Genomic DNA, 55,555 nt, shown 5'->3' on the forward strand with positions numbered 1-55,555 from the left:
TATCCCGGAGGGGGCGAATTACTACAAGCCGTGGAACGCCGCCTATCAGGATTGGGCCGTCGGCATGGGCATCTATGACGCGCCGCAACCCTATCTGTTTTCGCTCTATGTCGAGCCGCTGCGCCGGTTTCAATTGGCCGCCGAAGGGCATGGCAAACGCCAGCCCCCCGACCACCTGCGCGAGCGCATCAAGCAGACCATGTCGCCCCTGCCAATCTGGTATGAAAGCGACCCCGAGGGCACGCAGGGCTATGATGTCCACGCACTCACCCAACGGCCCATGGCGATGTACCATTCATGGGGCAGTCAGAACGCTTGGCTGCGGCAATTGCACGGGCACAATCCGCTCTACCTGCCCACGGCGATCATGCGTGCAAAGGGGCTGCAAGACGGCGACTGGGCGCACGTGACCTCCCCGCACGGCGGGATCACCGTGCCGGTGATGGAGATGGCGGCCCTGAACCCCAAAACGGTCTGGACATGGAACGCCATCGGCAAACGCAAAGGCGCATGGGCGCTGGACCGCGACGCGCCGGAGACGACCAAGGGCTTCTTGCTGAACCACCTGATCCACGAGTTGCTGCCACCGAAAGGCGATGGGCTGCGATGGTCGAACTCCGACCCGATCACCGGGCAGGCCGCGTGGTTCGACCTTAAAGTGCATATCGAAAAGACTGCAGCCCCCGCCGAAGCGCAGCCAGAAATCCCGGCGCAACGCTCCCCCGTCCCGCCCGCGCCGCAGGACATCGCATGGAAGGTGGGCAAATGACCTCCTCCCTCCGCGCCGCACCGCTCAAGACCCCTCAGGACCGCCAGCCATGACCACGCTCCCACAACAGACCGACCGCAAACTCGGCCTTGTGATCGACCTTGATACCTGTGTCGGCTGCCATGCCTGCGTGATCTCCTGCAAGGGCTGGAACACCGAAAACTACGGCGCGCCGCTGTCGGACCAAGACGCCTATGGCGCAGACCCGTCGGGCACCTTTCTCAACCGCGTGCACAGCTATGAGGTGCAGCCCGAGGCCGGTGCCGCGCAACTCGTCCACTTCCCGAAATCCTGCCTGCACTGCGATGACGCGCCCTGCGTCACCGTTTGCCCCACGGGGGCGAGCTACAAGCGGGTTGAGGATGGCATCGTGCTGGTCAATGAAAGCGATTGCATCGGCTGCGGCCTCTGCGCCTGGGCCTGCCCCTACGGCGCGCGCGAGATGGATCAGGCCGCGGGTGTGATGAAGAAATGCACCCTCTGCGTCGACCGTATCTATAACGAGAACCTGCCTGAAGAAGACCGCCAGCCCGCCTGCGTGCGCACCTGCCCCGCTGGCGCGCGGCATTTCGGCGATCTGGGCGACCCCGAAAGTGCTGTGAGCCAATTGGTGGCCGAGCGCGGCGGTGTGGACCTCATGCCCGAGCAGGGCACCAAGCCGGTCAATAAATACCTGCCGCCCCGCCCGCGCGATCAGTTGCAAGGCCCAGAGGACAGCGGCGAGATCGACGTGCTGGCCCCCTTCCTCGCCCCGATCGACAGCGGCCCAAAAGGGTTCCTCGGCTGGCTTGATCGCACTCTGGAGAAGCTCTGATGCATCCGGCACCCTCTGTTATTCTGTTCAGCAGCCTGTCGGGCATGGGGTTTGGCCTGCTGGCATGGCTCGGCATCGGCCTGCCCACTGTGACCGGCTGGGTAGCCTTTGTCTTTTTCGCGCTGGCCTATCTGCTGGCGGTGGGCGGGCTGATCGCTTCGACCTTCCACCTTGGCCATCCCGAACGCGCGCTCAAGGCCTTTACCCAATGGCGCAGCAGTTGGCTTAGCCGTGAGGCTTGGGCCTCGGTAGCGGCCCTGCTCACCATGGCGGCCTATGGCGCGGGGCTGGTGTTTTACGACACGCGGCTTTGGCCGCTGGGGTTGCTTGGCGCGGCGCTGTCGCTGCTGACGGTGCTGACCACGGCGATGATCTATACCCAGATGAAAACCGTGCCGCGCTGGCACAGCGTGATGACGCCGCTGAATTTCCTGTCGCTCAGCATCGCGGGCGGTGCCCTGCTGGCGGGGCAGGTGACGGCGGCGATGGTCCTGCTGGCGCTGGCCGGGGCGGTGCAGATCGCCACATGGTGGCACGGGGATCGCGCACTTGCGGCGTCGGGCAGCGATATCGCCACAGCGACGCGGCTGGGGGACAAGGGCAGGGTCCGCGCCTTTGAGCCGCCGCATACAGGCAGCAACTACCTGCTGCGAGAGTTCGTTTATCAGATCGGGCGCAAACACGCGCTGAAGCTGCGGGTAATTGCAATTACGCTTATGGTGCTGCTGCCACTGCTGCTGCTTTTGTCGCCCGTATTCCACCACCTTGCCGCCGCGCTTGCGGTGCTGAGCCATGCGGCGGGGGTGCTGACCTCGCGCTGGCTGTTCTTTGCGCAGGCGGAGCATGTGGTCGGGATTTACTACGGCAAACGCTGAACGCAAAAGAGGGGGTGTCTCCACCCCCTCCTGCATTCAATTTCACAGCCTAAAAAGCAGCCTTAGTTCATCAAACCCGCATGACGCAGACCCGCATCGACCAGTTCCTTGGTCGGGTCCGTCAGCTCTGTCAGCGGCAGACGCACCTCGTCAGAACACAGGTCCAACCGCGACATGGCGTATTTCACGCCCACCAGCCCCGGCTCGGTAAAGATCGCTTTGTGCAGCGGCATCAGACGGTCTTGAAGCTCCAACGCTTTGGCGTAATCACCCTCTAGGCAGGCCGCCTGCATCTGCGCGGAAAGACGCGGTGCGACATTGGCGGTGACCGAGATACAGCCAACGCCGCCTTGGGCGTTGAACCCATGCGCGGTGGCGTCTTCGCCGGACAGCTGGCAGAAATCCGGGCCGCAGGTGATGCGCTGATCGCTAACGCGCGCCAGATCGCCGGTGGCGTCTTTGACACCCACGATGCGCGGCAGTTGAGCCAACTCGCCCATCGTCTCGGGCAGCATATCCACGACCGAACGACCGGGGATGTTGTAGATGATGATCGGCAGCTCACAGCAGTCATGCACAGCGGTGAAATGCGCCACCAAGCCGCGTTGCGTGGGCTTGTTGTAATAGGGCGTCACCACCAGCAGCGCGTCGGCGCCGACCTTTTCGGCGTGGCGAGCAAGACGTATGCTTTCGACCGTGTTGTTCGACCCGGCACCGGCAATCACCGGGATGCGGCCCGCGACGGCTTTGACCACCTCTTCGACGACGGTCTCATGCTCGGCATGGCTCAACGTCGGGGATTCGCCGGTGGTGCCGACGGGGACAAGCCCGCTTGACCCTTCGCCGATGTGCCATTCGATAAGTTTCTTGAGCGTATCCAGATCCAGCGCGCCGTTGCGAAACGGCGTGACGAGGGCAGGCAGAGAGCCTTTGAACATGTGCACGCTCCTTAAGTGCTGGCCGGCGGAAACCGGACTGGATGAAGACTTTTGCGGGGACTAATGTTTGATAAACGTCGCCCGAGCCATATGTTGCAAGGCTCTAGCCTCGGAGATGTAGGAAATGCAAGCGATGACGCGCCTGATGGCGATTCTCATGAGTGTTTTTGTCCTGACCGTGCCTGCGGAAGCGCAGCGCCCGCGCCCTTTGGGCTGGGCGATGGACGCGATGCGCAGCGGCAATTGGGACGCGGCTGCGGCCTTGGCCGCCCGCGATGGGCAGGCCGCCGTCGATGTGATCGAATGGCACCGCCTACGGGCCGGGCGGGGTAGCTATGCCGAAGCGCGTGACTTTCTGAACCGCAGGCCCGATTGGCCCGGCGAGGCATATCTGCGTCGGCAGACCGAAGAGGCGGTGATCAAGCAGTCTCAAGACGAGATACTGGATTTCTTTTCGGCCATGGCCCCGCAGACCCCGCGCGGGGTCTTGGCCCATGCCAAGGCATTGATCGACAGCGCCCAGCGCGGCGAGGCCGAGGCGAACCTCGTTCTGGCGTGGCGCACCATGCCGATGAACGCCACCAGTCAGGAGTTGTTCGTCGACACATACGGCAGCCTTCTGGCCCCGCATCACGCGGCGCGGCTCGAAGAGATGCTCTGGCAGCGCGAGCATTCAGAAGCACGGCAGATGTTCGATCTGGTTTCCAGCGCCGACAAGGCACTGGCCGAGACGCGCATCGCCCTGCAAAAGCTGGAAAGCGATGTGAACACCAAGATCGACGCCCTGCCCGCATCAAAGGTCGATGCGCCGGGGCTGGCGCATGACCGCTTTGAGTGGCGGATGCGCAAGGGGCTGCGCGATGACGCCAAGGCATTGATGCTGGCAAAGTCGACCTCGGCTGTGGAGCTGGGCCAGCCCCCCGCTTGGGCCAACCGCCGCCGCGCCTTGGCGCGGGACGAGATGCGCAATGGCGACGCCAAAACCGCCTACCGGCTGGCCTCGCAGCATTTCCTGACCGACGGCTCGAACTACGCGGACCTTGAGTGGCTCTCGGGCTATATCTCGCTGCGCTTTCTAAACGACCCAACCACTGCGTTGGGCCACTTTCAAAACCACGATAACGCCGTGGAATCCCCGATCAGCCAAGGCCGCGCCGGCTATTGGCAAGGCCGCGCGCTGGAGGCGATGGGCGATGCCGAAGGGGCTGCCAAAGCCTATGCCATGGGGGCGAAGTATCAGACATCCTTCTATGGGCTGCTGGCCGCTGAGCGGGGCGGCATTCCCTTCGACGAAAAGCTAACGGGCGCGGCCCCTGCCCAAGACTGGCGGACATCCCCGCTCGCCCGCGCGCCCTTGTTCGAAGCCGGGCTGCTGTTGCAAGCCTCGGGTGAGCTGTCCACCGCAGAGCGGTTCTGGACCCATCTGGCAGAGCAACTGGTGCCCGAAGACATCGCCCTGCTGGGGCAGGCGGCGATCGACGCAGGCCAGCCGCATCTCGCGGTGATGATTGGCAAACGCGCGGCGCAGCGCGGGTTGGAAGTGCCCGCCCCCTATTACGCGCTGCACAGTCTGGTCGATAAAGACCTGCCAATGGCCACTGAAATGACCCTCGCCATCGCGCGCCGCGAAAGCGAGTTTGACCCGAACGTCCAAAGCGGTGTCGGCGCGCGGGGCTTGATGCAGATCATGCCCGCAACGGCGAAAGACGTGGCGCGCGATCTGGGCATCTCTAGCCAGCACACGACCGACCGCCTGACCGCCGATCCCGATTACAACGCACGGCTTGGGGCGACTTACCTGTCGCAAATGGCCGGGCAGTTTGACGGCAACGTATCCATGATGTCAGCCGCCTATAACGCGGGCCCCAGCCGCCCGCGCCGCTGGATGTCGACCTATGGCGACCCGCGCAAAGGTGAAATCGACATCGTCGATTGGATAGAGATGATCCCCTTCCGCGAGACGCAGAACTACGTGATGCGGGTGACCGAAAGCCTGCCCGTCTACCGCGCCCGTCTGGGGAAAGACCCGCTGCCGATCCCCTTTAGCGAAGAGTTAACCGGGTCGACGCTGAAGGCGTTCGCGCCATAGGGTGAACAGCCCCGCCGCCACGATCATGCCCGCGCCCAGCACCACGCTGGGACGCAGCACTTCGTTAAAGACCGACAGGCCGATGATCACGGTAAAGATCAACTGCGTATAGGCGAAGGGTTGAACGGCGCTCGCCTCGGCGACCTCATAACAGCGGATCAGCAGCCAGTGGCCCGTCACCCCGGTGATGCAAAGCGTGCCCATCAACAGCCAGTTGCCCGGTGTCATCGGCTCCCAAAACCAGACGCCCACGGCGGTCATCACCGCCGCCCCGGTCACGCCGGTCCAGAAGAAACTCGTCCCCGTATTGTCGCGCCGCGCGACATAGCGGGTCAGCAGCCCGTAGACCGCGAACATCGCCGCCCCCGCCAGCGGGATCGCGGCGGCAGGGTCCACCACCCGGAGCCCCGGTTGCAAAATGACCAGCACCCCGATGAACCCCACACCAATCGCGGCCCACCGCCGCCAGCCGACCTTTTCACCCAATATCGGCCCCGAGAGCGCCGCCACCAGCAGTGGATAACAGGTGAAGACAGCATGGCTTTCCACCAGCCCAAGGATCGTAAAGCCAAGCACCATCGTACAAATCTGCGCCGACAGCAGCACGCCACGCAGGATCTGCACCGCAGGCTGCGTGGTCGCGGCGGCCTTGCGGATACCGCCCGCCTTGCGCAGAGCCAGCGCGATAACGAAAGCGGCAAAGAACCAATAGCGGATCATCACCACCATCAGCACATTGTAGTTCTCGGCCAGATGGCGCGACAGCCCATCTTGAACCGCAAAGACCATCGTCGTGGCGATCATCAGCATGATGCCAAGCGGAATGTTATTGGATTGAGGCATGCTAGACTGGCTCATGCTGGCATCCGCGCGCGGGTCATGTGGCGTTTGCGGCCATAGCCGGGGATGCGGGTGACCTCGAATCCGCCTGCGCTAAGTGCGCGGCGGACGAAGCCTGCGGCGGTATAGGTCGCGGCGGTGCCACCGGGCGCGGTGTGGTGGGCGACTTCGGCCATCAGGGGGTCGCCCCACAGTTCGGGGTTCTTGGCAGGCGAGAACCCGTCGAGGAACCAAGCATCGGCCTGCCCCTGCCACCCGGGAAGGGCCTGCCGCGCATCACCGATGATGATCTCGGCCCGCAGGCCGGGCAGTTCCAACACACCGCCGTTGCCATCCCACGCCGCTGTCAGCGCATCGCGCCGCCCGTCAAGCGCGGGGAAGGCCATATGGGCCTGCGCCATATCCTCAGGCCGCATCGGGTAGGCTTCGAAACTGGTGAAATGCAGCGGTCCTTCGTGGCCCGCGCGCATCCATTCGTCCCACGCCAGCAGCAGGTTCAGCCCGGTGCCAAAGCCCAGTTCGGCGATGTGAAAACCGGGGCGAAAACGCTCTGGCAGGTCATTGCCCGCCAGAAAGACATAGGCCGTTTCCGCCGCGCCGTCCTCTAGGCTGAAGTAGGGATCATCGAACTGGGTCGAGACGGGCACTTGGCCCTCGCGCCACGTGATCTGGGCATTCTGGTCTGGCACGGTACGTCCTGCTAGAGGGGGAGTGAAGTCGCGCAGACACTGCGCAAGCTGGCGGGGAATGGCAATGGTGGATGTAACCGTAAGAGGGGCCGGGATTTTCGGCCTGTCGGTGGCTTGGGCCTGCGCGCTGCGCGGGGCATCGGTGCGGGTGGTGGACCCGGCAGGACCGGCGGCAGGCGCCTCGGGCGGGATCGTGGGCGCGCTGGCGCCGCATGTGCCGGAGAATTGGAACGCCAAGAAAGCCTTTCAGCTTGAAAGCCTGCTCAGCGCGGAGGGTTTCTGGGCCGAGGTTGAGGCCGTGGGCGGTCACGCCCCGGGTTATATCCGCAGCGGTCGGTTGCAGCCGGTGGCGGATGACGCGGCGCTCGCGCTGGCGCGACAACGGCAAGACACAGCAGCCGAGCTCTGGCAGGGCCGTGCCCGGTGGGAATTGATCCGCGCCGAGGATCGCGATTGGGCCCCGCACAGCCCTACCGGGTGGCTGATCCACGACACGCTCAGCGCCCTCGTCCACCCGCGCCAAGCCTGCGCGGCGCTGGTGGCGGCCTTGGCGGTAAGAGGCGTTGAGATTGTGGCCGAGGCCCCGGAGGCGGGCCAGACCCTCTGGGCCACCGGTGTCGCGGGGTTGGAGACGCTGAATGCGGGCCACCCGCGTCTGGTTGGCGCGGGGATCAAGGGTCAAGCCGCGCTCTTGCAGCTTGACCAAGGCGGCGCGGCGCAGCTCTTTGCCGATGGGGTGCACGTGATCCCGCATCTGGATGGCACGGTGGCAGTCGGCGGCACGACAGAACGCGAATACGACAGCCCCGACAGCACCGATGCACAGCTTGACGCGGTGATCGCCAAGGCCCGCGCGGCGGTGCCCGCCTTGCAAGGCGCGCCGGTGATCGAACGCTGGGCCGGGCTGCGCCCCCGCAGCCGCAGCCGCGCGCCAATGTTGGGCGCATGGCCCGGCAGGCCGGGGCAGTATATCGCCAATGGCGGGTTCAAAATCGGCTTTGGTATGGCCCCCAAAGTGGCAGAGGTGATGGCCGATCTGCTGCTCGAAGGGCGCGATGCCATCCCCGAGGGCTTTGGGGTTGCCGATAACCTCTAGGCCAAAGAAAAACCCCGGCCACTGGCCGGGGTTCAATACCGTTCCCAAAGAGTCGCGGCTTAGCGTGCGTTCGGCAGGATCACGATCTCGACCCGGCGGTTCTGCGCCTTGCCTGCGGCACTCAGGTTGCTTGCCACTGGCTGGCTTTCGCCGCGGCCAAATGTCTGCAAACGCTGCTGCGGCACGCCGTTGGACAGCAGGATGTTGCCCACAGCCTGTGCGCGACGCTCGGAAAGCTGCTGGTTATACGCTGCTTCGCCATCGCTGTCGGTGTGGCCGACGACCTGCAGGGTGGAGTTCTGATAAACGTTCACGTTCTGCGCCAGCGCGGCCAGATCGTCACGCAGGGCGGGCGATACGTTGGTGCTGTCGGTCGCGAACAGGATATCCTGCGGCAGGGTCACGATCAGACGGTCGCCGGTGTTGGTAATGACCACACGGCTGTCCATCGCGGCGCGCAGCTCGGCCTCTTGCTTATCAAGCGAGTAACCCACGCCCGCGCCGATCGTGCCGCCGATCAAAGCGCCTTTCAGGGCGCCTTTGCCATCACCTTCGGAAATCGCACCGGCAAGGGCCCCGACGCCCGCACCGATCAAAGCGCCATTCTTGGTCCGCTGGTTGGGATCGCCATTGCCCGGCTGCATCGGCTGCGTACAGGCACCCAGTGTCATCGCGCCGGCCAGAGCGGCGGCCAAAGTCATCTTCGAAGAAATCATGTCTACTGCCTTCATGTTTGCGGCCCCGTTCGGGCGGGGCATCTTGACGTGAACGCAATATAGGCACTCAATGTTCCCGCGAACATTACATATAACCTTTATTCGGCAGAAACCCGCCCAGATGGGGGAGTTTGCGCTTCTGCCCGCGCGGATTCAAAGGCCAGCATCGCCCGTTTCACCGGCAGACCCCAGTGATACCCGCCCAAGCCGCCACTTTTGCGCAGCGCGCGGTGACAGGGGATCAGCCAACTCACCGGATTGCGCCCCACCGCTGTGCCTACGGCGCGCACGGCACGGGGGCTGCCGACGGTCTGCGCAATTTCGGAATAGGTGGTCACCTGCCCCGACGGGATGCTCAACAGCGCCTCCCAAACCTTGATCTGAAACGGCGCACCGATGAGGTAGAGCGGCGCCTTCGCTTCGGGGTCTTTTTGCATGCCAAACGCGGTATCGACCCATGGGCGCAGCCGGTCGGGTGCTTCGACGAAATCGGCCAGCGGCCACCGGCTGCAAAGGTCCTCCATCGCTGCGTCCTCTCCTACTTCCGACGATAGTGCCAAGCCGCAGATGCCTTTGTCGGTGCCCATCACCAGCGTCGGACCAAAGGGGCTGTCAAACCACCCCCAATAGATCGTCAGCCCGGCGCCTTTGCGGGCGAACTCACCGGGGCTCATCGCCTCCCAGCGCAGGAACAGGTCATGCAACCGCCCGCTGCCTGATAGGCCCAACTCATGTGCCGCCGCCAATGTGGTGAAGTGATCGCGCAGCATGACCTTGGCCTGATCCAGCATCAGATATTGCTGGTAGCGTTTGGGCGACACCCCCACCCAGCGCGAGAACAGCCGCTGGAAATGCGCGGCGGACATGCCCATTTCCCCGGCGATCCAGTCCAGTTGCTTGGGGTCTTCGGCCTCGTCAATCAGGGCGATGGCGCGGCGCATCACCTGATAGTGGTAACCCTGATCTTCGGGCGCGGGGGATATCTGTGCGATCTGTGTCATGCCCCTAGATTAGCCACGCCCCTGCCCCCGCGCGACCCGTTTCTTGCGCCAATTATCGCAGCCCGCCCCCGCTTGCCCTGCCGCGTCATTCATCGCATACCCAGAGCCATGGCCCGCCAACTTGATTATCATACCATCCGCGAGATCTTCGCACGCTTCCAGCAGGCAGAGCCTGAGCCCGAGGGCGAGTTGGAACATGTGAACGTCTATACGCTGGTTGTGGCCGTGGCGCTGAGCGCGCAATCGACCGATGCGGGCGTCAACAAAGCCACGCGCGAGCTTTTCAAAATCGCCGACACCCCACAGAAGATGCTGGATCTGGGGGTTGAGGGGCTGATCGACCATATCAAGACCATCGGCCTCTACCGTCAGAAAGCCAAGAACGTCATCAAACTGAGCCAAATCCTTGTTGATGACTATGGCGGCGAGGTGCCGAACTCTCGCGCGGCACTGCAATCGCTGCCGGGGGTGGGGCGCAAAACGGCGAATGTGGTGCTCAATATGTGGTGGGGCCAGCCCGCGCAGGCGGTGGACACGCATATCTTCCGCGTTGGCAACCGCACCGGCATCGCGCCGGGCAAAACCGTCGACACAGTCGAACGCGCCATCGAAGACAACATCCCCGCTGATTTCCAGCGCCATGCCCATCACTGGCTGATCCTGCATGGCCGCTATCACTGCAAGGCACGCAAACCGCTGTGCCGCACCTGTATCATCCGTGACCTGTGCCAATACGAGGACAAGACAGAATGACCCAATACGAAGTGGTTGGCATCGGCAACGCCGTCGTCGACGTGATCTCCCATGCCGATGACACTTTCCTTGCCGAGAACGGCATCGAAAAAGGCATCATGCAGTTGATCGAACGTGACCGCGCCGAAGACCTCTATATCGCGATGCAAGACCGGGTGCAGACGCCGGGCGGCTCGGTCGCCAATACCGTCGCAGGCGCGGGCGCGCTGGGCCTCAAGACCGCCTTCATCGGGCGGGTGCGCGATGATGAGTTGGGCCAGTTCTACGCCAAGGCGATGACCGACATCGGCATCGATTTCGTCAACGCCCCGGTGACCGAGGGGGAGAACCCAACCTCGCGCTGCATGATCTTTGTCACCCCGGATGGGGAGCGGTCCCTGAACACATATCTCGGCATCTCGACCGGGCTGACCTCGGCTGACGTGCCGCAGGCGGTGACGGAGAAGGCCAAGCTGATGTTCCTTGAGGGCTACCTCTTTGACCATGACGCGGGCAAAACCGCCTTTCGTGAGGCCGCGCGCGCGGCGACGGCGGGTGGTGGCATGGCGGGCATCGCCATCTCCGATCCTTTCTGCGTGGAGCGTCACCGCGATGATTTCCTCGCGCTGATCGAAAACGATCTGGGCTATGTCATCGGCAATGAGGCCGAGATTCGCGCCCTTTGGGAAACCGACGACACCGAAGCCGCGCTGGCCAAAACCGCCGAGATTTGCCCGCTGGTGGTCTGCACCCGGTCGGGCGACGGGGTCACGCTGGTGCGGGGCGAGGAACGTGTCGACGTGCCGGTCGAAAAGGTCGTGCCGGTAGATGCCACGGGCGCAGGCGACCAATTCGCGGCGGGCTTCCTCTATGGTCTTGCCACGGGCCGCGATCTTGAGACCTGTGGCCGCATGGGCAACATCTGTGCAGGCGAGGTGATCCGCCACATCGGGCCCCGCCCCCAGACCGACATCATGGCCCTGTTCAAGGCCGAAGGGCTGGTCTGAGCATGATCGAAAACGGCTTTCACGATGTCCCGCCCGGCAAACTCGCCGTGGTGGTGACCCATCTGGAAATGGACGCCAAACCCAGCTTGCGGGACGTGCCCCTGCCCGAGGGTATGACCTTTCAAAAGGTCACCCCGACGCTCGACTGGTTTCGCGACATTTTCCGCCGGGTTGGGATGGATTGGCTGTGGTACGGGCGGCTCAAGCTGGATGACGCGGGCCTCACCGCGGTGCTGCAAGACCCGGCGCGGGCCTTCTATACACTGACCCGTGATGGCAAGAACGAGGCGCTGCTTGAGCTGAACTTCCTCGAAGATGGCACCTGCGAACTGGCCTATTTCGGGCTGACCTCTGCGCTGATCGGCAGCGGCTCGGGGCGGTATCTGATGAACCAAGCGATCACCCTGGCCTGGGAACAGCCGATCACCCGGCTGCACCTGCACACCTGCACCAACGACAGCCCGCAGGCGCTTGGCTTTTATGTGCGCTCAGGCTTCACCCCCGTTCGCCGTCAGGTCGAGATCGACGATGATCCGCGCCTGACCGGCCTGCTGCCGCGCGATGCGGCGCCGCAAGTGCCGCTTATCGAAGGGTAGGAACGGCGAAGGGTAAAACTGCCGCCGGATTACCGAACCGGCGTGCACTCTGCCCCTTGGAAACAAGCGATCACCTTGTCGACCATCGCAGGCTTCGGAGAACCAAAGAGGTCGCCGCCGCAGGGGTTGCTTTCCAGTGCATAGGCCCCATCCGGTTTGCGTTCGAGAAAGGCCAGAACGTCCCCTTCCTCGGCAGAGCCGCACCACGGGCCAAAGCACAGGACATTGAGCATCAACGGCTGGTCAAAGGGCACGTCAAAGCCCCCTTCCGACAACGCCTTGCCGCTGATTTGCGCCCGGAGCGGAGTCTCTTCGGGCGGGTTGATCCCGACTTTGCCGGTCTTTGGCAAGGCGGCAGCGTCAAAGGTCAGACGCCCCTGCACCACGACGTAGCTCTCTTCGGCCTTAGCCGCGCGTTGATAGGTCGCCTCGACTGAATGGGGCAGACAACTGAGCGCAAGCGCAGGCAGCGGGGCCAAGGTGGCGAGGGCGCTGGCGATGATCCGTGTCATAACTTCTCCTCAAACTCTTCAAGAACTGCCGTATAGACCGCGCGTTTGAACGGCACGATATGCGCGACCAGTTGATCTGCGGGCATCCAACGCCATTCCGAGAATTCAGGTTCGGCCGTCTGGATATTGACCTGATCGTCCTGCCCCAGAAAACGCATGAGGAACCATTTTTGTTCCTGCCCCCGGTAGCGCCCTTTCCAGATGTTGGGCACCAGTTCATGCGGCAGATCATAGGGCAGCCAACGGGAAGTCTCGGCCTCGATCCGCACCAGATCGCGGGGGATACCGGTCTCTTCCTCCAACTCGCGCAGGGCTGCGTCGGGCGCGGCCTCGCCCTTGTCCACCCCGCCTTGGGGCATCTGCCAAGCGTCCTGATCCCGGTCGCGCCGCTGGCCGACAAAGACCTCGCCCTCAGCATTCACCAGCATCACGCCGACGCAAGCACGGTAGGGCAGTTTGGCAATCTCTTCGGGGGTCATGTCAGTATCTTCTCCATTTCAAAGCGGTTCAGATATTCACCTGACCGTGCGACGCGCTCTGCTGCGATAACACGAAAGCCCAAAGCCTCAAAGGCAGGGCACGCCATCAGGCTGGCATGGGTGTGCAACCGGATCTCGCCTGCGGCGACCGCTGCCTGTTCGACCCGCCCATAAAGCGCGCGAAAGACACCCTGCCCCTGCGCCGTCGCGGCGATAAAGGCCAGATCGATATAGCCCCGCTCCCGCGTCATGAAACCGATCACCTGCCCCGCCCGTTCGGCCAGCACCACCTGCTGCCCGCCTAACTTGGCCGACCACTGTGGCCCCTGCGGTGGAGCGGGGAGCCACGCGGCACGCTCCGCCGCGCTATAGGCGCTTGCGCCATGGTGGATCGCGTCGAACATCACCCGCCCCAAAGCATCATGATCCGCCATCGCCGCATCACGCAACGCCACCTCTACCCGCGCCATCCAACACCTCTGTCTTGACCCGCCGTGAGCCGCGCGGATGACGCGGCGTTTCGCGTGACTTGCCCTGCCGTTTCCGATGGTGTCACAGTGACCCAGCCCACCCAGAAAGGTAAAGCCATGTCCGATTACCCCCACCTGCTTGCCCCGCTCGACCTTGGTTTTACCACGCTGAAGAACCGTTTGCTGATGGGGTCGATGCATACCGGGCTGGAGGAAACCGGCGACTGGAACCGCGTGGCCGAGTTCTACGCCGCGCGGGCGCGGGGCGATGTGGGCCTGATGGTCACCGGCGGCATCGGGCCGAACCGCGAAGGTGCCGTGGCCCATGGGGCGGCAATGATGGTCAGCCAGAAGGACGTGGACAACCACAGCATCATCACCCAGCGGGTGCATGAAGCAGGCGGCAAGATCGCCATGCAAATCCTGCACGCGGGCCGCTATGCCTTTACCCCCGAATGCGTGGCTCCAAGCGCGATCAAATCCCCCATCTCCATGTTCGCGCCCAAGGAGCTCGGCGAGGAAGGCATCGAGAAACAGATCAGTGATATCGCCGCCTGCGCTCTGCGCGCGCGAGAGGCAGGGTACGACGGGGTCGAGATCATGGGCTCCGAGGGCTATTTCCTAAACCAGTTCCTCGTCACCCATACCAACAAGCGCGAGGACCGCTGGGGCGGGTCTTACGAGAACCGAATGCGCCTGCCGCTGGAGGTGGTGCGCCGGGTGCGCGAAACGGTGGGCGAAGATTTCATCCTGATCTACCGGCTGTCGATGATCGACCTCATCCCCAACGGATCGACCTTTGAGGAGGTCGTGCAACTGGCCCAAGAGGTCGAGAATGCGGGCGCCAATATCATCAACACCGGCATCGGCTGGCACGAGGCGCGCATCCCCACCATCGCCACTTCGGTGCCGCGCGCGGCCTTTGCTTGGGTTACGAAAAAGCTAATGGGCAAGGTGGGCATCCCGCTGATCACCTCGAACCGGATCAACACGCCCGAGGTCGCCGAAGAGGTGCTGGCGGAGGGCTGCGCCGATATGGTCAGCCTCGCGCGGCCCATGCTGGCCGATGCCGATTTCCTTGCCAAGGCCAAGGCCGGTCAGGCCGAGCGAATCGCCCCCTGCATCGCCTGCAACCAAGCCTGCCTCGACCATACTTTCGGCGGCAAGATCTCTACCTGCCTTGTGAACCCACGCGCCTGCTATGAAACAGAGTTGCTGATTGAACCGGCAGCGGCGGCGAAATCCGTGGCCGTGGTCGGTGCTGGCCCTGCGGGCCTGTCCGCCGCGATCACTGCTGCCGAGCGGGGGCATAAGGTCACCTTGATAGACCGCGCGAGCGAGATCGGCGGGCAACTCAACCTCGCCAAGCAAGTGGCGGGGAAAGAGGAGTTCTGGGGCTTGGTCGATTGGTACCGCACCATGCTCAAGGTCCACGACGTGACCGTGCAGCTTGAGACCGAGGCCACGGCGGACGCGCTTCGCGGCTTCGACGAGGTTGTCATCGCCACCGGCGTGGTGGCACGTGACCCACAAATCCCCGGCCAAGACGGCAACAACGTGGTTAGCTACATCGACGTGCTGAACGGCACGGCAAAGGTCGGCCAGCGCGTCGCCGTGATTGGCGCGGGCGGGATCGGTTTCGACGTGTCGGAACATCTGGTGCACGACGGCGAGAGCAGCACGCTGAACCTGCCCGAATGGATGCGCGAATGGGGCGTCACCGATCCGGGCACGCACCGCAGCGGGCTGGCCCCCGAAGGCCCACAACCCCCGGCACCGGCGCGGCAGATCACCATGCTGCAACGCAAGACCAGCAAACCCGGCAAAGGCTTGGGCAAGACCACGGGCTGGATTCACCGCGCCTCTCTCACCATGCGCGATGTGAAGATGATCGCGGGCGTGAACTACGAAAGTATCGACGGGTCCGGCCTGCACATTACCTTCGGCGAGGCGCGCGAGAACCCCACGCTGATCGAGGCCGACACCATCGTGCTCTGCGCCGGACAACTCTCTGACCGCAGTCTTGCCGACACCCTAGAGGCCAGCGGCACCCCCTGTCATGTGATCGGCGGCGCCGACGTGGCCGCAGAGCTCGACGCGAAACGCGCGATCAATCAAGGCACACGTCTGGCTGCTGCCCTTTAGCACCCGCACTGCGCGCGCCCTTGCACCCGGCGAGCGCAACCCGCTAAATCGCCTGACCGCTTTTGCCAGCCAATAGGTGACCATGCCCCTCTGCGTCTTTGACATATCTGATGACGGCACCACCACGGTGCCCGAAGACACCCAGCTGACCGGGCCTGCGCGCTACCGTTGGTGGCATTTCGACATGGCCGATCCCGCGCTGGCACCCTGGCTGGCCGAACACCTGCCCGAGATCCCGGCGGGCGCATTGCTGCAACCCGAAACGCGCCCGCGCTGCGATGAATATGAGGACGGTCTGATCCTCAATCTGCGCGGCATCAACCTGAACGAAGGGCAGCAGGCCGACCAGATGGTCTCGGTCCGGATGTGGGTGACGGATGCGGTGGTGATTACTGTGCGGATGCGCCGGGTCTTTGCCATTGATGAATTGCGCGCACTGGCCGCCCAGAGCACCGCCCCGCCCCGGCCTTCGGCCTTCCTCGAAGCGCTGGTCTCAAGGTTGACCGCACGGGTGCAGATCGAAGTGGCGCGGCTGGCGGACCGGACGGCTTTCTATGAAACCGACCTCGAAGACCTCAGCACCCCGCCGCCCAAAGACCTGCCCGTCACCCGCCGCAGCACGATCAAACTCGAACGCTACCTCGCCCCGCAGCGCAGCGCGTTGGAGCGGTTGGCGGACCTAGACCTGCCGCTGGTCCCGGATGTCGATTCGATGAAGCTGCGCGAGTTGGCGAACCGCACCGCCATCGTGGTGGAGGAACTGGACGCCCTGCAAGAACGCATCGTCACGGTACAGGACGAACACGACAACCAAGTCGCCCAACGCCAAGCGCGCCATGGCTATGTGCTGTCGATCGCCGCCGCCGTGTTCCTGCCGCTGGGGTTTCTGACCGGGCTTTTCGGCGTGAACGTCGGCGGGATGCCCGGCGTGGACGATCCGCGCGCCTTTGCCGTCCTTTGCCTTGCCATGGTGGGCCTCGCCGCGCTCATGCTGGCGGTTCTGAAATGGCTGCGCTGGCTATAAGCCCCTCGGAAACGGATTGTTCTGCCGTTTCCATGCCATGAACGATCCCTGCAAAGACCACGGGACTGTCTTGCCTCTGCCCCGATCCTGCCTGAATTGCCGCCCATACCTGAGGGCAACAAGATCAATGCGAAGGGACAGGCAATGGACCGCCTTACGGAAATGGAAGCGTTTGCCACAGTGGTGGATCAAGGCGGCTTTACAGATGCCGCCAAGAAGATGGGGATCTCGAAATCCGCCGTCTCAAAGCATGTATCCTCACTTGAGGCCCGCTTGGGGGCGCGGTTGCTTAACCGTACCACCCGCCGCGTGTCGCCCACGGAGATCGGGCTGGCCTATTACGACCGCGCCCGCCGCGTGCTGAACGACGCAGGCGAGGCTGATGCGCTGGTCACCTCGATGCAATCCGCGCCCTCGGGGCTGTTGCGGATTTCGGTGGCGACGGATTTCGGCGTGAATCATCTGTCGCCCGCTTTGTCGGAGTTCTTGCAGGACTTTCCCGACATCACGGTGAACATGGTGCTGAACAACCGCTACGTTGAGCTGATCTCGGAAGGGTTCGACATGGCCGTGCGCATCGGCGAGTTGGAGGACAGCACCCTGCGCGCGCGCAAGCTGACCGAGACGACCAAACGCATGATCGCCAGCCCGAAGTATTTCGAGCAGTACGGGCGGCCGGAAAAGATCGATGATCTGAACAATCACAAGCTGCTGCATTACTCGAACCAGTCGTCGGGCAATGTGTGGAAATTGACCGCACCTTCGGGTGAAAAGCGGCAGGTCCGCACGGCGGGCTGGCTGTCGGTCAATGACGGGCAGAGCCTTTTGAACGCCGCGATTTCGGGACTGGGGATCGCCTATCTACCAAGCTTTCTTTACGCCGATGCGATGGAAAAAGGGTTGGTCGAGGATGCCATCCCCGAACTGCCGCTCGAAACCCAAGGCATCTACGCCGTCTATCCTCCGGGCCGGTTCACCCAGCCCAAGGTGCGGGCGTTCATCGACTTCCTCGTGCATGAGTTTGCCGAGAAGGGGCCGACGGACTGGTAAACACACTCGGCCCGGAATCAAGCCGCAGGCGCCGGGCCATCGCCAGCAAGAAACTAAGCGCCCCAGCGATGCAGCCCCTGCTCGATATTGCCCCTCTTGCCCGGAACAAGCCGCAGGCGCCGGGCCATCGCCTGCCCGCCCGGACGGGTAGGCGATTTAGTACGGCCGGGTGGGACTTGGCAAACGCACATCATGGTTGAGCCATAAAGTGGCAGCGACCTGCCGCGGATCGCCGACCCGCGGGCAGCCGATGGCCCTCAGTTGCTTCGCACTCTGCCACACAAGACCACCTTTCCTCTCCCCCACTGGCACGCTATCTCTCCCGCCATGAGCAATATGCGCGAAACCTATGCCCGGCTTGTCGCCGAGGGCAAGCTACAGGCCGACCCAGCCCAAGAAACCGTCATGGCGGAGTTTGACCGCATCCGCGATGCGCTGGACAACCCGCCGAAGAAAAGCTTCTTTCGCAAAGCGCCCGAACCGCCCAAGGGGCTGTACCTCTGGGGTGGCGTGGGGCGCGGCAAGTCGATGCTGATGGACATGTTCGTGGCGCATCTGCCCGACGTGCCCGCGCGCCGGGTGCATTTCCACGCCTTCATGCAGGAAATTCACAACGCCATGCATGAGGTCCGCAAGACCGGCGTGGATGACGCCATCGCGCCCGTTGCCCGCGATGTGGCCGACAGCGTGCGCCTGCTCGCTTTCGACGAGATGCAGATCACCGACATCACCGATGCGATGATCGTGGGCCGCCTGTTCGAGGCGCTTTTTGCCGCCGGGGTCGTGGTCGTCACCACCTCCAACCGCCTGCCCGATGACCTGTATAAAAACGGCATCAACCGCGAGGTGTTTGTCCCCTTCATCGACCTCATCAAAGAGCGCATGGTGGTGCATGAACTAGCCAGCCCGACCGACTACCGCCAAGATCGGCTGGCCGGGTCGCAGGTCTATTTCACCCCCGTCAACGCCGAGAGCCGCGCCGCGATGGATGCGGTTTGGGACGATCTGGCAGGCACACAGGGCGAACCGCTGACCCTCCACGTCAAGGGCCGCGAAGTGGTGATTCCGGCTTTTCACAACGGCATGGCCCGCGCCGGTTTCCACGCGCTTTGCGGGCAGCCCTTGGGGGCCGCGGATTACCTCGCGCTGGCGCAGGCCGTGCGGGTGCTCCTGCTGGACAACATCCCCACCCTCGGCCGGTCGAACTTTAACGAGGCCAAGCGCTTTGTTACGCTGATCGACGCGCTTTATGAGGCCAAGGTGCGGCTGATCTGCTCTGCCGCCGCTGCGCCGGAAATGCTCTATCTCGAAGGCGAAGGCACCTTTGAGTTCGAGCGCACAGCCTCCCGACTGCGCGAAATGCAGGGGGAAGACTGGGGGCGCTGACCGCCCCCCTGCCGCCAAATCAGGAATCACTGACCGGCTGCATATGCAGGTCATTGCCCTGCAAAATCGGGTGGTAAGGCCGCTCGACTTCATAAAGCCACCACAGGCCGCCTGCGATAATGGCGACACCTATGGCCATGAAGATAAATTGATATTTCCGTGCATCGTCCTGATCGTGACGCGCGGACTGGCTGAAATTGCGCATGGGGACACCTCGGTCAAATTCGAAAGGGGAGACTTCCTAAGACCAAGATACACCACATCTGCACTTCGCAGCAGCGGGGTGCCCAAATATGGTTAATTAGACGTTTTCCCGCAACACGCTACCGGCGAGGTAGAGCGAGCCACAGATCAGCACACGTGCATGGGGATCGCGGGCGATAATCGCCTTTAGTGCCGCGGTGACATTCTCGGCCTCGCCAGCCTCAATGCCAACATCGCGCGCCACCTTCGCCGTGGCCTCGGCAGGCAGGGTTGCTGCCTCGCCGGGGATCGACACGGCGGTGAGGCTAGCTGCCTCCGCCGCCAATGGGCGCAGATATCCGGCGATGTCTTTGGTGTTCAGCATCCCGCAAATCAAATGCGTCGGGCGTTTCGGCAGAGCGGCCAGCGTCGCCGCCAACGCCGCTCCGGCGGCAGGATTATGGCCACCGTCCAGCCACAACTCGCCCTCGGGCGCCATGCGCGCCAGCGGGCCATCCGACAGCCGCTGCATCCGTGCAGGCCACTGCGCCTGCGTCACCGCAGCCTCGCAAGCCTCCACATCGATTCCAAGCTGGCGCAGCGCTGCCAGCGCAGCACCGGCATTCATGATCTGATGATCACCGGGTAGATTGGGACGCGGTAGATCAAGCAGGCCGCGCTCATCTTGATAGACCATACGCCCAGCTTCGGGCCCGACATGCCATTGCTGACCATGGGCCAACAGAGGCGCGCCAAGTTTCGCGGCGCGGTCCTCAATCACTTCAAGCGCGGCCTCTTCTTGCGGGCCGACCACACAGGGCACCAACCGCTTGATAATGCCCGCCTTCTCACCCGCGATCTCGGCCAATGTGTCGCCTAGATACTGCTGATGATCGACTGAAACCGGGGTGATCACCGTCAGCACCGGATCGACCACATTGGTCGCGTCCAAGCGTCCGCCAAGACCCACTTCGAGCAGCGTGTAATCGGCAGGCACCCGCGAGAAGGCAAGGATCGCGGCGCAGGTGGTGATCTCGAAATAGGTGATTTCTTCGCCACCGTTGGCGGCGTGGCATTCGTCCAGCACAGCGGCCAGATCGGCCTCGGATATCAACTCCCCCGCGACCCGGATACGCTCATGGAACCGCGCAAGGTGGGGCGAGGTATAGGCGTGGACCGTTTTGCCCGCCGCCTCCAACCCCGCGCGGATCATCGCTTGGGTCGAGCCTTTGCCGTTGGTGCCGGCGATATGGATCACCGGCGGCAGGTCATTCTGCGGGTTGCCCAAGGCCTCCAGCAGCCGCCACATCCGGTCGAGTGTCAGATCGATGATTTTGGGGTGCAGCGCCATCATCCGTTCAAGGATGACATCCGATGAAGGCGTGCTCATTTCTTCTTAGGCGTGTCGGCGGGCAACTCCGCTGCGGCCTGAACGGCGGCGGCGGCCTCGGCCACCTCCACTTCTTCGGGCGCGGGCAGGTCACCGCGCACGGCGGGCGGCAGGCCCATCAGCATGCGGGTGATGGTGATCAACTCATCACGCATCTCGGTCCGTTTGGTCACCCGGTCGAGCATCCCGTGGTCGAGCAGATATTCCGCCCGCTGAAAGCCCTCGGGCAGTTTCTCACGGATGGTCTGTTCGATCACGCGCGGCCCGGCAAAGCAGATCAGCGCGTTCGGCTCGGCAATCTGCACGTCGCCCAACATCGCATAGGACGCGGTGACACCGCCCGTGGTCGGATGGGTCAGCACGACGATATAGGGCAGGCCCGCCTCTTTCAGCATCTGCACGGCGACCGTGGTGCGCGGCATCTGCATTAGGCTGAGGATACCTTCTTGCATCCGCGCGCCACCAGCGGCGGAGAACAGCACCAGAGGGCGCTTCAGCTTCACGGCTTCTTCAGCGGCGGCAATGATCGCATTGCCCACATACATGCCCATGGAACCGCCCATGAACGAAAAGTCCTGCGCACAGGACACAATCGGCGTGCGGCCAATCTCACCCGTGACCACGAGCATGGCTTCATGCTCGCCCGTCTGCTTTTGCGCGGCCTTCATTCGGTCGGGATAGCGCTTCTGATCCTTGAAATGCAGCGGGTCTGGCGTGGGCGCAGGGACCTTTACCTCGGTAAAGATGCCACCGTCGAACAGCGCCTTGAACCGCTCACGCGGGCTGATGTGCATGTGATGGCCGCAGTTGGTGCAGACGTTCAGATTGTCGGCCAACTCGCGGTGAAACAGCATGGTGCCGCATTCGTTACACTTGGTCCACAGGTTGTCCGGCGTCTCGCGGCGCGAGAAGATCGAGTTGATACGCGGACGGACGTAGTTTGTGATCCAGTTCATTGGCAGGCCTCTGCTGTGGTTCCGTTCCAGATAATCCCCGCATGGGGAAATTGCAATCAGCGGCGTATCGCCAGCCTTGCCGCGAGCCACGACACCAGCATCAACGCGAAATCCACCGGCAACCATGTGCGCAACGCCGCCGCGTCATCCATCGAAAACGGCGTCAGATAAAGCGCCAGCCCCGAGAGATCATCCGGCAGAGAGATAATGAGAATGGCCGAGACATTGTTCCACAGATGCACCGCGATGGCGGGCCCAAGCGAGCCGGAGCGTGCAGTAAGGTCAGCCATCAGGATGCCGAAGACCCCGGCCCAGAGCGCCACCATCAGCGCATTCTCCCCCGCCTCGGCAGGTAGGTAGTGACCAAGCGCGAAAAGCGCCGAGGGCAGGACCATCCAGATCAGCGGCGAGCGAAACCGTGCCGCCAATTGCTGCTGCACATAGCCGCGAAAGACGATCTCTTCGGCGCTGACCTGCACCAACACTGCCAGCAGCGACAGCGGCAAAAGCAGCAGCCAGCGGCCAAGCGGCAGGTTCGGCTTCAGCTCACCGCCCATGTCCCACGGCGGCAATACCGCAAGCGCAACGCCCAGCAGCAACATCGCCCCGGAAACCGCGCGAAAACTGGGCCAGAGCCGCCCCGGCAGGCCAAAAAGGCTCCCCGCGCTGCGCCGGTGCACGATCCGCACGGTCACGGCGACGGCCATCGCCATGGTGCCAAAGCTGAACAGCAGCAGATACATCGCCTGCGGCGTGGCCCCTTTCAGAAGATCTCCGTGCAGCGAGGGTGCCGCCGATCCCGCCAGCCCATAGACCGTCTGAAAGTAAAGCTCGTTCAGCGCGACATAGGCCACCACGGCCACGAACAGCCCCAAGAAAAACCGCCACAGTGCCGAGGTGCTGCGCGCGGGCGCGACAAAGGCCGCGTGGGCGCTATAATCGGGCCGCCAGTTCATCAGCGGCGCCGTTCAGATCGGGGGTGGTGCTTGCAGAGCATATGCCGGGCCTTCACGCTTGCGGGCGGGTCGAACCGACCGCGCCAGAAGGTCAGAACCTATGCCCTAACACGCTGCGATACAACAGTTCCCCCGCCTCATACGCGCCAAAGCCTTGCAGCACCGCCCCTGCCCCTCTATTCCATTCAAGACGTTTCAAGGAGCCCACCGATGTCCACCACGCCCCGCTTCGACAAATCCCGGCTGCCCAGCCGCCACGTGACCGAAGGCCCGGCCCGCGCGCCGCACCGGTCTTACTACTATGCCATGGGCATGACCGAAAAAGAGATTCACCAGCCGCTGGTGGGCGTCGCCACCTGCTGGAACGAAGCAGCCCCCTGTAACATCGCCCTGAACCGTCAGGCGCAGGCTGTAAAAGTGGGCGTGCATTCCGAACAGGGCACCCCGCGCGAATTCACCACCATCACCGTCACCGATGGCATCGCCATGGGCCATGAGGGCATGCGTTCCTCGCTGGCCTCGCGTGAGGCGATTGCCGACACGGTTGAGCTGACCATGCGCGGCCATTGCTATGACGCGATCGTGGGTCTGGCGGGCTGTGACAAGTCGCTGCCGGGGATGATGATGGCCATGCTGCGGCTCAACGTGCCGTCGGTCTTCCTTTATGGTGGGTCGATCCTGCCGGGCAAAGCGCCTGCCGGGGCCGATGTGCCCGAAGATTTCGCAAGCCGTGACCTGACCGTGCAAGACATGTTCGAAGCCGTGGGCCGGTTCCAGAACGGCTCCATGTCGCAGGCGGCTTTGGATGTGCTTGAGCGCGTCGCCTGCCCTTCCGCGGGTGCTTGCGGCGGCCAGTTCACCGCCAATACCATGGCCTGTGTGTCGGAAGCGATCGGCCTCGCGCTGCCGAACTCCTCGGGCATGCCAGCCCCCTATGAGAGCCGTGACGCCTATGCCGAAGCCTCGGGGGCGGCGGTGATGAATCTGATCGAAAAGAACATCCGCGCGCGCGACATCTGCACCCGCGAAGCCTTTGAAAACGCGGCGCGTATCGTGGCCTGCACTGGCGGCTCGACCAACGCCGGTCTGCACCTGCCCGCCATGGCGCATGAAGCCGGGATCGAGTTCTACCTCGAAGACGTTTGCGAGATCTTCCGCGACACACCCTATTTCGTCGATATGAAGCCGGGCGGCGCTTATGTGGCCAAAGATCTTTACGATGCGGGCGGCGTGCCTGTCGTGATGAATGAGCTGCGCAAAGCGGGCCTTATTCACGAAGACTGCATGACCGCCACCGGATACTCGATGGGCGAAGTGTTGGATCAAGTGACCCGCGAAGCAGACGGCAAGGTGATCCACTCGGTCGCCAACCCGATCAGCAAGACCGGCGGCGTTGTCGGCCTTAAGGGCAACCTCGCCCCCGAAGGTGCCATCGTGAAAATCGCGGGCATGTCGGACGACGACATCGTCTTCACCGGCCCGGCGCTGGTGTTCGAATGTGAGCAGGACGCCTTTGAAGCGGTACAGAACCGCGCCTATTCCGAAGGCGACGTTTTCGTGATCCGCAACGAGGGCCCCGCAGGCGGCCCCGGCATGCGCGAGATGCTGGCGACCACGGCGGCGCTGTCCGGTCAGGGCATGGGCAAAAAGGTGGCGCTGATCACCGATGGCCGCTTCTCGGGCGCGACCCGTGGTTTCTGCGTGGGTCACGTGGGGCCAGAGGCCGCGCACGGCGGGCCGATTGCGCTGCTGAAAAACGGCGACATGATCACCCTTGATGCCATCACCGGCAGCATCAGCGTCGATCTGAGCGATGATGAACTGGCTGAGCGCCGCAAGGGCTGGGCTGGCCCCCGCGCGACGAACTACCAAAGCGGCGCGCTGTGGAAATATGCCAAGCTTGTCGGCCCCACCTACCTTGGTGCCGTGACACATCCGGGCGCTCAGGCCGAGACCCATGATTACATGGACCTCTAAGCGCCCTCTTGCGGCACTTGCTATGCTCACCCTGTCCGCCTGCGAAGGCGGTCAGGGTTTTTCCTTTGGCGGCAGCACCGGCGTGCCCGACAAACCCCTGCGGCAAACGGCGCTTGCCGGGGGCGCGGTGCAGGTGGTGCCCCCGCAGGGCTATTGCATTGACCCCAAAAGCCTCAAACGCCGCTTTGCCCTGATGGCGCGCTGCGATGCGCTTGGCCTGCCGGATGTGGTCACCGCCGCGCCGCGTGGCATCCTCACGCTGGCGCTGATCGAGGCCGAGGCAGAAGCCCCTCTGCCCACCCCGCAACAGGTCGCCGAGGCCACTGGCCTGAGCCAGCTGCAAGAAGCCGGCAGCATTGAGGGCGCAACGATCTTTGTGGCCCAAGGGCCGGTGCCCGCCGAGGGCATGTCGCCCCGCCACTGGCGCGGCATGGCACGGATCGGCGGCCATGTCGCCAGCGTCACCCTGTACGGCGCACCGCAAAGCAGGGTTATTTCCGAAGAGGGCCGCGCGCTGGTCGCAGACCTGATCCAACAAAGCCGCAGCAAGAGCGCGAAGGCTGTCGCCGCTGGCAGCTGACCCGCCCGTTGTTTCCAAATTGGCAACACTGCCCGCCCCCGGAAACAATCGCAGGGCTATTCATTTGAACGAAATGCCCGCCTTGCATAGACTGCGGCAAAACGAGAGGCGCAGGTTCATGGTCAACTTCCCCAGCGGCTATCTGGAGAGCAAGCTCTATGCCCGCGCACTGCAACGTTGGGCCGATGCGGCCCGCAAGGCTGCCACGGTCGATCTTGCCACCCTGCGCCGCCAACGCAGCCGCGCCCGGCTGCTGCGCGCCCAACTGGATCGTCTGATTCACCGCGCAGAAGACCGTCTTGCCCTGCCCGCGATCGGCGCCAGCGGCTTTCCGAAACCGCATAACGCCGATTGGGCATGGCGGCCCGAACTTTGGCGCGGCCCGCTTGCCACGCCGGGGATGTCTTCGGTCGAAACCAAATCCACACTGGGCGCGGAAGTGACCCTGTTCCACGATTGCGCGCAATCGGAACTGACCCTGCGCCAATTGCGCAACCTGCGCGAGGCCGATTTGGCCCCCTATGGCCTGCAACTCGACGTCTTCAAATTTGATGGGTCTTTCCTGTCGCTGGTGATTAACCTGCCCACCGACGCCATCACCGGATTGAAACGCCGCCACCTGATCCGTATGGATACGATCGTGCAATTGGAACACCCGCTTGAGATCTTTGCCCGGCTCAACATCCGCCATGGTCCGAACACCGAACAGATCGTCCGCGAATTGCCCGTTGGTCACGAAAACATCAGCGTCGAATTCGATCTGGCCTATAGCAAGCTCAACGAAAAGCGGATCGAGGCGGCATGGATCGACCTGATCTTTGAGGGGCCGGACATGAACCAAGTCGTGCTGCGCGACCTCACTTTCTCGCGCCGCCCCCGCGCCCAGATCTAGGACCCCGTCATGAGCCACTTTGACCTGACCAAGACCGTATTGCGCCAAGGCATCTGGCACGGCGTTCTGACCGCCAAGGACGGCACCGACGCCCCGCAGATCAGCGTAACGCATGAAGGCAAAGAGGTGGCAGAGGTAACGCTGGAACCCGAAGGGACCGAGGGGCGCTGGCACCTCTCCTTCGCCCTCCCACCCGAGGCGATTGCCGATGGAGTGCAGACCCTCGTTATCACCGAAAAGACCGGCGGAGCGCTCTTGGGTCACGTGACCATAATCGCGGATGAAGCGCTTGGCGATGACATCCGCGCCGAGATGGACCTGCTGCGCGCCGAACTCGACATGCTCAAACGCGCCTTTCGGCGGCATTGCCGCGAGATGGATTAACCCCGCTATCAAACCCGGCGAAAGGCTGCCCCATGCGCGCATTCCGCTCTTTGCTTTTGTCCTTCGTCATGGCCTTGCCCGCCTCAGCCGAGACACTGTGCACGCTGTTGATCGACGCCCCCACAGGCGCGACCCTGCTGGAAGAGGGCGACTGTGATCGGCCCGTCACCCCGGCATCGACCTTCAAATTGCCGTTGGCGGTGATCGGCTATGATACCGGGCTTCTGATCGACGCCGAAACCCCAGTTTTCAGCTACCGAACAGGCGATCCCGACTGGGGCGGTGCGCCGTGGCGGCAAGACACGTCACCCACTGATTGGCTGCGTCATTCCGTGTTGTGGTACTCGCGCCGGCTGACGCATGAGTTGGGCGCTGACAGACTCGCGCACTATGCGCGGCGCTTTGGCTATGGCAATGCGGATTTTAGCGGCGATGCGGGCCATTACAACGGATTAGACCGCGCCTGGATTGCCTCCTCGCTACAGGTTTCCCCACGCCAGCAAGCGGTTTTTCTACGTGCGCTGCTGCGCGACGCCCTGCCCGTATCTCCTGCCGCCATGCAAAAAACCCGCGCGATTGTCGAGCGGCGAGACGTGGCCGGATGGCAGTTCAAGGGCAAAACAGGCGCTGCCTTTCCCCGACGTGCGAACCGCAGCTTTGACTATGCACGCGGTTGGGGCTGGTATCTAGGTTGGGCCGAAAAGGCGGATCGGCAGGTGGTTTTTGTCACCCTCACCCAAGCAACCCAACGCAAGGAAGGCTCTCCGGGCAATCTAACCCGCGATGCGTTTCTCAACGAATGGCCAGGCCAGCTTGACTAACAAAAAGCCCCGCTGCTGCCAGCGGGGCTTGTTACGTTTCTGGGAAGACCCCGTTATTCGTTCGGGCCCAAAGCCGACAGACCCTTGAGGATGTCGATGGCATAAGCCAGTTGGTAATCCTCTTCACGCAGTTCTGCCGCCTTGCGGGCCTTCTCGCGGTCGTCTTCGATCTGTTTGATCTGGTCGTCGGTCAGGCTGTCATTGTTCAACCGCCCGCGCAGATCGGCTTCAGAGCGGAGGGGGCGTGCCGACAACGCCTCGTCGTCCTCCTCGGCCTCAGGTGCGGCCGGGGGCTGGGCCACAACGATGTCAGGCGACACGCCAAGCGCTTGGATCGACCGGCCCGAAGGCGTGTAATAGCGTGCCGTGGTCAGACGCATGGCCCCGTCGCCGCGCAGCGGCATGACGGTCTGAACCGACCCTTTGCCAAAGCTCTTGGTGCCGATGACGATGGCGCGGCGGTGGTCCTGCAAGGCCCCCGCGACGATTTCCGAGGCCGAGGCAGAGCCGCCGTTGATCAGCACCACAATGGGTTTGCCCATCGCCAGATCGCCCGGCGTGGCATTCACCCGGTCGCCATCTTCAATGTCGCGGCCACGGGTGCTGACGATTTCCCCTTCTTCGAGGAAGGCATCCGACACGGCAATCGCCTGATTGAGCAAGCCGCCGGGGTTGTTGCGCATATCAATGACGATGCCGTTGATATTCTCGATGCCGCCCGCGTCTTCGATCTGCTGCTCCAGACCTTCCTTCATCTTGGGATAGGTCTGTTCGTTGAACGTCGTCAGACGCAGAACGGCGGTGTTGCCCACGGTCCGGGCGCGCACGGCGGTCAGCTGGATTGTGTCGCGCACGATGGAAACGTCGAAGGGCTCTGGCTCCCCTTCGCGGACCACGGTAATGAGAATCTCTGACCCCACCGGCCCGCGCATCATCTCAACCGCGTCGTCGAGGCCAAGACCCAACAGGCTTTCACCATCGACATGGGTGATGAAATCCCCCGCCTCAATCCCGGCCTCAGCAGCAGGGGTGCCATCAATGGGCGAGACGACTTTGACGAAACCCTCTTCTTGGGTGACCTCGATGCCCAAGCCCCCGAATTCGCCGCGCGTCTGCTCGCGCATCTTTTCGGCGTCTTTCGGCGACAGGTAGGACGAATGCGGATCAAGCGAGGTCAGCATACCGTTGATGGCGGCTTCGATCAGGTCACCGGGGTCGACATCTTCGACATATTGCGCGCGGATGCGTTCGAAAATATCTCCGAAAAGATCAAGCTGTTCGTAAACATTTGTCGTCTTCTCGGCCTCTTGCGCCAGCAGCGGTCCGGCGATCTGAGTGGTTGCGACCACCCCCGCGACCGTGCCTGCAACGGCTGCCATCACGAATTTCTTCATCTGCTATCCATCCTTGTCGGTGCGGAACCAGTCTGCCGGGTCCTGAGGTGTGTTGTCTTGCCTGACTTCTATATAGAGCGTTTCCGTCCGGTCAGTGCCAGTGCCTTCACCATTTGGTGACATCTGGGAACTTGTGCCGCTTTCCGGCCCGCCCATCAACCCGATGGGCGTGCCACCGGCAATCACCTGCCCGGCTTGGCCGTAAACGATATCCAGCCCCGCCAGCACAAACAGCGTGTCGACCTGCGGCTCAAGGATCACGACATTGCCCAGATCCAGCAACGGACCGACGTATCGGATCGTTGACGCCGCCGGGCTGGTGACGATGGCGCGGGGCCGGGTGGCAAGGATCATGCCGGGCCGTGTGACCCCAGCCGAATCCGTCTCTCCTGCCTTGCGCAGCACCAAACCTTGAGCGGGTAAGGGCAGCTCGCCCACCTGACCATCAAGGTTCACCGGGGCCGGTTCTTCCACGCCGGTGGTGATTTCGGACAGGCCACTGGCAAAGCCATCCAATGTCTCGGTCGAGGCAATCAGGATCGCGGTGCGCACCGGGTCTTCGGTAAAGCGCGTCGGCAGATCGGTACGGTTGGCCATGGCCTGATTGAGCGCGGTGCGGGCGCGCTGCACTTCGGTCAGCCCCTCTTGCAACCGCTGTGCCGCATCGGTCTGCAAGGCACGCAGGGTTTTGATGTCTTCGTAGTCTTGGCGCAGCGCATCGGCGCGGGCGTTGAGCGCGGGCGTCAATTCCGCCAGCAACATCCCGGCACGTGCTGTGCCCATCGGGCCATCGGGGTGCAGCAGCACCACGGGCGACGGATCACCGCCGATGCTTTGCAAAACGCCTAGGAACTGCGCCACCTCGCCCTCGCGCGCCTGTAGCTTGCGGCTCAGCTGTGCCTCGTTGATCGCCGCCTGACGCAGCCCTGCCCGCATCGCGGCAAGCCCCGCCTCAAACGCCTGAATCGTTTCGGTCAGCGCCTGCACCCGGTCGCGCGCGCCGTCGGCTTGGTCGAGCCGCGCCCCTGCCGCCTCCAACGCGGTCGCGGCCGCGCGTGCCTCCGCGGCGGCCTCTTGGGCCTGCGCCTGTGCCATCGCGGGCAAGCAGGCAAAAAGAACAGCCGCGGCCAGATGTTTCATGAAAGCAGACTTTTCCCGGTCATTTCTTCGGGCTGCGGCAGGCCCATCAACTCTAGCACCGTCGGTGCCAGATCGGCCAGACGCCCGTCGCGCAAGGCGGCCCCTTCGGGCGCGCCCACCGCCACCACCGGCACAGGGTTAAGCGTATGCGCCGTATGCGCGCCACCGGTCTCAGGGTCGATCATCATCTCGCAATTGCCGTGATCCGCGGTGACGATCATCGCGCCACCCGCTTTTTCCAGCGCCTTGAGCACCCGGCCAAGGCCCGTGTCCACCGCCTCACAAGCCGCAATCGCCGCCTCAAGGTCGCCGGTATGGCCGACCATATCGGGGTTGGCGTAATTCACCACGATCAGGTCATAGCCCGCCTCGATCGCCTGCACGAACTGATCCGTCACCTCGCCGCAGGACATCTCAGGCTGCATGTCATAGGTCGCGACATTGGGCGACTTGGGCATGTTGCGGTCTTCGCCCGTCGCCGGGGTTTCGACACCCCCGTTGAGAAAAAAGGTCACATGCGGATATTTCTCGGTCTCGGCCAAACGGAACTGCCGCAGCCCCTGTTGCGCCACCCAATCCCCCAGCGTGTTTTTGATGTCCGGCTTGGGATACATCGTCGTCATATAGACGGCGTGGTCTTTGGAATATTCCGCCATGCCCATCAGCGCCGCCCAATCGGGGCGCGGGCCGGTGTCATAGGCGTCGAACCCCGGATCGCCCAAGGCAGCCATGATCTCGCGCGCGCGGTCGGCGCGGAAGTTGAGGCAGAAGAGCCCGTCGCCCGTCGCCGCCCCCGCATAGCCGTCGATCACGCTGGCGGCAAAGAACTCATCCGTCTCACCCCGTCCGTAGGCGGCCTGAACCGCTGCGCGGGCGTCGGGAAACGCCTGCCCTTCGCCGCGCAGAATTGCCGCCGAAGCCTTGCCCACCCGGTCCCAACGCGTGTCGCGGTCCATCGCGAAATAGCGCCCGGTCACGGTGACGATCCTGGCGCCTTCGGGCAGCGCCGCCTCCAGCGTCTCGAAATAGCCAAGCGCTGAAGACGGTGCCACGTCGCGCCCATCGGTCACCGCATGGATCACCACCGGCAGCCCCGCCGCATCCAGCGCGCGGGCGGCGGCGATCATATGGCTGAGATGCCCATGCACCCCCCCGTCCGAAACGACGCCCATCAGATGCGCCGTGCCGCCAGTTTCCTTGAGTTTGGCGATAAACCCCCCCAGCCGCGCATTCTCGGCAAAGCTGCCTTCTTCGATCGCCAAATCAATCTGCCCAAGATCCATCGCCACCACCCGGCCCGCGCCGATATTGGTGTGACCAACCTCGGAATTGCCCATTTGCCCGCGCGGCAAGCCCACGTCGGGGCCATGGGTGATCAGCTGCGCCTTTGGTCCCGCTTGCATGATCCGGTCAAAATTCGGCGTCTTGGCCAGCAGGGGGGCGTTGCCCTCCGGCACCTCGCTGAGGCCCCAACCGTCAAGGATGCACAATACGACAGGTTTGGGGGCGCTCATCAGACTGCTTGCTCCGGCTTGGTGGCTGTTCTGCGTCTTTTACCCCTTGTGGGCTGGCACTTGAACCACTTTGTGCACGAGCCTTCCATTCCCGCGCAGAGCCCTTGCCCCGCGCGCCTGCTTTGGTCATAACGAGTGGCAACTTTCGCCTGAGCCGAGGACCAACTCAATGACCCTGCAAGCGCCCGAAACCCGCATCGTGAACACTTGGCGCGTGGCCTGCGACGGCAGCGAAGGCGCGCTTGGCCATCCGCGCGTCTGGCTGCAAATCCCCCAAGATCGCGGCTGGGTCGAATGCGGCTATTGCGACTGCAAATTCGTGCACACGGATTTCGAAGGCAAAGTCTGAGCCTTTCCGGCCCTCACCTGAACACCTGAACCGACGGCACGAACCTGCCCGCGCGGCGCATTGGCGTCTGGCCGTGGGCCATGCTTCGTGGCAAAAGGGTCGCCAATCCAGCGGAGCATTCATATGACATTCGGCAAAGGCCACCACCTGCATCTGATCGACGGCTCGGCCTTCATCTTTCGCGCCTATCACGCCCTGCCACCGCTGACGCGCAAATCCGACGGCATGCCCATCGGCGCCGTGGCTGGGTTTTGCAACATGCTGCACCGCTATGTTGAGGGCAACACCGGCCCCAATGCGCCCACGCATGTTGCCGTGATTTTCGACAAGGGCAGCCACACTTTCCGCAACGACATGTACGACCAGTACAAGGCCAACCGCGAGGCCATGCCCGAAGACCTGCGCCCGCAGATCCCGCTGACACGCACTGCGACCGAGGCGTTCAACATCGCTTGCAAAGAGCTTGAGGGCTATGAGGCCGATGACATCATCGCCACGCTGGCTGTGCAGGCCCGTGCCGCCGGGGGGCGTTGCACCATCATCAGCTCCGACAAGGATCTGATGCAGCTTGTGGGCGACGGGGTCGAGATGCTGGACGCGATGAAGAACAAGACCATCGACCGCGATGGGGTGTTCGAGAAATTCGGCGTCTATCCAGATCGCGTGGTGGATGTGCAGGCGCTGGCGGGCGATTCGGTCGACAACGTGCCCGGCGCGCCCGGCATCGGCATCAAGACAGCGGCGCTGCTGATCAACGAATACGGCGATCTGGATGCGCTGCTAGAGCGCGCGAGCGAGATCAAACAGCCCAAACGCCGCCAGACCCTGATCGACCATGCCGAGCAAATCCGCCTGAGCCGCAGCCTCGTGCTGCTCGATGAAAACACGCCCATCGACTTCACCATCGACGACCTCGAAGTGCGCGACCCCGATGCCGACCGCCTGCTCGGCTTCCTGTCTGAGATGGAATTCCGCACCCTGTCGAAGCGCGTGGCCGAAGTGCTGGGCCGCGAAGCCCCCGCCATCCCCGACGCGCCAGCGCCTGCCGTGGCCGACGCACCGCAGGTCGCGGATGTGCCCTTCGACCACAGCAAGTATGAGCAGGTCAGCGATGCCGAGGCGCTGCGCGTCTGGCTCGACCGGATTTATGAGGTCGGCTATGTTGCGGTCGACACCGAAACTACCGGTCTGAACGAGATGACCGCCGAACTGGTCGGCGTGTCGCTGTCGGTTGAGGCCGGGCAGGCCTGCTATATCCCGCTGACCCACAAGGCCAGCCGCGGTGATGATCTGTTCGGCTCCGATGACCTCGCGCCCGGCCAGATGCCGATTGAGGAAGCGCTGCAACTGCTGACCCCGATGCTGGAGGATCCTGCGATCCTGAAAATCGGGCAAAACATGAAATACGACGGCAAGATCTTTGCCCAACTGGGCATCACCGTCGCACCCATCGACGACACCATGCTGATGTCCTACGCGATGCACGCAGGCCTGCACGGGCATGGGATGGACACGCTCTCGGAACGTTACCTCGGCCACACGCCCCTGCCGATTAAACCGCTATTGGGCAGCGGCAAATCTGCCGTCACCTTTGACAAGGTGCCGATGGAAGACGCGGTGCCCTATGCCGCCGAAGACGCCGATGTCACCCTGCGCCTGTGGCAACTCTTCAAGCCGCAGCTGCACCGCGCCGAAGTCACCAAAGTCTACGAAACGCTTGAACGCCCGTTGGTGCCCGTGCTGGCCCAGATGGAGCGTTCGGGGATACTCGTCGACCGCGATACGCTCAGCCGGATGTCCAATGCTTTCGCCCAGAAAATGGCGGGGCTAGAGGCTGATATTCACGAATTGGCCGGAGAGACCTTCAACGTAGGCTCCCCGGCGCAGCTGGGTGAAATCCTGTTTGGCAAGATGGGGCTTGAGGGCGGCAAAAAGGGCAAGACCGGCAAATATTCCACCGGCGCGGATGTGCTGGAGGATCTGGCCACTGAACATGACCTCGCCCGCCGGGTGCTGGACTGGCGGCAACTGTCCAAACTGAAGTCGACCTATACCGACGCGCTGCAAGACCATGTGAACGCCGACACGGGCCGGGTGCACACCTGTTATTCCATCGCCGGTGCCGCGACGGGGCGACTGGCTTCCACCGATCCGAACCTGCAAAACATCCCGATCCGTTCCGAAGAAGGCCGCCGCATTCGTGAGGCTTTCGTCGCCCCCGAGGGCAAGGTGCTGGTGGCGCTCGACTACAGCCAGATCGAACTGCGCATCCTCGCGCATATCGCCCAGATCGACGCACTCAAGGAAGCTTTCCAACGCGGCGACGACATCCACGCCATGACCGCCTCCGAGATGTTTGACGTGCCGATGGATCAGATGACCCCGGAAATTCGCCGCAACGCCAAGGCGATCAACTTTGGTGTGATCTACGGCATCTCCGGCTTTGGCCTCGCGCGCAACCTGCGCATTCCACGGGCCGAGGCGCAGGGCTTTATCGACCGCTATTTCGAACGCTTCCCCGGCATCCGCACCTATATGGACGACACCAAAGCCTTCGCCAAAGAGCACGGGTTTGTGCAGACGCTGTTCGGGCGTAAGATCAACACGCCCAACATCGGCGCCAAGGGGCCGCAGGCCGGGTTTGCCGCCCGCGCCGCGATCAACGCGCCGATCCAAGGCACCGCCGCCGATGTGATCCGCCGCGCCATGGTGCGGATGCCCGAGGCCATCGCCGATCTGCCCGCGACGATGCTGTTGCAGGTGCACGATGAACTGCTGTTCGAAGTGGAAAAAGGGGCCGAAGACGCGCTAATCGCCGCCGCGCGCGAGGTGATGGAGAACGCCAATGATCCGGTGGTGAAGCTTGACGTAAAGCTGATCGTCGATGCCGGCGTCGGTGCCAACTGGGCAGAGGCACATTGATGGATCATACAGACCTCCCCGAAGACCTCGCCCAAGCGCTGGAAGAGACCGGCGCACAGGCGGGCTGGGACGGATACAGCGATGAGTTGCGCGCCGATGCGCTGGCATGGATCGACGCGGCGCGGACCACAACAGCGCGGTCGAAGCGGGTGGATGATGTGGCGCGCTTTGCGGGCAAGGGGCTGCCGCCAACGCCGTTTCAGTAGGGTGAAATGAAGCACCGGCCCGGAATCAAGCCACAGGCGCCGGGCCATCGCCTGCCCGCCCCCCCCCCCCCCCGGGTAGGCGATTTGGTGAGGCTGGGCATACCCTCTCGAGCACACATCACGGATGAGCCATAAAGTGGCAGAAACCTCTGCCCCGGTCGCCCACCCGCGGTCAGGCCATGGCCCTTTGTACATCTTGCCCATGTCACCTAAATACTCCCCATGACCTCAATCCTCTACTCCTTCCGCCGTTGCCCCTACGCCATGCGCGCGCGGCTTGCCATCGCCGCCGCGCAAACGCCCGTCCACCTGCGCGAAGTCGTCCTGCGGGACAAACCGCAAGCGTTCCTCTCGGCATCCCCCACCGCCACCGTCCCTTGCCTCGTCACCGAAACCGGCCCCATCGACGAAAGCCTCGACATCATGAAATGGGCGCTGGCCCAGAACGATCCCGAAGGCTGGCTCGACATGCCGCCCGAGGGGCACGATTGGATCGCCCGCGCCGATGGCCCATTCAAAGATGCGCTCGACCGCACCAAATACGCCACGCGCTACCCTGAGGAAAACCCCGAGGCACAGCGCGACAAGGCGACCGCCTTTCTCGAAGATCTCGACGCGCAACTGGGTGACTGGATCTTCGACCGCCCGACGCTGGCCGATTACGCGATTTTGCCCTTCGTGCGGCAATTCGCCTTTATCGACCGCGCTTGGTTCGACGCGCAGGACTGGCCCGCCCTGCGCGGCTGGCTCGACCGGTTCCTTACCTCGCCCCGGTTCGAAAGCGTGATGAGCAAATACCCCCAGTGGCAGCCCGACGATGCGCCGGTGTCATTCCCCTAAGGCGGCCACCCATCCGAGTGTCTGCTCCGTCGCTGCGCCCGGCGCATACTCCCCACTGACAAAACCGTCATAGCCCGCCCGCAGCGCGGCAAAGAGCCCGTCGAAATCGACATTACCGCTGCCCGGCGCCCCACGCCCCGGCGCGTCACCAAGCTGCACATGGCGGATCAGAGGGCGATATTCCTCGAATACTGCCACGGCATCGCCATGGATCATCTGCGCGTGAAAACTGTCGAACTGCAGCCCCACATTCGGCGCATTCACTGCCGCGAGAAGATCCGCCGCCTGCGCGTAGTCGTTCAAAAAATACCCCGGTTTGGCCTGCGGGCAAAGCGGTTCGATCATTAGCGTGACCCCCGGCGGCGCCTCTGCTGCGGCATGGCGGAGGTTCGCCACGAATGCCTCTGCCGCCGCTGGCCCCTCGGCCTCCCCGGCCATCACATGGACCACCTTGGGCCGCAGCGCGTCGACATAGCGCCAAACGCGGCGCATATCATGAGCAAATCGTGCCTCCCCGCCCGGAATGGCCGCAAAGCCGGGCTGGCCGCCGGTATAATTCGGCGGTGGGGCATTGATCAGGGCAAGCGTTAACCCGTTGCGCAGCAGGGCACGCTGGGTCTCTTTCGCGGGTACATCATAGGGAAACAACACTTCGACCGCGCCAAACCCCGCCTCTGCCGCCGCGTCGAACCGATCCAGATAGGGCAGTTCCGACCAGAGCAGCGACAGGTTGGCGGCAGGTATCAGCGGCATTTCAGGCTTTCGAGGCTTTACGGCAGGTCTTCCGACGGGATGATGCCAAAGAATTCCCCACCCGACCAGACACCAAACCAGCCATCGCGGTGTTGGCCAAGATCGACCAAGCGGTAAAAGCTTTTGCGGTCGATCAGCGCCTCGAGGTTCCGGCGCAGCAGCACATAGGGCGAAGGCTCGCCCGTCTCCTCATCACGGACCACGCGGATCGGATGCTCCGGCCCCGCCTCGGCCACATCGCCTAGGTTGGTGAGAAACCGCAACTGCTGCGCCTCGCCCTCGCCTTCGGCCTCGAAATCCACGGCGACAAAGGGCGCATCTTCGACCGTGATGCCCACCTTCTCGACCGGGGACTTGAGGAAATAGTCATCCCCCTCGCGCCAGAGAATCGAAGCGAACAATTTGACCAATTCGATCCGCCCAATCGGCGTGCCTTGGTAGAACCACGTCCCGTCGCGTTTGATTTGCATGTCCAGATCGCCGCAGAATTCCGGGTTCCACTTCTCAAGCGGCGGGGTTCCGCGCGTTTTTGCGGCCTTGGCGGCTTCGATCAGGCTGTCTGCACTGGGTGTCACGGTATTTTGTCCGCTCATTGGTTTTGCCATTCCCTTTGGTCGCGATACACTTACACCTGAAAGATATAACTCCGGGGAAAGAAATGTCATGGCCGAAGCGGATGATCTGATCGCGCAAATCGAAGCGCTGACCGAAAAGCTAGGCAAGGCCAAGCAGTCGATCACCGGGCGGTTCGTCGGGCAAGAACAGGTTGTCGACCTCGCGCTCACGGCTCTGCTCTGCGGTGGCCACGGGCTGCTGATTGGCCTGCCGGGCTTGGGCAAGACACGACTGGTTGAGACGTTGAGCACTGTCATGGGCCTGCACGGCAACCGCGTGCAATTCACCCCCGATCTGATGCCCGCCGATATTCTGGGCTCCGAAGTGCTTGATACCGCGCCCGACGGCAGCCGGGCCTTTCGCTTTATCGAAGGGCCGATTTTTTGCCAGCTTCTGATGGCGGATGAGATCAACCGCGCCAGCCCGCGCACGCAGTCGGCACTTTTGCAGGCGATGCAGGAAAAGACGGTGACTGTGGCGGGCCAAGACCGCGCCCTCGGCCAGCCCTTCCACGTGCTCGCCACGCAAAACCCGATCGAGCAAGAAGGCACCTACCCGCTGCCCGAAGCACAGCTTGACCGTTTCCTCGTGCAGATCGACGTGGCCTACCCCGACCGCGCGACGGAGCGGGACATTCTGATTACCACAACGGGTGTGGAAGACGGCGCGGTGCAGCCTGTCTTCTCGACCGACGATCTGCTGGCCGCGCAGAACCTGCTGCGCCGGATGCCCGTGGGCGACAGTGTGGTGGAACTGATCCTTGATCTTGTCCGCGCCTTCCGCCCCGATGAACCCGAGGCCACCCCTGCGGTGCGCGACAGTGTCGCTTGGGGCCCCGGCCCCCGTGCCGCGCAGGCGCTGATGCTGACGGTCCGCGCCCGTGCGCTACTGGAGGGGCGGTTGGCCCCCTCTGCCGAAGACGTGCTGGCGATGGCCCGCCCGGTGCTGAGCCACCGGATGGCGCTGAATTTTGCCGCCCGCGCACGCGGCGAAAGCTTGCAAGGGCTGATCGACGCCACCGCCGGTCAACTGATCGGGAAAAAGGCCGCCGCGTGACCCATTCCCCCCTAACCCTCAGGGCCGACGCCGAGGGCGAGGCGGCCAGGCTTCCCGCGCTGCTGGCGCGGGCCGAGCAACTGGCAGGTGCCGTGTTGCCCGGCGCCCATGGCCGCCGCCGTGCGGGGACGGGGGATGATTTCTGGCAATACCGCCCGGCGCAAATGGGCGACAGCCGACGCATGGTCGACCACCGCCGCTCTGCGCGGGGCGATCAGGAGTTCGTGCGCGAGCGGGAATGGCAGATTGCGCAGTCGGTCATGCTTTGGGTCGATCAGAGCGCGTCGATGCGCTTTGCCTCTGACGAAGGGTTGCCCGATAAGGCGGATCGCGCGCGGCTGTTGGGCCTCGCGCTGTCGATCCTGCTGCTGCGCGGCGGTGAGCGTGTGGGCCTGACCGGCACCGCCCTACCGCCCCGGCGCGGCAATCCGCAGGTGCTGCGACTGGCCGAATTGCTCTGCCAAGAAGACACCCGCGAATATGCCCCGCCCGAACACCGTGGCATGATCCCCCATGCGCGGGCGATCTTTATCTCGGATTTCATGGGCGATCTTGAACCGGTGCAGACTGCATTGACCAAAGCCGCCGATCGTGGCGTGCGCGGCGTGCTCTATCACCTGCTCGACCCGGCAGAGGAAGCCTTCCCTTTTGCGGGCCGTACCATTTTCGAAAGCGTCGGCGGTACGCTGCGCCACGAGACGCTGAAGGCGAACGACCTGCGCGACCGCTATCTCGACCGGCTCGCGGCGCGCAAAGATGAATTGCAACAACTCTGCGCCCGCACCGGCTGGCGTTACGGGCTACACCACACGGACGCTTCCGCGCAATCGGCGCTGCTGTGGCTCTATGGCGCGTTGGACGCGCGACAAGGAAGTGCTGCATGAGCGTTTTCGGCGGCATTGGTTTCACCGCGCCTTGGCTGCTGCTGGCCCTGCTGGCGCTGCCGATCCTGTGGCTGATCCTGCGTGCCGTGCCCCCCGCCCCGATCCGCCGCCGTTTTCCCGGTGTGGCGCTGCTCTTGGGTCTGGCGGATGACGAAAGCACCACGGACCGCACCCCGTGGTGGCTGCTGTTGCTGCGGATGCTGGCCGTAGCAGCGATCATCATTGGCCTTGCCGGGCCGGTGCTGAACCCGCAGGCCGAGGCGGAACAGGGCAGCGGCCCGCTGTTGATGGTGCTCGATGGCTCTTGGGCCGGGGCCAGCGGCTGGGATCGTCAGTTGGCTGCTGTAGACGCGCAGCTGGCCCGTACTGGCCGGGCCGAGCGGACCGTGGGCATCCTGACCTTGACCAACCCGCAGGTGCCAACCTTCCAATCCGCCGACGCATGGCGCAGCCGCCTTGCCGGGCTTTCCCCCGCGCCGTGGCAGCCTTCCCCAGCTGAGATCGCTCGCGCAACCGAAATCATGGCAGACCTGCCCGCCTTTGACACGATGTGGTTCAGCGATGGCTTGGACTATCCGGGCCGCGATGATCTTCTCGCCGCGTTGCAGACCAAAGGCGCGGTTGAGGTGCATCAGTCGGCCAACAACGTCATCGGCATCGCGCCCGCGGTCTACCAAGACGGTGCAATCGACCTGACCCTGCGCCGCGCCAGCCCCGGCCCGGAACACGACGCCGTGGTGCAGGCCCATGGCCGCGACCCCGCAGGCAATGCCCGCGTTTTGGCCACCGCCAATGCCAGTTTCGAGGCGGGGGCGACAGAGGCCACCACCTCCCTGTCGCTGCCCGCCGAACTGCGCGCGCGGCTGACCTCTTTCGATATCGCAGGCCAACGCTCTGCCGGGGCGCGTACCTTGATCGATGACGGGCTGCGCCGCCGTGAGGTCGCGCTGATCAGCGGGCGCGGGGCGCAGGAGGGGCTGCAACTGCTCTCTCCGCTGCACTACATCGAACAAGCGCTGGCCCCGAGTGCTGACCTGATCGACGGCACCCTGTCCGACGTGCTGCCCGCCAACCCCGATGTGATCGTGCTGGCCGATGTGGCCACCCTCAGCCCCGCCGAAGCAGAGCCGCTGCAAGAGTGGATCGACGCGGGCGGTATGCTCATTCGCTTCGCCGGACCGCGCATCGCCGCCAGTGACGTGAGCCGCATCGACGAAGATCCGCTGATGCCGGTGCGCCTGCGTGCTGGGGGGCGCAGCGTGGGCGGTGCGATGTCTTGGGGGGAGCCGAAGGCGCTGGCCCCTTTCCGCAACGGATCGCCTTTCTTCGGCCTGCCGGTGCCAGATGACGTGACTGTTTCCGCGCAGGTCGTGGCGCAACCGGACCCGACGCTGGCCGACCGGGTGATTGCGTCGCTGAGTGACGGCACGCCGCTGGTCACGCGCAAGGCTGTGGGTCAGGGGCAGATCGTGCTCTTCCACGTCACCGCCACCGCGGAATGGTCGACCCTGCCGCTGTCGGGCCTTTTCGTGCAGATGATGGAGCGGCTGGCTGTGTCCTCTGGTGCCAGCACGCCCGAGGCCGGCAGCCTTGAGGGCACCACATGGACCCCGCTGCGGGTGATGGACGGTTTCGGCACCCTCTCGGACGCGGGCAACCTGCCCGGTGTCGCGGGGCCTGACTTGATTTCGGCCCCCGCCGGCCCTGCGCTACCCCCCGGCATCTACGGTTCGGACGATCGGCGGCTGGCGCGCAATGTGTTGACTGCTGAGACCACGCTCGCCCCCGCCAGATGGCCATCGGATGTGCCGCTGCGTGGTCTTGCGCTACCGCCCGAACAGCCGCTGGCCGGAGCGCTTCTGAGCCTCGCGATCCTGTTGCTGGTTGCCGATGTGCTGGCCTCTCTCGCCCTTTCGGGGCTGCTGCTGCGTCGCTCCACCGGCAGCTTGGCGCTGATCTTGGGGCTGGGCTTGCCACAGATGGGGGACGCGCAAGAGACTGACCCCGAAAGCTTTGCCGTGCGCTCCGCCTCCGAAGTCACGCTGGCCCATGTGCTGACCGGCAACGCTGATGTAGACGAGGTCGCCCGCGCCGGGCTGACCGGCCTGTCGGACACGCTTTATTTTCGCACCACGGTAGAACCTGCCCTGCCCACAGGTGTCGATTTGGAGCAGGACGAACTCGCCTTTTTCCCGATCCTCTATTGGCCCGTCACCCCCGATCAACCGCAGCCCTCGACCGAGGCTTATGGCAAGCTGAACGACTATCTCCGCTCGGGCGGGTTGATCCTCTTTGATACCCGAGACGCAGATATCGCAAGCTATGGTGCCGCCAGCCCGAACGGGCGCAAGCTGCAAGAATTGGCCGCCCCGCTCGACATCCCACCGCTTGAGCCGCTGCCCGGCGACCATGTGCTGACCCGCACCTTCTATCTGCTGCAGGACTACCCCGGCCGCTACACCAGCCGCGATGTCTGGGTGGAGGCCGCGCCGCCCGATGCCGAGCGGATCGAAGGCATGCCCTTCCGCAACCTCAATGACGGGGTCACCCCGGTGGTCATCGGCGGCAACGATTGGGCCGCCGCTTGGGCCGTGCGCCGCGATGGTGCGCCGCTGCTGCCCATCGGGCGCGGCTATGCTGGGGAACGGCAGCGCGAACTGGCCTATCGCTTTGGCGTAAACCTTGTGATGCATGTGCTGACAGGCAACTACAAATCCGATCAGGTCCATGTGCCTGCGCTGCTCGATAGGTTGGGCCAATGACCGGAACCGTGCTTTTTGACCCGCTGATCCCGCTGCCGCTGCTGATTGGGCTGGCGGTGCTTGCCGCGCTCGGCGTTCTGCTGACGGTCTGGCGTGGCCTGTCGGGCTGGGCACTGCGGGGGCTGGCCGCTGTGGTGGTGCTTGGCGCATTGGCTGGCCCCTCCTATCAAACAGAGGACCGCGCCCCGCTGAGTGACATCGTGCTGCTGTTGGAAGACGAAAGCGCCAGCCAGCGGCTGGCGGACCGCGCCGACCAGTCAGATACCGCCGCCGAGGCGATGGCCGACCGGATCACCGCGCGCCCAAATACGGAACTGCGCCGCATCACCGTGCCCGACGGGGCCGAGGACGCGGGCACACGGTTGATGACCACGCTGGCCGACGCGCTGGCCGAAGAGCCGCGCGCGCGGATTGCGGGCATTCTGGCGGTCAGCGATGGCCGGGTGCATGACGCGGACCTGCCGCTTGACCTTCCCGCGCCGCTGCACCTGCTGCAAACCGGCCGGGCCGCGGATTGGGACCGCCGCCTGACCGTACGCAACGCCCCTGCTTTTGCCATCATCGGGGAGCCGGTGACCCTGACCCTGCGCATCGACGATCTGGGCGCCGCGCCCGAGGACGGGGGTCTGACCCGGCTTGATATCTCTGTCGATGGTGAAGACCCGCAAAGCTTTGACGTTCCCATTGGCCAAGACCTCGAACTGCCCGTTGCCCTGCCTCACGGGGGGCGTAATGTGATCCGTTTCTCCCTCCCCGAAGCCGAGGGTGAGTTGACCGATCGCAACAATGCCGCGCTGATCCAGATGAACGGGGTGCGCGACCGGCTGAGCGTGCTGCTCGTCTCAGGCGAGCCGCATCCCGGGGGGCGCACGTGGCGAAACCTGCTGAAGTCCGACAGCACGGTCGATCTGGTGCATTTCACGATTTTGCGCCCGCCCGACAAACAGGATGGCGTGCCGGTGAACGAGTTGTCGCTGATCGCCTTTCCGACGCGCGAATTGTTCATGGACAAGATCGACGACTTTGACCTGATCATCTTTGACCGCTACCAGCGGCGCGGCATTTTGCCTGCGCTCTACCTCGATAACGTGGCGCAATATGTGCGCAAGGGCGGCGCGGTGCTGGTTGCTGCGGGGCCGGATTTCGCCAGTGCCGATAGCCTCTACCGGTCGCCGCTTGGCACGGTGCTGCCCGCCACCCCCACCGCGCGAGTTTTGGAGGAAGCCTTCCCCCCGGTCGTCACCGACATCGGTCAGCGCCATCCCGTGACCGCCGAACTGCCGGGCAAAGGCGACTGGGGCCGCTGGCTGCGTCAGATCGACGTGACGGCTGAGCGTGGCGATGTGGTCATGAGCGGCGCAGACGACCGCCCACTGCTGGTGCTTGACCGCGTCGACGAAGGCCGCGTGGCGCTGCTGGCCTCAGATCATGCGTGGCTGTGGAACCGGGGCTATGAGGGCGGCGGCCCGCAGTTGGAACTGCTGCGCCGTCTGGCCCATTGGATGATGAAAGAACCCGAGCTTGAGGAAGAGGCGCTGACCGCCACCGCCCAAGGCCGCACCATGCGGATCACCCGCCGGACCTTGGATGAAACCGTGCCCCCGGTCACCATCACCGCCCCCGATGGCAGCACCACCGAAGTGCCCCTCTTCCCCGCTGGTCCGGGCCGTTTCGAGGCTGAATTCACGGGCGAAGAGATGGGCCTCTACCGATTGGAAAACGGGGAGAAGGTGACTGTCATCGGCCTCGGCCCTGCCGCCCCGCGCGAGTTTATTGAGACGATTGCCAGTGATGAAGCCCTGCGCCCAGCCATCGACACCCTGCGTGGTGGCGTGGCACAGGTGGAGGATGGGCTCCCCCGTCTGCGCGACGTGCGCCTTGGCCGCCCGGCTGCCGGACGCGGCTGGCTGGGGCTGACCCCACGTGGCGCTTATGAGACCCGCGATGTGCGGCAAACACCGCTGTTGCCGGGGTGGTTGGTGCTGTTGCTTTCGGCGCTGTTCATCATTGCCGCTTGGCTGCGCGAAGGCCGCCGTTAAAGCGCGCGAAGCAGCAGCCCGCCCGCGAGCGTGACGACGATAAGCCCTGCCGTCAGCTCGGCCACCGCCGCGGCCTGTGCCAAGCGCGGCGATCCGGCGAGCCCACCAAGCACCCCCGCCCGCAACCCCGTGGCGGCAAGACCGGTGGCGATGGTGATCAACCCGGTGCCAAGGGCCATGGCGAAAGCGCCCAAAACACCGACACCGCCGATGCCCATATGCCAAGTGATCACCAGCACGAACAGCGCCCCGGTGCAGGGACGGATGGCGATCCCGGCGATCAAAAGCAGCGCATCGCGCAGGCTGCCCGCCTGCTGGACCTGTGCCAAGCTTGGCCCATGGGCATGGCCGCAATGGCCGCAGACCTCTTCGCTATGCGCTGCCTTCTTTTGCCGCGCATGACGTAGCCCGCGCCAGATCAACCAAAGCCCGATCAAGGCTATTGCGCCGTAGCTTGCCGGGGCCATGATGTCTTCGGTCACGCCCACCAGCGCCTCACGGCCAAGGCCCAAAAGCAGGATCCCCGCATAGACCAAGACCACCGCCGTCACCGCTTGGCCCAACGAGGCGGCCAGAGCGATCAGCGACAGCCGCAGCATGGGCACCGAGCGCGCCAGACCATAGCCGCCAATCACGATCTTGCCGTGCCCCGGCCCCGCCGCATGCACCACGCCGTAGGCAAAAGACGCCAGCAGCACCGTCCAGAACGCCGCCGTATCGCCCCCCCGCGTGGCGCGCAGCCCGCTGGCGATGCTGTTTTGAAACCCGCGTTGCTGCCCTGCCGCCCAATGGGCCAAGGCGTTAAAGCCCCCCGTCCACCACAGCGCCGCCAGCGCCAGTAGGGTAGCCAAGGCGGCCAGCGCTATGATGCGTCGCATGTGATCACCACTTCATTGGCCAAGGCTTCGCCGATCTCCGGCAGGCCGACATCGTTCGGATCGGTATTCGCGTCCAAGGCGCTCAGATCCTGCTGAAGTTCGCGCAGATCGGCGTTCATCTCTGGCATCTTGACCCGCGCGCGACAGGCGTCATCGCCTTGCACGGTCACCTTCTGAGTCACCTCATAGGCAGTGTAATAGGTCGGGTCATAGGGTTTGATGACCAGCCCATTCGCGTCAGGCGCATCGCCCTCGACCGCCCGCAGATGGCTGGTGATGATCCGGCCCTCGGAAAAGGTCGTCGCCACCTCTTGCGGACTGGAAAGCGCGATCTCTTCACCGCCGTTCAGCAAGACCGTATCGCCGTTGAACCCTTCGACCCAACGCATGTCGAACCCGTTGAGAGAGGCCACTTCCGCCTCGGTCAACACGCCATCGTAATCGGGATCAAGCCCGCGATCCTCGGTCACCAACAAAGAATAGAATTCGTCATAGGCCCATGTGATCCGCAGATGGGTCAAGCGCCCCTCAGCATCGAGGATCACCTCAAAACCGGTATCGACAAAGATATGCGGATGCGCGCCAAGCGGTGTGGCGCAGGCAAGTAGGGCGGCGGTAACAAGCGGGTATTTCATGGCGCTAGGTCTACCCCCCTTCGCCATGCGCGGCAATTGCCCGGCGGGTGGCATATGGCGGGATCGCGCGCATTGCCCCCCGCCCCCAGATCAGGTCGACGGATAGGGCCGGGCAAAGACCGGACGCTCAGGCGTCGAGGCATCGGGCTGATAGGCATAGCCGCCGCTGTCGAAATCCTGCAACCCCTCGGGATCATTCACCCGGTGCTGCACGATATACCGCGCCATGGCGCCGCGTGCTTTCTTGGCAAAAAAGCTAACGATTTTCGGCCCTTTACCGTCGCCCTTGTCTTCCATGAACTGCGGGGTGATCACGCGCAATTTCAGCGCTTTGAGGTCGACCGCGCCAAAGTATTCCTGACTGGCGCAGTTCACCAGAACATCGCTGCCGGTGGCTTCGGCCTGCGCGTTCAGCGCCTTTGAGAGGCTGTCGCGCCAGTAGTCATAGAGGTTGCCACCGCGGCGGGTTTTCAGCTTGCTGCCCATCTCCAACCGGTAGGCTTGGATCGCGTCGAGCGGGCGCAGCACGCCGTAAAGCCCCGACAGGATGCGCAGGTGCTCTTGGGCATAGGTCATCTCATCGGCATCTAGGCTCGCAGCCTCCAACCCCTGATAAGTGTCGCCCGCAAAGGCCAACGCGGCGGGGCGGGTGGTGTCGGCGGCGGGCTCAGCCTCGAACGCCTGAAACCGGTCGCGGTTGAGCCGCGCCAGATCGTCGCTCAGCCCCATCAGGTCTTTGAGGTTGCCCAAGGTGAGATTGCGCGCGGTGGTCGCGAGCCGCACAGCGTCTTCCTGAAAATCAGGCTGGGTGACGGCGACATCGCGCTCGGCCCAATCAAGGCGTTTGGCAGGGGAAATAACGACGAGCATGGCAGTCTCCTTGGGGCGTGTCGGGGTGATCTAGCCCGCGTCGCGCAGAACGTCCAGAAAGGCGGGGCCAAAGCGTTCGGCGCGTTTGTCGCCGAGCAAGCGTTCAATCGCGGAGCTGTCGGCGCTGCGCAGTTGTGCGACCTTGGCCAGCATCGCGGCAGAACAGCTCAGCGGCTTGTCGGTGCCCTGCTCACCCCGCGCCAAATCGGCCTGCACCTGCAACAACTGGTCATAGACATTGCCCGCCTCGCGGCCCGCCAGTTTACGCCGGGCCTTATGCATTGGCTGCGCTTCGCCGTTGATGACCTCAAGGAAGGCGGCGCCGTAGTTTTCCAGCTTTTTCGCGCCCACGCCGCCGATACGGGCCATGGCATCTAGGTTTTGCGGACGCGCCTCGGCCATCTCGATCAGGGTGCGGTCGGTGAAGATGATATAGGCAGGCACGCGCGCCGCCTCGGCCAATGCGCGACGCTTGGCCTTGAGCGCCGACAGCAGCGGCGCGTCTTCATCGCTGACCATCGCTTTAACGGCAGGTCGGCGATTGGCCCCCGCCGCCTTGATCGTATCGCGGCGCAGGTTGATCGACGCCTCACCGCGCAGGATCGGTAGGGCGGCATCGGTCATCCGCAGCGCGCCGTGGCGTTCGGCATCGGGGCGCACGAGGTCATGGCCCATCATCTGACGGAACACCGCTTGCCATTCATTGCGGCTGTATTCGCCGCCGACGCCGTAAGTGGGCAGGGACTGGTGGCCGCGCTGGCGGACCTTGTCGGTCTCATTGCCCAAAAGGATGTCGATCAGATGCCCCGCGCCGAACCATTCATCGGTGCGCAGCATGGCCGAGAGCGCCTTGCGCACTGCCGTGGTGCCATCGAACACATCCGCGGGCGTATCACAGAGGTCGCAGCGCCCACAGGTGATTTCGGACTCGTCAAAATAGCCCAGCAAGGTCTGGCGACGACACTCCAGCGCCTCGGCCAAACCGAGCAGAGCGTTGAGCCGCCCGTGATCGGCGGCGCGACGTTCGGGCGGGGCGAGCCCCTCGTCGATCTGACTGCGGCGCAGGCGGATGTCGTCGGGGCCGAAGAGGGTCAGGGTTTCAGCCGGGGCACCATCACGCCCGGCGCGACCGATCTCCTGATAGTAAGCCTCAATCGACTTGGGCAGATCGGCATGGGCGACCCAACGGATGTCGGGTTTGTCGACACCCATGCCAAAGGCCACCGTGGCGCAGACGATCAGCCCGTCCTCCTGCTGGAACCGGCGCTCTGCGATGCGGCGGTCTTCGGCCTCCATCCCGCCATGGTAATGGAGCGCCGTTTGCCCCTGATCGCGCAGCGCCTTGGCCAGCCCTTCGGTCTTGGCCCGCGTGCCGCAATAGACGATGCCCGACTGGCCTTTACGCGCGGCGGCGAAGTTCAAGATTTGATCGCGCGGCTTGTTCTTGGCGGCAAAGGCGAGGTGGATGTTGGGCCGGTCAAAGCCGCGCAGGAAAGCGCGCGGGGGCGTGCCGTCAAACAGCTTCTCGACAATCTCAACCTGCGTTTCGGCGTCCGCCGTGGCGGTGAAAGCCGCCAGCGGCACGTTCAGCGTGCGGCGCAATTCACCGATGCGCAGGTAATCGGGGCGGAAATCATGACCCCACTGGCTGACGCAATGCGCCTCGTCCACGGCGATGAGACTGACGCCAACGCGCCGCAACATGCCCATGGCCGAGCCTGCGGCGAGCCGTTCCGGTGCCATATAGAGCAGTTTGAGGGTGCCCGCCTCCAACGCTTCCCAAACCGCGTCGGTCTCTTCGGGCGTGTTGCCCGAGGTCAGCGCGCCCGCCGCGACCCCCGCTTCTTGCAGGCTGCGAACCTGATCGCGCATCAGGGCGATGAGCGGGCTGATGACCACCGTCACCCCCTCGCGCATCAGCGCAGGCAGTTGGAAACACAAAGATTTACCGCCGCCCGTGGGCATGATGGCAAGCACGTTCTCGCCCTCAGTGACCGCCTCAACGATCTCTTGCTGGCCGGGGCGGAACCCGTCGAAACCGAATACATCACGAAGAAGCGTGGCAGCGCCTGTCATGGAGAACCTGTAAGATTGTCTGCTCTTTGTATGCAGACTCCCACACTAACAAACCGTGAACAAGGCCAGATGCACGCGACATGGGCGCGCGGACCGGGCTTGGCGCGGGTCAGTAGAAGGCCGCGGCGTTGTTTGTCAGCACGATCCGCGCGACGGCCACGGCGATCAGCACGATCAATGGTGCCAAGTCCAGCCCACCCATCGGCGGGATCACATTGCGCACGCGGCTATAAACCGGCTCTAGAATGCGGTTCAGCCCGTCCCAGATTTGCGCAACCAAGGGTTGGCGCAGATTGAGCACCTGAAAATTGATCAACCAAGACATGATGACATGGGCGATGACGATGAACCAAACGATGTTCAAAAGCAGCATCAGGATTTGGAACAGTGACGTCATGGAATATCCCCTTGGTGTGACGCAAGACAGTTAAGCGCCCCGTCCGCAAAGGGCAAGAGTGCCGCGACGTATATGCTTGACCGCGCAGCGCTTCCGCCGCAGATCGGCACCGTCACGACAAAGGAAAGCCCCATGTTCCCGATCATCCGCATGGCCAAAGACGTCATCGTCGCCGCGCGGCAGGCGCCGCTGGAAAACCTGACCGACACCCATGTCAGCCACCACATCTGCTGGCCGCATGACCTCGATATCTGGATGGAGCTGAACAACGGGCGGGCGCTGTCGCTGTATGATCTGGGCCGCACCGCCATGGCGCAGCGTGCCGGGTTGATTACGCTGCTTCGCCAAAACAAATGGGCAATCACAATCGCAGGCTCCAGCACCCGGTTCCGCCGCCGCATCCGCATGTTTGAGAAGTTCGAGATGCGCAGCCGAACGCTGTGTTGGGATGACAAGTTCATCTATCTGGAACAATCCATGTGGAAGAAGAACGGCGAATGTGCGAGCCATGTGCTTTATCGCTCTGCCGTGACCGATCGCAGCGGGTTGATCCCGCCGGAAAAGGTGCTGCGCGCCATGGGGCGGCAGCAACCTTCGCCCGAGGTGCCGGGCTGGGTGGCCGAATGGATCCGTGCCGACAGCCACCGCCCGTGGCCGCCGATGCAAGACGGCGCGCCCGTGCGCGAAGCTGCACCGCACCTTTCCGCCTGACCCGACCGGCAGCCCAACGTTTCAACCCCGCCACGACTGGCGCTTGCGCCTTGCGCCGCGCCCTGCTCTAACTTGGAAAAGAGCAGGCCGCGAAGGGGCGCAACATGGCACAGACAGGCGGGCGCAAGCGCATCTGGGGATGGTACTTTTTCGACTGGGCCAGCCAGCCTTACAACACCCTGCTGCTGACCTTTATCTTTGGCCCCTATTTCGCCCAAACCGCGACCAACGCGCTGGTCGACGGCGGGATGGAGCTTTCCGCCGCGAAAGCCCAAGCGCAGGCCTATTGGGGCTATGGTCTGGCGCTGGCCGGGATCGCGATTGCCATACTGGCGCCAATCTTGGGCGCGGTGGCAGATTCCTCGGGCCGTCGGATGCCATGGATCTGGCTGTTTTCGGCGATGTATGTGATCGGCGCAGCCGCCCTGTGGTGGACAGCCCCGGCGGATTTCTCTCTGCTTTGGGCATTGTTCTTTTTCGGCATCGGCTTGGTCGGGATGGAATTCGCCACGATCTTTACCAACGCCTATTTGCCCGAGTTGCACCCCGACCCGGGTGAACGCGGGCGCATCTCTGGCGATGGCTGGGCCTTTGGCTATGCGGGCGGGGTGCTGGCGCTGATCGCGATGATCGCCCTGTTTCAAAGCGGTGCGAACGGGCGCACCATGGCGGGGCTGACGCCGCTGTTCGGGCTGGACCCGGCGACCAAGGCCGACACCCGCATTGTCGGGCCGCTTGCGGCGATCTGGTACGCCGTTTTCATGATCCCCTTCTTCCTCTATGTGCGCGACACGCCGAAACCCGGAGCGCAACGCTACCGCGTGGGTGCGGGTCTGTCGGATCTGGCGCGCACCCTACGGGGCCTGCCGAAGCATCCCTCGCTGCTGGCCTATCTCGGCTCTTCGATGTTCTACCGTGACGCGCTGAATGGCATGTATACCTTCGGCGGGGTCTATGCGCTTGGCGTGCTGGAGTGGTCGATCCAAGAGATCGGCATCTTTGGCATCCTCGCCGCCATATCGGGCGCGGTGTTCTGCGTGCTGGGCGGGCGGATCGACCGGCGCATCGGGCCGATGCCGGTGATCGTGGCCTGCTGTATCATCCTTGTAGCGACTGCCTGTTTGATCATCTCGTTGGGGCCGAATTCTGTCATGGGCGTTTCTTTGCCTGAGGGGTCTGCCCTGCCGGATATCCTCTTCTACGTCGCTGGTGCCTCTATCGGGGCGGCGGGCGGTGCGCTACAGGCCTCCTCGCGGAACATGCTGACACGACAAGGAAACCCCGAGCGTATGACCGAGGCTTTTGGCCTTTATGCGCTGTCGGGCAAGGCGACCTCCTTCCTCGCCCCGGCACTGATTGCCCTGACCAGTGACCTCACCGGCAGCCAACGGCTGGGCATCACCCCCGTCGTGGGGCTTTTCATCGTCGGTTTGATCCTGTTAGCGTGGGTCAAACCCAAGGGAGATTTCGCCACATGACGCTGCTTCGCACCCTGACCTCCGTGGCACTGGCCTTTGCGCTGGCGTCTTGCGGGGGCGACCGGACCGAAACCGACATCAGCGGTGAGAAAGTCGCCCTGCCGACCATCGGTTCTTCGGGCGGCGCATTGAGCACGGTCGCCGCCAAGCGGCTCTTTGGCGCCAAAAGCTTTGCCTCCACGCAATCCTCGGCGGCTTTCGGCAGCTACTCCAAAGGGTGCCTCGCCGGGGCCGAGCAATTGCCCGAGACGGGTCCGACATGGCAGGCCATGCGCTTGTCGCGCAACCGCAACTGGGCCCATCCTGAGATGGTCGACATGGTCAAGAAACTCAGCCGCAAGGCGGCGCAGCAGCCGGGCTGGGAAGGCATCTATGTCGGTGATCTGAGCCAGCCGCGCGGCGGGCCGATGCTGACCGGCCACGCCAGCCACCAGATCGGGCTGGATGCCGATATCTGGATGTTGCCGCCCAAATCCCTCAACCTCAGCCGGGCGCAGCGCGAGAACATCTCGTCGATCTCCATGCGCCGGGCGAGTGGGGCCTATGTCAATTCCTCTTGGACGCCCGCGCATCACGAGGTGGTCAAGGCCGCGGCCCAAGACCCCCGCACCGCCCGCATCTTCGTCTTCCCCGGCGCGAAGGTACAGATGTGTGCCGATGAAAAGGGCGACCGCAGCTATCTGCGCAAAATCCGGCCTTGGTACGGGCATCACTATCATTTCCACGTCCGCATCGCCTGCCCAACAGGCGCGCGCGGCTGTGTGGATCAGGCCCCGCCCCCGCCGGGTGACGGCTGCGCCGATGCGCGGCAGTGGCAGGCCAATATCCTGAACCCACCAAAGCCCGATCCGACAGCCCCCAAAACGAAACCCAAGCCCAAGCGCGACATCCTGCTTGCGGACCTGCCTGCCCAATGCAACGCCGTTTTGAACGCAAACTGATCCGCGCCTGCCTCCCGTTCTTCCTGCTCATTGCCTGCGTGGCCCCCGCCGCGCAGACAGAGCCGGTGGTGCAGGTGGACAGTGTGCTGACATGGAGCGACCCGGCCCCGTGGTTCGGCGGCTTTTCGGGGGTCGAGGTTAATGCCGATGGCACCCGCCTGACGGCGGTCTCGGACCGGGGCCGCGTCGTGCAGGCGCGCATGGTCCGCGAGGCGGGCCGTCTGGTGGCGCTTGAGCTTGAGAAGAACGCCCCCCTCAAAGGGGCCGATGGCAAAGCCCTGCGCGGCCAGATGCGCGATGCCGAAGCGCTGGCGCTTGACGACACTGGGCAACTCTACATCTCGTTCGAACACGATCACCACGTCGCTCGGATTTCGCCTGAAAGCGGGGTCACCACCCCTCTGCCCAGACATGACGATTTTGCTAACTTTGCGCCGAACGCGGGGATGGAGACATTGGCCGCCCATCCCGATGGACGGCTCTTTGCGGCCCCCGAAGGCGGCGGCCCCACATCAGGGCCCATCCCGCTTTATGCCTTTGATGGCACCACATGGACAATCGCCGCAGAGATCCCGCGCCAAGGGCCGTTCTTGCCGGTGGACGCGGATTTTGCCGAGGATGGCACGCTCTATCTGCTGGAGCGGACGATCACGCCATTGGGCTTTCGCAGCCGCATCCGCAGTTTTGACCTGACCGCGCCAGGACTTGGGGAGGTAACTTTGCTGACCTCCGGCCCCGGTCAATATGACAACCTCGAAGCGCTCAGCACATGGCAGGACGCGGCGGGGCAAACCCGGCTGACCCTGCTGTCGGACGACAACTTTTTCGTCATGCAGCGCAATGAGGTGGTCGAGCTGATCCTTGCCAAACCGGGTGTCGAGGGCTAAAGACCGTTCCGTCTGCGATCCCCGCAGGCCAAGTCGCCGCACCCTTGCACAAAACGGTTCATACATGACACGCACCTATCTTCCCGGCATCCTTGCCATGGCCGCCATCGTCGTGGCCTCAAATATCCTTGTTCAGTTTCTCTTTGGCCAGTGGCTGACGTGGGGCGCTTTCACCTATCCGCTGGCGTTCCTCGTTACCGATGTGATGAACCGCCTTTACGGGGCCTCCGCTGCGCGCCGGGTCGTGTTGGTGGGGTTCGTCGTCGGGTTGATCTGCTCGCTCATTGGGACACAGATCATGGGCGAATTCGGCCCGCTGGTGACGGTCCGCATCGCGGTCGCCTCGGGCTCCGCCTTCCTCGTGGCGCAGCTTTTGGATGTGACGATCTTTAACCGTTTTCGCGATGGCGCATGGTGGCGCGCGCCTTTGATCAGCACGCTGATCAGCAGCGCGATCGACACGGCGCTGTTTTTCTCCGTCGCGTTCTCGGCCAGCCTGTCGTTCATCCACCCCGCGACCGATGTCACTTGGGCGACCGAAGCTTTGCCGCTGTTGGGTGCAGGCCCCGTTGCGCCACTTTGGGTCTCGCTCGCCGTGGCGGATTGGTCGGTGAAACTGGCCATCGCACTGGTTGCCCTGATCCCCTTCCGGCTGCTGACCGCACGGCTGACCGCCCGCGCTTGATACCGGCGCAGGGGGGCCCGCCCCATTGCCGCCGCACCGTCCAAAAAAACGCTTTGCGAATTTCAAAACCTGTGCAACGCTCAGGGTGAGTTCAACAAATGTAAAGGAGGTGATCCAGTGTCAAGAAAGGTATTGGAGCGAGGTGTCGGAACAGCCAGCGGGGTTTCTTGCTAGGGCAGCCCCTGGCAGTGCAACCACCTGGTGGACATCGGTCTAACCGATCCCCCTCCTGAAACCATTCGATTGGGCCGTTCCGCAAGGGGCGGCCCATTTCGCATTCCCCCTTCACCCTCACGGCGCAGACTGGCATGTTACCGGGCAAGGAGAGCCCATGCTGCACATCAACGATGACATCGCCATTCATGACTGGGAGCTGACCGAAAGCTTCATGCGCGCCTCCGGCCCCGGTGGGCAGAATGTGAACAAGGTGTCCTCGGCGGTGGAATTGCGGTTCGAGGCCGCCACCTCGCCATCGCTGCCGCAGCCCGTCAAAAACCGCCTGCGCCGTTTGGCCGGGCGGCGCTGGACCACCGAAGGCGCGCTGGTGTTGCAATGTGACGAAACCCGCAGTCAGGCCCGCAACCGTGAATTGGTGCGCGAGCGGCTGGCCGAGTTGATCCGCACCGCCCTGACCCCGCCCAAACGCCGCATCGCGACCCGCCCGACGCTGGGGTCGAAGAAACGACGCCTTAAGGCCAAGAAGGTGCGCGGCGAGGTTAAGGCGATGCGCGGCAAGGTTGATCCAAATACCTGAGCCTTAGCCTCGGCGCAGCAGATAGATATCCATGATCCAGCCATGCGCCGCCCGAGCGGCGGCACGGGTGGCGATGATATCTTCGGCGACCTCGGCCAATGGGCCGTGACGAATAATCTCTTCGGCCATGCCGACATAGGCCCCCCACCAGATCGTCACGCCCGCAGGCTCCAACGTCTGAAAAGCGCAGTCGCCATCCAGCATGATGACCAACGTATCGACCCCCTCGGGCCAGCCGTGATCGCGCAACTGCCGCCCGGTTGTGACCAAGAAGGGCGCGCCGATTTCATTCAGCGGGATCGCATGAGACGCGGTCAGCCCTTGCAAGGAGGTGATACCGGGGATCACGGTCATGCGCGGGGCCGGGTCGAGCCGCGCGGCGATGCGCAGGGTGCTGTCATAAAGCGACGGATCGCCCCAGACCAGCAGCGCCACCCGCCGCGCCGTTGGGTGCTGGGCCATTGCTGCGCGCCACGCATCGGCAATTGCGTCGTGCCAGTGGTCCACGCGGGCGCGGTAATCCTCAATTGCGGGGTCGCGCACGGGCAAATCAAAGCCGACGATCTGCACCGCCTCATTGGTCAGCACTTCGTCGCAGATGCTGCGCCGTAGCCCCGCCAGATCATCCTTGCCCGCGCCCTTTTGCGGGATCAAGATCAGGTCTTGTGCATTCATCGCCCGGATCGCCTGTAGCGTCAGATGCTCAGGGTTGCCGGTACCGATGCCGATCAATGTCAGTTCCAGATCAGTCATCCCGGTATCCTCGCGATTGCCTTCAAACGCAGGCCGCCCAGCACCCGCGCATCGGGGAAATTTCCATCGGCGGAGGCGGCATAGAGCGTCACGAAGCGGCGCAGATCATCGATGTCGGCTTCCGTGATCTCTCCGAACAGATAGGCCACCTTGCCCGGCGCGCGAAACGCCACCGTCTGCGCCCGCGCGCAGCCTGACATACAGTCGATGCCCTCGACCGTGACGTCAGGCAATCCGGCGCGCACCACGTCCAGAAAACCACCATCGGTGGTGCAGGAGGTGCAGACGAAAGCCTTCACGCCTCGAACTCGGCCAATGGCCCGTAGAAGATCAGCGCGGGCGTGGTGCTGCTGGCGCTCTCCAGATAGCGCGCCAAAGTTTCGATGGTAAAGCGCTGCACCTTCTCCGCCGGGGTCGAAACCGCCTCGGCCAGCAGCGCGGGCGTGGTGCCGGGCAACCCGTGCTCGATCAGACGCGCGGCGAGGCCTGCAAAGGTGCGTTTGCCCATATAGACCACGGTGGTCGCCATCGGATCGGCCAAGGCGGCCATGTTCACGTCATGGGGCAACTCTCCGGTCACATCCGCGCCGGTGATGAACTGCACGCGCCGCGCGGTCATGCGGCGGGTCAGCGGAATGCCCGCGGTCGC

General features: G+C 63.9%; 56 protein-coding genes (2 of these 56 only partly in view). 31 read left to right on the plus strand and 25 right to left on the minus strand.

What is annotated here, in order from left to right; translation table 11 throughout:
* The 3 genes in view from K3758_RS16085 to K3758_RS16095 are tightly spaced (at most 49 nt apart) and all read left to right on the plus strand, a layout consistent with a single transcriptional unit that may run on beyond the window.
* On the plus strand, window positions 1-769 hold the end of the coding sequence (locus K3758_RS16085) for a molybdopterin oxidoreductase family protein (RefSeq protein WP_259946538.1). Its footprint begins 2,048 nt before the window's first position; the window shows 769 of its 2,817 coding nt (coding positions 2,049-2,817); its start codon lies beyond the left edge, outside the window; the stop codon is at window positions 767-769.
* A gap of 49 nt (window positions 770-818) precedes the next feature.
* Window positions 819-1,583: a 4Fe-4S dicluster domain-containing protein gene (locus tag K3758_RS16090; RefSeq protein WP_093927414.1), complete on the plus strand. Its 765-nt coding sequence runs from the start codon at window positions 819-821 to the stop codon at window positions 1,581-1,583.
* Window positions 1,583-2,458 carry a DmsC/YnfH family molybdoenzyme membrane anchor subunit gene (locus K3758_RS16095; RefSeq protein WP_259946539.1) on the plus strand — a complete coding sequence of 292 codons (876 nt, stop codon included), beginning with the start codon at window positions 1,583-1,585 and terminating at the stop codon, window positions 2,456-2,458. Before K3758_RS16090 ends, K3758_RS16095 begins: the two co-directional genes overlap by 1 nt.
* A 62-nt stretch (window positions 2,459-2,520) precedes the next feature.
* Here the strand turns inward: K3758_RS16095 and dapA are convergent, their stop codons facing one another.
* On the minus strand, window positions 2,521-3,396 hold the full coding sequence (gene dapA / locus K3758_RS16100; RefSeq protein WP_067941085.1) for a 4-hydroxy-tetrahydrodipicolinate synthase: 876 nt from the start codon (window positions 3,394-3,396) through the stop codon (window positions 2,521-2,523).
* Window positions 3,397-3,520: 124 nt separating this feature from the next.
* On the opposite strand from dapA, the gene K3758_RS16105 reads away from it, so the two are divergent.
* Window positions 3,521-5,485: a transglycosylase SLT domain-containing protein gene (locus K3758_RS16105; protein ID WP_259946540.1), complete on the plus strand. Its 1,965-nt coding sequence runs from the start codon at window positions 3,521-3,523 to the stop codon at window positions 5,483-5,485.
* On the opposite strand, the gene K3758_RS16110 is transcribed toward K3758_RS16105, so the two are convergent.
* Together K3758_RS16110 and mnmD are read right to left on the minus strand one after the other, a co-directional pair.
* Window positions 5,450-6,328: a DMT family transporter gene (locus K3758_RS16110; RefSeq protein WP_409202633.1), complete on the minus strand. Its 879-nt coding sequence runs from the start codon at window positions 6,326-6,328 to the stop codon at window positions 5,450-5,452. The two genes, K3758_RS16105 and K3758_RS16110, sit on opposite strands and share 36 nt — an antisense overlap.
* Window positions 6,329-6,339: 11 nt before the next feature.
* Window positions 6,340-7,014 carry a tRNA (5-methylaminomethyl-2-thiouridine)(34)-methyltransferase MnmD gene (gene mnmD, locus K3758_RS16115; RefSeq protein WP_259946542.1) on the minus strand — a complete coding sequence of 225 codons (675 nt, stop codon included), beginning with the start codon at window positions 7,012-7,014 and terminating at the stop codon, window positions 6,340-6,342.
* Between the two features lie 58 nt (window positions 7,015-7,072).
* On the opposite strand from mnmD, the gene K3758_RS16120 reads away from it, so the two are divergent.
* Entirely contained in the window at window positions 7,073-8,110 is a 1,038-nt protein-coding gene (locus K3758_RS16120; RefSeq protein WP_259946543.1) for an FAD-binding oxidoreductase, read from the plus strand.
* A 59-nt stretch (window positions 8,111-8,169) separates the two neighbouring features.
* On the opposite strand, the gene K3758_RS16125 is transcribed toward K3758_RS16120, so the two are convergent.
* A complete protein-coding gene (locus K3758_RS16125) occupies window positions 8,170-8,826 on the minus strand; it encodes an OmpA family protein (protein ID WP_259946544.1) in 657 nt (218 codons plus the stop codon).
* 98 nt (window positions 8,827-8,924) lie between these two features.
* Window positions 8,925-9,827 (minus strand): bifunctional helix-turn-helix domain-containing protein/methylated-DNA--[protein]-cysteine S-methyltransferase, encoded by a 903-nt coding sequence (locus tag K3758_RS16130; RefSeq protein ID WP_259946545.1) that lies wholly within the window; start codon window positions 9,825-9,827, stop codon window positions 8,925-8,927.
* A gap of 108 nt (window positions 9,828-9,935) precedes the next feature.
* Between K3758_RS16130 and nth the strand changes: the two genes are divergently transcribed.
* From nth to K3758_RS16145, 3 genes are read left to right on the plus strand one after another with little or no spacing between them, the layout of a single operon-like run.
* On the plus strand, window positions 9,936-10,580 hold the full coding sequence (nth, locus tag K3758_RS16135) for an endonuclease III (RefSeq protein WP_132443842.1): 645 nt from the start codon (window positions 9,936-9,938) through the stop codon (window positions 10,578-10,580).
* Entirely contained in the window at window positions 10,577-11,566 is a 990-nt protein-coding gene (locus K3758_RS16140; protein WP_259946546.1) for an adenosine kinase, read from the plus strand. Before nth ends, K3758_RS16140 begins: the two co-directional genes overlap by 4 nt.
* A gap of 2 nt (window positions 11,567-11,568) precedes the next feature.
* On the plus strand, window positions 11,569-12,162 hold the full coding sequence (locus tag K3758_RS16145) for a GNAT family N-acetyltransferase (RefSeq protein ID WP_259946547.1): 594 nt from the start codon (window positions 11,569-11,571) through the stop codon (window positions 12,160-12,162).
* 29 nt (window positions 12,163-12,191) lie between these two features.
* Here K3758_RS16145 and K3758_RS16150 read toward each other — a convergent pair whose 3' ends face one another.
* Genes K3758_RS16150 through K3758_RS16160 form a run of 3 tightly spaced genes read right to left on the minus strand, consistent with a single transcriptional unit; the run spans window position 12,192 to window position 13,623 of the window.
* Complete coding sequence (locus tag K3758_RS16150; protein ID WP_259946548.1) at window positions 12,192-12,674, minus strand: hypothetical protein; 483 nt, start codon at window positions 12,672-12,674, stop codon at window positions 12,192-12,194.
* Window positions 12,671-13,153 carry an RNA pyrophosphohydrolase gene (locus K3758_RS16155; RefSeq protein ID WP_259946549.1) on the minus strand — a complete coding sequence of 161 codons (483 nt, stop codon included), beginning with the start codon at window positions 13,151-13,153 and terminating at the stop codon, window positions 12,671-12,673. The genes K3758_RS16150 and K3758_RS16155 overlap by 4 nt, the downstream gene beginning before the upstream one ends.
* Window positions 13,150-13,623 carry a GNAT family N-acetyltransferase gene (locus K3758_RS16160; RefSeq protein ID WP_259946550.1) on the minus strand — a complete coding sequence of 158 codons (474 nt, stop codon included), beginning with the start codon at window positions 13,621-13,623 and terminating at the stop codon, window positions 13,150-13,152. Before K3758_RS16160 ends, K3758_RS16155 begins: the two co-directional genes overlap by 4 nt.
* Window positions 13,624-13,740: 117 nt before the next feature.
* On the opposite strand from K3758_RS16160, the gene K3758_RS16165 reads away from it, so the two are divergent.
* The 4 genes from K3758_RS16165 to zapE all read left to right on the plus strand — a co-directional run bounded on the left by K3758_RS16165 (window position 13,741) and on the right by zapE (window position 19,228).
* On the plus strand, window positions 13,741-15,768 hold the full coding sequence (locus K3758_RS16165) for an NADPH-dependent 2,4-dienoyl-CoA reductase (protein WP_259946551.1): 2,028 nt from the start codon (window positions 13,741-13,743) through the stop codon (window positions 15,766-15,768).
* An 82-nt stretch (window positions 15,769-15,850) separates the two neighbouring features.
* Window positions 15,851-16,792: a zinc transporter ZntB gene (locus K3758_RS16170; protein ID WP_259946552.1), complete on the plus strand. Its 942-nt coding sequence runs from the start codon at window positions 15,851-15,853 to the stop codon at window positions 16,790-16,792.
* Between the two features lie 144 nt (window positions 16,793-16,936).
* Entirely contained in the window at window positions 16,937-17,842 is a 906-nt protein-coding gene (locus K3758_RS16175; RefSeq protein WP_067629295.1) for a LysR family transcriptional regulator, read from the plus strand.
* 327 nt (window positions 17,843-18,169) lie between these two features.
* On the plus strand, window positions 18,170-19,228 hold the full coding sequence (gene zapE / locus K3758_RS16180; RefSeq protein ID WP_259946553.1) for a cell division protein ZapE: 1,059 nt from the start codon (window positions 18,170-18,172) through the stop codon (window positions 19,226-19,228).
* 19 nt (window positions 19,229-19,247) lie between these two features.
* Here zapE and K3758_RS16185 read toward each other — a convergent pair whose 3' ends face one another.
* The 4 genes from K3758_RS16185 to K3758_RS16200 form a co-directional block, all read right to left on the minus strand.
* Window positions 19,248-19,433 (minus strand): hypothetical protein, encoded by a 186-nt coding sequence (locus tag K3758_RS16185; RefSeq protein WP_067629297.1) that lies wholly within the window; start codon window positions 19,431-19,433, stop codon window positions 19,248-19,250.
* Between the two features lie 96 nt (window positions 19,434-19,529).
* Entirely contained in the window at window positions 19,530-20,801 is a 1,272-nt protein-coding gene (locus tag K3758_RS16190; RefSeq protein WP_259946554.1) for a folylpolyglutamate synthase/dihydrofolate synthase family protein, read from the minus strand.
* On the minus strand, window positions 20,798-21,757 hold the full coding sequence (gene accD, locus K3758_RS16195) for an acetyl-CoA carboxylase, carboxyltransferase subunit beta (protein WP_067941664.1): 960 nt from the start codon (window positions 21,755-21,757) through the stop codon (window positions 20,798-20,800). The genes K3758_RS16190 and accD overlap by 4 nt, the downstream gene beginning before the upstream one ends.
* Before the next feature lie 56 nt (window positions 21,758-21,813).
* On the minus strand, window positions 21,814-22,713 hold the full coding sequence (locus K3758_RS16200; protein ID WP_259946555.1) for a CPBP family intramembrane glutamic endopeptidase: 900 nt from the start codon (window positions 22,711-22,713) through the stop codon (window positions 21,814-21,816).
* Window positions 22,714-22,923: 210 nt separating this feature from the next.
* Here K3758_RS16200 and ilvD point away from each other — a divergent pair, with 210 nt between their 5' ends.
* From ilvD to blaOXA, 5 genes are all read left to right on the plus strand, one after another.
* A complete protein-coding gene (gene ilvD / locus K3758_RS16205; RefSeq protein ID WP_259946556.1) occupies window positions 22,924-24,690 on the plus strand; it encodes a dihydroxy-acid dehydratase in 1,767 nt (588 codons plus the stop codon).
* 22 nt (window positions 24,691-24,712) lie between these two features.
* A complete protein-coding gene (locus K3758_RS16210; protein WP_259946557.1) occupies window positions 24,713-25,270 on the plus strand; it encodes a hypothetical protein in 558 nt (185 codons plus the stop codon).
* Between the two features lie 118 nt (window positions 25,271-25,388).
* On the plus strand, window positions 25,389-26,162 hold the full coding sequence (locus K3758_RS16215; RefSeq protein ID WP_259946558.1) for a DUF6478 family protein: 774 nt from the start codon (window positions 25,389-25,391) through the stop codon (window positions 26,160-26,162).
* 9 nt (window positions 26,163-26,171) lie between these two features.
* Complete coding sequence (locus tag K3758_RS16220) at window positions 26,172-26,546, plus strand: hypothetical protein (protein WP_259946559.1); 375 nt, start codon at window positions 26,172-26,174, stop codon at window positions 26,544-26,546.
* Window positions 26,547-26,578: 32 nt separating this feature from the next.
* On the plus strand, window positions 26,579-27,367 hold the full coding sequence (gene blaOXA / locus K3758_RS16225) for a class D beta-lactamase (protein WP_259946560.1): 789 nt from the start codon (window positions 26,579-26,581) through the stop codon (window positions 27,365-27,367).
* 53 nt (window positions 27,368-27,420) lie between these two features.
* Here the strand turns inward: blaOXA and K3758_RS16230 are convergent, their stop codons facing one another.
* Genes K3758_RS16230 through gpmI form a run of 3 tightly spaced genes read right to left on the minus strand, consistent with a single transcriptional unit; the run spans window position 27,421 to window position 31,415 of the window.
* Complete coding sequence (locus K3758_RS16230) at window positions 27,421-28,761, minus strand: S41 family peptidase (RefSeq protein WP_259946561.1); 1,341 nt, start codon at window positions 28,759-28,761, stop codon at window positions 27,421-27,423.
* 3 nt (window positions 28,762-28,764) lie between these two features.
* Complete coding sequence (locus tag K3758_RS16235) at window positions 28,765-29,901, minus strand: murein hydrolase activator EnvC (RefSeq protein ID WP_259946562.1); 1,137 nt, start codon at window positions 29,899-29,901, stop codon at window positions 28,765-28,767.
* Window positions 29,898-31,415, minus strand: coding sequence for a 2,3-bisphosphoglycerate-independent phosphoglycerate mutase (gene gpmI / locus K3758_RS16240; RefSeq protein WP_259946563.1), 1,518 nt, complete (start codon window positions 31,413-31,415; stop codon window positions 29,898-29,900). The genes K3758_RS16235 and gpmI overlap by 4 nt, the downstream gene beginning before the upstream one ends.
* A 169-nt stretch (window positions 31,416-31,584) precedes the next feature.
* Between gpmI and K3758_RS16245 the strand changes: the two genes are divergently transcribed.
* The 4 genes from K3758_RS16245 (at window position 31,585) to K3758_RS16260 (ending at window position 35,732) form a co-directional block, all read left to right on the plus strand.
* Window positions 31,585-31,764 (plus strand): zinc-finger domain-containing protein, encoded by a 180-nt coding sequence (locus K3758_RS16245; RefSeq protein ID WP_067622513.1) that lies wholly within the window; start codon window positions 31,585-31,587, stop codon window positions 31,762-31,764.
* Window positions 31,765-31,887: 123 nt separating this feature from the next.
* The gene (gene polA, locus K3758_RS16250; RefSeq protein ID WP_259946564.1) at window positions 31,888-34,686 is read left to right on the plus strand and encodes a DNA polymerase I; all 2,799 of its coding nucleotides are present in this window, start codon (window positions 31,888-31,890) and stop codon (window positions 34,684-34,686) included.
* Entirely contained in the window at window positions 34,686-34,892 is a 207-nt protein-coding gene (locus K3758_RS16255; RefSeq protein WP_067622518.1) for a YdeI/OmpD-associated family protein, read from the plus strand. Before polA ends, K3758_RS16255 begins: the two co-directional genes overlap by 1 nt.
* Before the next feature lie 222 nt (window positions 34,893-35,114).
* Complete coding sequence (locus K3758_RS16260; RefSeq protein WP_259946565.1) at window positions 35,115-35,732, plus strand: glutathione S-transferase; 618 nt, start codon at window positions 35,115-35,117, stop codon at window positions 35,730-35,732.
* Here the strand turns inward: K3758_RS16260 and K3758_RS16265 are convergent.
* Both K3758_RS16265 and K3758_RS16270 read right to left on the minus strand, forming a co-directional pair.
* On the minus strand, window positions 35,721-36,485 hold the full coding sequence (locus K3758_RS16265) for a hydroxypyruvate isomerase family protein (RefSeq protein WP_259946566.1): 765 nt from the start codon (window positions 36,483-36,485) through the stop codon (window positions 35,721-35,723). The genes K3758_RS16260 and K3758_RS16265 overlap by 12 nt on opposite strands.
* Window positions 36,486-36,502: 17 nt before the next feature.
* A complete protein-coding gene (locus K3758_RS16270) occupies window positions 36,503-37,078 on the minus strand; it encodes a DUF1285 domain-containing protein (RefSeq protein WP_259946567.1) in 576 nt (191 codons plus the stop codon).
* 70 nt (window positions 37,079-37,148) lie between these two features.
* On the opposite strand from K3758_RS16270, the gene K3758_RS16275 reads away from it, so the two are divergent.
* From K3758_RS16275 to K3758_RS16290, 4 genes are read left to right on the plus strand one after another with little or no spacing between them, the layout of a single operon-like run.
* The gene (locus K3758_RS16275) at window positions 37,149-38,156 is read left to right on the plus strand and encodes a MoxR family ATPase (RefSeq protein WP_259946568.1); all 1,008 of its coding nucleotides are present in this window, start codon (window positions 37,149-37,151) and stop codon (window positions 38,154-38,156) included.
* Window positions 38,153-39,040 (plus strand): DUF58 domain-containing protein, encoded by an 888-nt coding sequence (locus K3758_RS16280; RefSeq protein WP_259946569.1) that lies wholly within the window; start codon window positions 38,153-38,155, stop codon window positions 39,038-39,040. The genes K3758_RS16275 and K3758_RS16280 overlap by 4 nt, the downstream gene beginning before the upstream one ends.
* Window positions 39,037-41,802 carry a DUF4159 domain-containing protein gene (locus tag K3758_RS16285; protein WP_259946570.1) on the plus strand — a complete coding sequence of 922 codons (2,766 nt, stop codon included), beginning with the start codon at window positions 39,037-39,039 and terminating at the stop codon, window positions 41,800-41,802. The genes K3758_RS16280 and K3758_RS16285 overlap by 4 nt, the downstream gene beginning before the upstream one ends.
* A complete protein-coding gene (locus tag K3758_RS16290; protein WP_259946571.1) occupies window positions 41,799-43,841 on the plus strand; it encodes a hypothetical protein in 2,043 nt (680 codons plus the stop codon). Before K3758_RS16285 ends, K3758_RS16290 begins: the two co-directional genes overlap by 4 nt.
* Here K3758_RS16290 and K3758_RS16295 read toward each other — a convergent pair.
* The 5 genes from K3758_RS16295 to K3758_RS16315 form a co-directional block, all read right to left on the minus strand.
* Window positions 43,838-44,719, minus strand: coding sequence for a nickel/cobalt transporter (locus K3758_RS16295; RefSeq protein ID WP_259946572.1), 882 nt, complete (start codon window positions 44,717-44,719; stop codon window positions 43,838-43,840). The two genes, K3758_RS16290 and K3758_RS16295, sit on opposite strands and share 4 nt — an antisense overlap.
* A complete protein-coding gene (locus tag K3758_RS16300) occupies window positions 44,704-45,354 on the minus strand; it encodes a DUF1007 family protein (protein ID WP_259946573.1) in 651 nt (216 codons plus the stop codon). Before K3758_RS16300 ends, K3758_RS16295 begins: the two co-directional genes overlap by 16 nt.
* Before the next feature lie 90 nt (window positions 45,355-45,444).
* A complete protein-coding gene (gene yaaA / locus K3758_RS16305; RefSeq protein WP_259946574.1) occupies window positions 45,445-46,224 on the minus strand; it encodes a peroxide stress protein YaaA in 780 nt (259 codons plus the stop codon).
* A 30-nt stretch (window positions 46,225-46,254) separates the two neighbouring features.
* On the minus strand, window positions 46,255-48,300 hold the full coding sequence (recQ, locus tag K3758_RS16310; RefSeq protein ID WP_259946575.1) for a DNA helicase RecQ: 2,046 nt from the start codon (window positions 48,298-48,300) through the stop codon (window positions 46,255-46,257).
* Window positions 48,301-48,409: 109 nt separating this feature from the next.
* On the minus strand, window positions 48,410-48,697 hold the full coding sequence (locus K3758_RS16315) for a YggT family protein (protein WP_067935215.1): 288 nt from the start codon (window positions 48,695-48,697) through the stop codon (window positions 48,410-48,412).
* Window positions 48,698-48,829: 132 nt separating this feature from the next.
* Between K3758_RS16315 and K3758_RS16320 the strand changes: the two genes are divergently transcribed.
* From K3758_RS16320 to arfB, 6 genes are all read left to right on the plus strand, one after another.
* Window positions 48,830-49,408, plus strand: a complete 579-nt coding sequence (locus K3758_RS16320; RefSeq protein ID WP_259946576.1) for an acyl-CoA thioesterase — start codon at window positions 48,830-48,832, stop codon at window positions 49,406-49,408.
* Between the two features lie 104 nt (window positions 49,409-49,512).
* Window positions 49,513-50,886, plus strand: a complete 1,374-nt coding sequence (locus K3758_RS16325; protein WP_259946577.1) for an MFS transporter — start codon at window positions 49,513-49,515, stop codon at window positions 50,884-50,886.
* Window positions 50,883-51,827, plus strand: a complete 945-nt coding sequence (gene mepA / locus K3758_RS16330) for a penicillin-insensitive murein endopeptidase (protein WP_259946578.1) — start codon at window positions 50,883-50,885, stop codon at window positions 51,825-51,827. Before K3758_RS16325 ends, mepA begins: the two co-directional genes overlap by 4 nt.
* Complete coding sequence (locus tag K3758_RS16335; protein WP_259946579.1) at window positions 51,800-52,714, plus strand: esterase-like activity of phytase family protein; 915 nt, start codon at window positions 51,800-51,802, stop codon at window positions 52,712-52,714. Before mepA ends, K3758_RS16335 begins: the two co-directional genes overlap by 28 nt.
* A gap of 64 nt (window positions 52,715-52,778) precedes the next feature.
* A complete protein-coding gene (locus tag K3758_RS16340; RefSeq protein ID WP_259946580.1) occupies window positions 52,779-53,399 on the plus strand; it encodes a queuosine precursor transporter in 621 nt (206 codons plus the stop codon).
* A gap of 331 nt (window positions 53,400-53,730) precedes the next feature.
* Complete coding sequence (gene arfB / locus K3758_RS16345; protein ID WP_067939814.1) at window positions 53,731-54,153, plus strand: alternative ribosome rescue aminoacyl-tRNA hydrolase ArfB; 423 nt, start codon at window positions 53,731-53,733, stop codon at window positions 54,151-54,153.
* Window positions 54,154-54,156: 3 nt separating this feature from the next.
* Here the strand turns inward: arfB and cobF are convergent, their stop codons facing one another.
* The 3 genes in view from cobF to cobA are tightly spaced (each overlapping or abutting the next) and all read right to left on the minus strand, a layout consistent with a single transcriptional unit that may run on beyond the window.
* Window positions 54,157-54,906, minus strand: coding sequence for a precorrin-6A synthase (deacetylating) (cobF, locus tag K3758_RS16350; RefSeq protein WP_259946581.1), 750 nt, complete (start codon window positions 54,904-54,906; stop codon window positions 54,157-54,159).
* Window positions 54,903-55,205, minus strand: coding sequence for a DUF1636 domain-containing protein (locus K3758_RS16355; protein ID WP_259946582.1), 303 nt, complete (start codon window positions 55,203-55,205; stop codon window positions 54,903-54,905). The genes cobF and K3758_RS16355 overlap by 4 nt, the downstream gene beginning before the upstream one ends.
* On the minus strand, window positions 55,202-55,555 hold the 3' end of the coding sequence (gene cobA, locus K3758_RS16360) for a uroporphyrinogen-III C-methyltransferase (protein ID WP_259946583.1). 372 nt of this gene lie beyond the right edge of the window; the window shows 354 of its 726 coding nt (coding positions 373-726); its start codon lies beyond the right edge, outside the window — the gene reads right to left on this strand; the stop codon is at window positions 55,202-55,204. Before cobA ends, K3758_RS16355 begins: the two co-directional genes overlap by 4 nt.

This window comes from Sulfitobacter sp. W002, from assembly GCF_025142135.1.
GTDB lineage: Bacteria > Pseudomonadota > Alphaproteobacteria > Rhodobacterales > Rhodobacteraceae > Sulfitobacter > Sulfitobacter profundi.

Bases quoted from the DNA above. Each gene is read 5' to 3' on its own strand.
- K3758_RS16175 (WP_067629295.1), top strand. From the start codon at position 16,937: ATGGACCGCCTTACGGAAATGGAAGCGTTTGCCACAGTGGTGGATCAA.
- K3758_RS16185 (WP_067629297.1), bottom strand. From the start codon at position 19,433: ATGCGCAATTTCAGCCAGTCCGCGCGTCACGATCAGGACGATGCACGG.
- K3758_RS16320 (WP_259946576.1), top strand. From the start codon at position 48,830: ATGTTCCCGATCATCCGCATGGCCAAAGACGTCATCGTCGCCGCGCGG.
- K3758_RS16155 (WP_259946549.1), bottom strand. From the start codon at position 13,153: ATGACCCCCGAAGAGATTGCCAAACTGCCCTACCGTGCTTGCGTCGGC.
- K3758_RS16290 (WP_259946571.1), top strand. From the start codon at position 41,799: ATGACCGGAACCGTGCTTTTTGACCCGCTGATCCCGCTGCCGCTGCTG.
- recQ (WP_259946575.1), bottom strand. From the start codon at position 48,300: ATGACAGGCGCTGCCACGCTTCTTCGTGATGTATTCGGTTTCGACGGG.
- K3758_RS16220 (WP_259946559.1), top strand. From the start codon at position 26,172: ATGAGCCACTTTGACCTGACCAAGACCGTATTGCGCCAAGGCATCTGG.
- K3758_RS16210 (WP_259946557.1), top strand. From the start codon at position 24,713: ATGCTCACCCTGTCCGCCTGCGAAGGCGGTCAGGGTTTTTCCTTTGGC.
- mepA (WP_259946578.1), top strand. From the start codon at position 50,883: ATGACGCTGCTTCGCACCCTGACCTCCGTGGCACTGGCCTTTGCGCTG.
- K3758_RS16260 (WP_259946565.1), top strand. From the start codon at position 35,115: ATGACCTCAATCCTCTACTCCTTCCGCCGTTGCCCCTACGCCATGCGC.
- gpmI (WP_259946563.1), bottom strand. From the start codon at position 31,415: ATGAGCGCCCCCAAACCTGTCGTATTGTGCATCCTTGACGGTTGGGGC.
- K3758_RS16170 (WP_259946552.1), top strand. From the start codon at position 15,851: ATGCCCCTCTGCGTCTTTGACATATCTGATGACGGCACCACCACGGTG.
- K3758_RS16130 (WP_259946545.1), bottom strand. From the start codon at position 9,827: ATGACACAGATCGCACAGATATCCCCCGCGCCCGAAGATCAGGGTTAC.
- K3758_RS16300 (WP_259946573.1), bottom strand. From the start codon at position 45,354: ATGAAATACCCGCTTGTTACCGCCGCCCTACTTGCCTGCGCCACACCG.
- K3758_RS16255 (WP_067622518.1), top strand. From the start codon at position 34,686: ATGGATCATACAGACCTCCCCGAAGACCTCGCCCAAGCGCTGGAAGAG.
- arfB (WP_067939814.1), top strand. From the start codon at position 53,731: ATGCTGCACATCAACGATGACATCGCCATTCATGACTGGGAGCTGACC.
- K3758_RS16265 (WP_259946566.1), bottom strand. From the start codon at position 36,485: ATGCCGCTGATACCTGCCGCCAACCTGTCGCTGCTCTGGTCGGAACTG.
- accD (WP_067941664.1), bottom strand. From the start codon at position 21,757: ATGAACTGGATCACAAACTACGTCCGTCCGCGTATCAACTCGATCTTC.
- K3758_RS16335 (WP_259946579.1), top strand. From the start codon at position 51,800: ATGCAACGCCGTTTTGAACGCAAACTGATCCGCGCCTGCCTCCCGTTC.
- K3758_RS16285 (WP_259946570.1), top strand. From the start codon at position 39,037: ATGAGCGTTTTCGGCGGCATTGGTTTCACCGCGCCTTGGCTGCTGCTG.
- K3758_RS16325 (WP_259946577.1), top strand. From the start codon at position 49,513: ATGGCACAGACAGGCGGGCGCAAGCGCATCTGGGGATGGTACTTTTTC.
- K3758_RS16340 (WP_259946580.1), top strand. From the start codon at position 52,779: ATGACACGCACCTATCTTCCCGGCATCCTTGCCATGGCCGCCATCGTC.
- K3758_RS16215 (WP_259946558.1), top strand. From the start codon at position 25,389: ATGGTCAACTTCCCCAGCGGCTATCTGGAGAGCAAGCTCTATGCCCGC.
- K3758_RS16150 (WP_259946548.1), bottom strand. From the start codon at position 12,674: ATGACACGGATCATCGCCAGCGCCCTCGCCACCTTGGCCCCGCTGCCT.
- K3758_RS16270 (WP_259946567.1), bottom strand. From the start codon at position 37,078: ATGAGCGGACAAAATACCGTGACACCCAGTGCAGACAGCCTGATCGAA.
- K3758_RS16245 (WP_067622513.1), top strand. From the start codon at position 31,585: ATGACCCTGCAAGCGCCCGAAACCCGCATCGTGAACACTTGGCGCGTG.
- ilvD (WP_259946556.1), top strand. From the start codon at position 22,924: ATGTCCACCACGCCCCGCTTCGACAAATCCCGGCTGCCCAGCCGCCAC.
- K3758_RS16140 (WP_259946546.1), top strand. From the start codon at position 10,577: ATGACCCAATACGAAGTGGTTGGCATCGGCAACGCCGTCGTCGACGTG.
- K3758_RS16165 (WP_259946551.1), top strand. From the start codon at position 13,741: ATGTCCGATTACCCCCACCTGCTTGCCCCGCTCGACCTTGGTTTTACC.
- K3758_RS16090 (WP_093927414.1), top strand. From the start codon at position 819: ATGACCACGCTCCCACAACAGACCGACCGCAAACTCGGCCTTGTGATC.
- dapA (WP_067941085.1), bottom strand. From the start codon at position 3,396: ATGTTCAAAGGCTCTCTGCCTGCCCTCGTCACGCCGTTTCGCAACGGC.
- polA (WP_259946564.1), top strand. From the start codon at position 31,888: ATGACATTCGGCAAAGGCCACCACCTGCATCTGATCGACGGCTCGGCC.
- K3758_RS16295 (WP_259946572.1), bottom strand. From the start codon at position 44,719: ATGCGACGCATCATAGCGCTGGCCGCCTTGGCTACCCTACTGGCGCTG.
- K3758_RS16145 (WP_259946547.1), top strand. From the start codon at position 11,569: ATGATCGAAAACGGCTTTCACGATGTCCCGCCCGGCAAACTCGCCGTG.
- cobF (WP_259946581.1), bottom strand. From the start codon at position 54,906: ATGACTGATCTGGAACTGACATTGATCGGCATCGGTACCGGCAACCCT.
- K3758_RS16105 (WP_259946540.1), top strand. From the start codon at position 3,521: ATGCAAGCGATGACGCGCCTGATGGCGATTCTCATGAGTGTTTTTGTC.
- K3758_RS16235 (WP_259946562.1), bottom strand. From the start codon at position 29,901: ATGAAACATCTGGCCGCGGCTGTTCTTTTTGCCTGCTTGCCCGCGATG.
- K3758_RS16110 (WP_409202633.1), bottom strand. From the start codon at position 6,328: ATGCCTCAATCCAATAACATTCCGCTTGGCATCATGCTGATGATCGCC.
- nth (WP_132443842.1), top strand. From the start codon at position 9,936: ATGGCCCGCCAACTTGATTATCATACCATCCGCGAGATCTTCGCACGC.
- yaaA (WP_259946574.1), bottom strand. From the start codon at position 46,224: ATGCTCGTCGTTATTTCCCCTGCCAAACGCCTTGATTGGGCCGAGCGC.
- K3758_RS16230 (WP_259946561.1), bottom strand. From the start codon at position 28,761: ATGAAGAAATTCGTGATGGCAGCCGTTGCAGGCACGGTCGCGGGGGTG.
- K3758_RS16190 (WP_259946554.1), bottom strand. From the start codon at position 20,801: ATGAGCACGCCTTCATCGGATGTCATCCTTGAACGGATGATGGCGCTG.
- K3758_RS16095 (WP_259946539.1), top strand. From the start codon at position 1,583: ATGCATCCGGCACCCTCTGTTATTCTGTTCAGCAGCCTGTCGGGCATG.
- zapE (WP_259946553.1), top strand. From the start codon at position 18,170: ATGAGCAATATGCGCGAAACCTATGCCCGGCTTGTCGCCGAGGGCAAG.
- K3758_RS16275 (WP_259946568.1), top strand. From the start codon at position 37,149: ATGGCCGAAGCGGATGATCTGATCGCGCAAATCGAAGCGCTGACCGAA.
- blaOXA (WP_259946560.1), top strand. From the start codon at position 26,579: ATGCGCGCATTCCGCTCTTTGCTTTTGTCCTTCGTCATGGCCTTGCCC.
- K3758_RS16120 (WP_259946543.1), top strand. From the start codon at position 7,073: ATGGCAATGGTGGATGTAACCGTAAGAGGGGCCGGGATTTTCGGCCTG.
- K3758_RS16315 (WP_067935215.1), bottom strand. From the start codon at position 48,697: ATGACGTCACTGTTCCAAATCCTGATGCTGCTTTTGAACATCGTTTGG.
- K3758_RS16160 (WP_259946550.1), bottom strand. From the start codon at position 13,623: ATGGCGCGGGTAGAGGTGGCGTTGCGTGATGCGGCGATGGCGGATCAT.
- K3758_RS16125 (WP_259946544.1), bottom strand. From the start codon at position 8,826: ATGATTTCTTCGAAGATGACTTTGGCCGCCGCTCTGGCCGGCGCGATG.
- K3758_RS16200 (WP_259946555.1), bottom strand. From the start codon at position 22,713: ATGAACTGGCGGCCCGATTATAGCGCCCACGCGGCCTTTGTCGCGCCC.